We start from the raw sequence: 56902 nt of genomic DNA, 5'->3' as shown, positions 1-56902 counted from the left end.
CGGCCGGTCCGGTCAAGCTGCTGGGCAATCCGCTGAAATTCTCCCGCACACCGGTCACATACCGCCACGCGCCGCCTGCCTGCGGCGAAGGCACCGGGGAGATTCTGAGCGCAGAACACCCGTTTGAGCCGTCCTGATCCCGCAGGGATGCGGCGGCTTTCCGCCATGTGTTACAGTTTCCGGCAATTCACCGCTAAATCCGCGGTGCTTTGCGCGTGCCTTAATCCTCCTTATTGCCAAAATTTCCCGGGAAATCCTACACATCCGCCATAGTTTCAATCCAGGCGCACACAGGCCATCACCAAACCGCGAGCGGGGTTCGCCCGGAACATTCCGATGATCTACTCTTCAGCAGGACACGGAAACCGCTCTCGGATAAAAACAAAGATTGGACTCTCATGACGCAAGATATCTTCGGCCAAGACAACAGCCTGACCGATGCAACTGCACAGCAGAATTGGAATGCCGTGCAGCTGGGAGTTCTTTCCCATGCCGCCGTGACCGCAGATCATCTGGGCGCGGTGCTGAAGGCCGCGCCGGAGTTTGCCCTGGCCCATGCGATCAAGGGGCTGTCACTGCTGATGCTGGGGCGTTCCGAACTGGTGCCCACGGCGCGCGAGGCGCTGCGCGATGCCAGGGCCTGCTGCGAGGGCGCCCTGCCGCGCGAGCGCAAATATGTGGACGCGCTCGACTGCTGGCTGGCCGGCCGTCCCAGCCTGGCGATCCAGCGGATGGAGGAGGTGCTGGACGTCTTCCCTGAGGACACCCTGGCGATGAAGCTCAGCCACGGCATCCGCTTCATCATGGGCGACCCGGCGGGGATGCGCGCCTCGGTCGAACGGGTGCTGCCGGCCTATGCGCCGGACCATGCCGGGCGCGGCTACCTCCTGGGCTGCCATTCCTTTGCGCTGGAAGAGACCGGCGAATATGAGCGCGCCGCCAATGCCGGCCGCCAGGCGCTGTGGATGGCGCCGGATGATGCCTGGGGCTTGCACGCCGTGGCGCATGTGCATGATATGACCGGCAATGCCAGATCGGGCCTCGACTGGCTGCACGGCCGCGAGGAGGCCTGGGCGCATTGCAACAACTTCCGCTATCACGTCTGGTGGCACAAGGCGCTGATGCACCTCGATCTGGGCCAGATGGAAGAGGCGGTCACGCTCTATGACACCGAAGTGCGCAAGGACAAGACCGACGATTACCGCGACATTTCCAACGCCACCTCGCTGCTGATGCGGCTGGAGCTGGAAGGCGTTGACGTCGGCAGCCGCTGGGACGAGCTGGCGAATCTCTGCGCCGCCCGCACCGAGGACGGCAGCCTGATTTTTGCCGATCTGCACTATCTGCTGGCGCTGACCGGCCACCGCAAGGAGGACGCCCACCGGCTGGTGCAGCGGATTCACGCCGATGCGGAACGGGGCGGCAGCGAGGCGCGCGCGCGGATGGCGGACCCCGGCTGCGCCGCCGCGGACGGGCTGGAAGCCTTCGGAGACGGTCAATACATGGCTGCTTTCGCGCATTTGTCCGCAGCCCGCGCCACCCTGCAGCTGGCCGGCGGCAGCCACGCGCAACGCGATGTTTTTGAACGCATAACTATAGACGCGGGAATCCGCTCAGGCCAGCTTGACGAAGTCGAAGCAATCCTTGATGACCGCCGCGCCAGGCGGGGCGGCGCAGAGGACAACTACGCGCTGGCCCGCCGCACCCTGATTTCCGAGGCCCGGAACCCGTCCGGTGCCAAAAGCGTACCTGCCGAGTAAGACCCTCAAGGACCAGAAACCTCAGATGTCCAGCGTTGCGCCCTTTCCCGGGCCTCAGAAAGACCCTGCTGCCGCCAACCGTGCAGTGCCCCCGCCGCAACCGGTCCAGCCGCGGCTGCGCGACCCGCGGCTCGACTTCTACCGCGGCATCGCCATGTTCATCATCCTGGTGGCGCATATCCCGGGCAACCGCTGGGCCGGCTGGATCCCGGGGCGGTTCGGCTTTACCGACGCGACCGAAATCTTTGTGTTCTGCTCCGGCATGGCCTCGGCCATCGCCTTTGGCAGCTCCTTCGCCCGCCAGGGCTGGTGGCTGGGCACTGCCCGCGTGATCTTCCGCTGCTGGCAGGTCTACTGGGCCCACATCGGCCTGTTCTTCTTCCTAACCGCCTCCATGGCGGCGCTCGACCTCTATGGCGGCTTCGACAAAAGTTATATCGGCTCCCTGAACCTGCACTGGTTCTTCACCAACACCGTGCAGCAGCTGGTCGGCGTGATGACGCTGACCTATGTGCCGAACTACTTCGACGTGCTGCCGATGTACCTGGGCGTGCTGGTCCTGCTGCCGCTGATGATGGGGCTGGAAAAGGCCGGGGTCTGGGCAGTGATCGCCGCCAGCGTCCTGATCTGGCTCACCGCCAACCCCTACATGATCGGCCTCGGCCCCAATGGCATCTCCTTCCCGGCGGAACCCTGGTCGGACCGTGAGTGGTTTTTCAACCCGCTCGGCTGGCAGCTGCTGTTCTTCACCGGCTTCGCCTTCATGAAGGGCTGGCTGCCCGCGCCGCCGGTCTCCAAGGCGCTGGTGATCCTGGCCGCAGCCTTTGTGATCCTGTCCGCGCCGTTCGGCTCCTGGAAGGTCTTCCTCTGGGTGGAAGCGGCGAACAAGGATCTGGCCGCCCTGATCCGCCCGACCTGGGAAATCACCGCGGAATGGCGCGAAAAGACCGATTTCGGCCTGCTGCGCTATGCCCATTTCCTGTCGCTGGCTTACCTCGGCTGGGTGGCCGCGGGCGCAGGCGGCAAACGGCTCATTGCCTCCGGCCACTCCCTCGCCGCGCGCACTTGGGCGGTATTGCTGAAACTGATCACCAAGGTCGGCCAGCAATCCCTCGCAGTGTTTGTTTTTTCGATGGCGCTGGCCCGTTTCATCGGCTTTGCGCTTGACCAGACCGACCGCGCGGTTATGACCACGGCATTCGCCAACCTGGTTGGCTTTTTCCTAATTATAGTCTGCGCTTACACCGCAGCCTGGTTCAAGTCACAACCTTGGAGAGCCAAGAAATGAGCTCTTTCTCCCGCCGTTCCTTCCTCGCAGCCGCGCTTGGCAGCAGCGCCCTGTCCGCCCTGCCAGTTCTGGCAAGCGAAACCGAACCCTTCAGCCGCGGCGTGGTGGTGGCCAAGGCCCGCGCGCTGGCCGAGGAGGCCTACGCCGAACGCCCGTCGGTGCCGCAGGACTGGGTGGACCAGACTTACGACGACTACAAGGCGCGCTGGTTTCGCAGTTCGGACGCGCTGTGGTCCGGCACCGGCCGCAGCTACAATGTCGATTTCTTCCTGCCCGGCCTCTATTTTCCGCGCCCGGTGCAGATCAACACCGTGACCGCAGGCCAGGCGCAGCCTGTGCCATTCGACCTGACGCTGTTCGACAAAACCGACAAGGCGCCCGACCTCACCACCGACGGGCACCTCGGCTATTCCGGCCTGCGCCTGCGCACGGTTCTGGATAACCCCGCCCAGAAGAACGAATTCTGCGTGTTCCAGGGGGCCAGCTATTTCCGCGCCATCGGCATCGGCAACACTTACGGGCTGTCGGCCCGCGGCCTGGCGCTGAAAACCGCAGATCCCGAGGGCGAGGAGTTTCCGGAGTTCATCGAGTTCTGGCTGGAGGCCCCTGCCCCCGGCCAGCGCTCCATGGTGGTCCATGCGCTGATGGACTCGCCGTCCGTCACCGGCGCCTACCGGTTTGTCATCACCCCCGGCAGCAGCACGGTGATGGATGTCGAGGCCACGCTGTTTGCCCGCGAGGAGCTGAACCACGCGGGCCTTGCCCCGCTCACCTCTATGTTCCTGTTCGATGCCACCAACCGCAGCCGCTTTGACGATTTCCGCCCGGCGGTGCATGACAGCGACGGCCTTCTGGTGGTCAACGGCAACGGCGAAACCCTGTGGCGGCCGCTGGCCAACCCCACCCGGCTGCAGGTGTCGTCCTTCCTGGATGAAAATCCCCGCGGCTTCGGCCTGATGCAGCGCGCGCGCAAGCTGTCGGATTTCAACGACCTCGAAGCCTTCTATCACAAGCGCCCCTGCCTGTGGGTCGAACCCCATGGCGACTGGGGCCCGGGCGCCGTCACCCTGGTGGAAATCCCCGCCGACAAGGAGATCTACGACAACACCGTGGCCTACTGGCGCCCGCGCGAGCCCTATGCCGCCGGCGCGCAGATCAGCCTCAGCTACCGCCTCACCTGGGGCGAGGAGCCAGAGCTGCCGATGCCGCGGGTGACCGACACCGCCGAGGGCGCGCGGATCTTTGGCGGGCCGGGCCGGATCGTCACCATCGACTTTGAGGCGCACCCGCTGTTCGATGACGGGCCAGAGGCCCTTGACGTGCACATCCACTCTCCCCATGTGGCGACGAGCGAAGGCGTGCTGCAGCGCAACCCGGAAACCGGCGGACTGCGGCTGGCCTTCAACTTCGATCCTGGCGATCAGGATTATATCGAACTTCGCGCCCAGCTCAGGAAAGACGGCAGCCCCGCTTCCGAGGTCTGGCTTTACAGGTGGACCGCATGACTGCAAGTGATCTGATGCCTCCGGAACAGCCCCTGGCGATGCCGGAGCAGGACTTCAGCAAGGACTTCCGCGACGCCGCCGCCCCCGGCGATGCCGCGCCGCGCCAAGTGGCGCTGTGGCGGCTGCTGGCCTTTTCGCCCGCAATGGCAGCCACCGGCCTTCTGACCTGGGTGATGCAGGGCTGGTTCGCCGACGGCGGTTTTTCGGTGCTGGAGATGATCCTGCTGGCGCTGATCGCCTTCAACTTCTTCTGGATTGCCTTCACCGTCTCTACCGTGCTGCTGGGCCTCTATGGCCTGTCGCGCCGCGAGCGCACCGTCACCCGCGGCGCCGCCCGGCCGATGAAGGTGGCGCTCTTGATGCCGGTCTACAACGAGGTGCCCTGGTATGTGCTGGGCAACGCCCAGACCATGCTGCAGGAACTGCACGGCCGCGGCGGCCTGCATGAATATGCGATGTTCATCCTGTCGGACACCCGCGACGACGCGATTGCCGAACAGGAACGCGCCAGCGTCGAGGCGCTGCGCACCATGCTGCCGGAAGGCACCGAGCTCTACTACCGCCGCCGCGCCGACAATGAGGGCCGCAAGGTCGGCAACATCTCCGACTGGGTGCGCCGCTGGGGCGCGGGCTATGAGGCGATGCTGGTGCTGGACGCCGACAGCCTGATGACCGGCCGCGCCATTGCCCGGCTGGCCGACGCGCTGGCCCGCGACCCGAGCGCCGGCCTGATCCAGAGCTATCCGCAGCTCATCGGCGCGCAGTCGGTCTTTGGCCGCATGCAGCAGTTCGCCAACGGCGTCTATGGCCTCGCCCTGGCCGAGGGCCTGGCCCGCTGGGCCGGGCACGAGGGCAACTACTGGGGCCACAACGCCATCATCCGCACCCGCGCCTTTGCCGCCTGCGCGGGCCTGCCGCTGTTGCGCTCGCGCTTCGGCGGCGGCGAAAAGCTGATCATGAGCCATGATTTCGTCGAGGCAGGCCTGTTGCGCCGGGCCGGCTGGTCGGTGCGCTTCCTGCCCCGCATCCGCGGTTCCTACGAGGAAACCCCCGCCACCCTGATCGACCACATCCTGCGCGACCGCCGCTGGTGCCAGGGCAACCTGCAGCACCTCAACCTGCTGCACGCCAAGGGCTTCCGCGCGATCTCCCGCTTCCACCTGTTCGCGGGCGCCATCGGCTATCTTATGGCACCGGTGTGGTTCGCGCTCCTGGTGCTGTGGGCAGTGATCGGCCGCAGCGAAGAGGCGTCGGTGATCAGCTATTTCAGCGAGGCCAACCCCTTCCGCCCCAACTGGCCCGATATGTCCGAGCCCAAGCACGTGCTGGTGATCATCCTGATCTACGCCATGCTGCTGGCCCCCAAGCTGCTGGCGGCGGCCGCGCTGCCGCTCACTGGCAGCCGGTTTTCCGAATACGGCGGCCCGGTGCATTTCGCGCTGTCCTTCCTGTCCGAGGTGGTGCTGGCGATCCTCTATGCGCCGATCCTGATGGTGCAGCAAATGATCGCGGTGTTCCGCACCGCCCTTGGCCTGCAGCGCGGCTGGGCGCCGCAGGCGCGTGATGGCGGCAGCTATTCCCTGCGCACGCTGGCGGCCTGCCACGCGCTGGAAACCGTCAGCGGCGTCGCGCTCTGGGCGGGCATCCTGACCGGCACCGTGTCGCTGTGGCTGGCCCCGATCGCGCTGTCGCTGGTGCTGGCGGTGCCGCTGTCGGCGCTGTCCGGCGTCAAGACGGTGAACCGCATCCGCCACTGGATGGCCACGCGGGAGGAGTTCACCGAACCCCAGATCACCCGCGCCGCCCGTGCCGCCCGTGCCGAGCTGAAGGCGCTGCTGGACGGCAGCACCGTCCGCGGCACCCCGGCAGAATAACCCCGCGGCCAAGCGGCTCCCGCGCCCGCAGGATACCCCGGCAGCGCCGGGACACCCTTGGCAGCCTTGGGCCCTGCACCGCGCAGATGCGCGGTGCGGCCTGCGGCCCTCGCCAGGGCGCACCTGGACCCCTCCCTCACAACGACAGACCTGCCGCAGCGCGCCCGCGAGGGCGCGCTGCCCGGCCCAACGCTTTGGCCCGCAAATCCCTGATGTGCGCGCCAAAGGGGCGGGAGCGCCCTGCATCCCCTAGTGATGACCCGGCGACGTCAGCGCACCGGCGGCGGATCCCCGGCCCCATCCGCCAGCCTGCCCGCTTCGCCCCACCCGGGCACCGCACGGCCGCCGCCGAACAGCACCGCTGCCGCCGCCGTCAAGACGCCAGAGCGTCCGCTTTCAAGGCTGCTGTCATCCTTGCCACCGCGCCACCGGCAGGTTGCCCGCGATCCAGCCCGGCCCCGCGGCAGAGCCCAGCATGCCTTCGGGCACGTCGATCACATTGGTGAAACCCGCCTCTGCCAGCGCCAGCGTCAGCCGCGCCGAGCGCACGCCCCGGGCGCAGATCAGCGCCACCGGCACCGCGCGGTCCGGCCCCGCCACCGCCTGCAGGGCCGCCATGAAATCCCCGCGCCGCATGTCGATCTGATGGCTGCCCACCGGCACCCCGGACGCGCGCCATTCCTGCGGGGTGCGGATATCCACCAGGATGATGCCGCCGTCCCGGGCCGCCGCAAACGCCTCTGCCGCCGTCAGCCGCGGCTGATCATGCGCGGGCGGCTGGCGGCGGTGCCACCAGTAGCCAAAGCCGCCTGCCGCCGCGGCCCCGCCCAGCAGCATCAGCCGCCGCGTCAGGGTTGAATTGTCCGCCTGTGACCCGGCCATGGTGCCTCCGCTGTTCGGTTTGCCGCCGCTGGATTGTGATCCCGCCCCAGATTTAGCAGCTTGGCAGCCTCCAATCACCAGAAATGCCCAGCTTAGGCCAGTCAAGTTCTTGTTATTGCGCGCAAGCCGCCCAAATATAGGCGCAACAATCGTACCAAATCTGTCCCGGAACTGCGGCATTCTTACGGTATCCGGGGCGGCGGGGGTGGTTCTGTGCTGAAAAATTGCTTAGCACTGGACTAAAAAAATAACGACGCGCCAACCCGACAGGAGACCTGCACGTGTCCCTATTCCTGATTGCGGCCCTGCCCTTTCTCGGAGCCGTCTTTCCAGCGCTGCTGATCCGCGCCGGACGCAATGCCGCGGCTTCGGCCGCCGGGCTGACCACGTTCCTCGCCTTCACCGGGCTGATGCTGCATATCCCCGCCATCTTCCGCGGCGAGACGGTGTTTGCCGCCGTGGACTGGCTGCCCGCCCTTGGCCTCAACGCCCATTTCTTCCTCGACGGGCTGGGCTTCCTGTTTGCGGCGATGATCCTCGGCATCGGCCTCCTGATCATCCTCTACGCCCGTTTCTACCTGTCGCGCGAAGACCCGATGGGTCAGTTCTACAGCTACCTTCTGCTGTTCCAGGGCGCGATGGTTGGCATCGTTCTGTCCGACAATATCCTGCTTTTGCTGGTGTTCTGGGAGCTTACCTCGCTCAGTTCCTTCCTGCTGATCGGCTATTGGAAGCACCTGCCCGAAGGCCGCCAGGGCGCCCGCATGGCGCTGGCCGTGACCGGCTCCGGCGGGCTGGCGATGATCGCGGGGATGCTGCTGCTGGGCCATATCGCAGGCTCCTATGACCTCAGCGTGATCCTGCAGAACAAAGAGGCTATTCAGTCCTCGCACCTGTACCTGCCGGCGCTGATCCTGATCCTGATCGGTGCCTTCACCAAATCGGCGCAATTCCCCTTCCACTTCTGGCTGCCGCACGCGATGGCGGCGCCGACGCCGGTGTCGGCCTATCTGCACTCCGCCACCATGGTGAAGGCCGGCCTGTTCCTGATGGCCCGCCTCTGGCCGGTTCTGGCCGGCACGCCGGAATGGTTCTACATCGTTGCCACCACCGGCCTCGTCACCATGCTGCTGGGCGCTGTGATTGCCCTGTTCAAGGACGACCTCAAGGCGCTCTTGGCGTTTTCCACCGTCAGCCACCTGGGCCTGATCACCATGCTCCTGGGGTTCGGCACCAAGTTCGCCGCGGTCGCCGCGGTGTTCCACATCATCAACCACGCCACCTTCAAGGCGGCGCTGTTCATGACCGCGGGCATTGTCGACCACGAGGCCGGCACCCGCGACATCAAGCGTCTGGGCGGGTTGCGCCACCTGATGCCCGTAACCTTCACCATCGGCACGGTGGCGGCGCTGTCGATGGCGGGCATCCCGCCGCTGAACGGCTTCCTGTCCAAGGAGATGATGCTGGAGGAAGCCACCCACACCCTCTGGAACGGCTCGCATCTGATCGTGCCCGCGCTGGTCACCGCCGCCGCGGTGTTCTCGGCGGCCTATTCCTTCCGCTTCATCGCCCATGTCTTCCTTGGCCCCAAGCGCGAGGATTACCCCGGCCACCCGCATGACCCGGGCACCGGCATGTGGATCGGCCCCGCCTTCCTGGTGCTGCTGGTGGTGCTGATCGGCCTTGCCTCGGCCAAGATCGCAGGCCCGATGGTGGCCACCGCCGCCAGCGCGGTGATCGGCGGAGAGAAGCTGCCCTATTACTCGCTCAAACTGTGGCACGGGCTGACCCCGGCGCTCTACATGTCGATTGCTGCGGTGATCGGCGGCGCGGTGTTGCTGGCGTTGCACAAGCCGCTGTCCCGCGCCTGGGACGCGGCCCCGCGGCCCGAGGCCAAGGTGATCTTCGAGGGGCTGATCGGCGCCTTCACCCGCCTCAGCCAGGCAGTGACCGGCAGCCTGCACAACGGCGCCCTCACCCGGTATTCCGCAGTGATGGTCGCCTTTACCGTGGTGATTGCCTACCTGGCCTATCGCGGCGGCACCCTGGGCGCGCCGACGCGCGCCTTGCAACAGCCCGGCCTGCTGCCTGTGACCGGCTGGTTCGCCCTGGTGGTGGCCACGCTGTTCATCGTGGTGAAACACCGCAACCGGCTGCTGTCGCTGGTGCTGATCGGCGTGGTGGGCCTGGTGGTCTCTATGGCGTTCAATTACCTCTCGGCGCCCGACCTGGCGCTGACCCAGATCTCGGTCGAGGTGGTCACCATCATCCTGATGCTGCTGGCGCTGAACTTCATGCCCAAGGAAACCCCGGCCGAAACCCCGGTGCTGACCCGTATGCGCGACGGCGCGATTGCGGTGGTCGCGGGGCTTGGCGCGGGCGGGCTGATCTATGCGCTGCTGATGCGCGACTTCGCCTTCCCGACCATCTCCGACTTCCACCTCGCCAATTCCTACAAGGGCGGCGGCGGCACCAATGTGGTGAACGTGATCCTGGTCGATTTCCGCGGCTATGACACCTTTGGCGAGATCATCGTGCTGGGCATCGCCGCCATGGTGATCTTTGCCCTGACCGAGGCGGTGCTGGGCTCCCGCGTGCGGGCCTACCTTCTGAACCGCGAGCCGGACCTGCCGCGGGCAGGCGACAGCCACCCGCTGATGATGGTGGTGGCGACCCGGGTGATGATGCCGCTGGCACTGATGGTGGCGGCCTATATCTTCTTCCGCGGCCACAACCTGCCGGGCGGCGGCTTCATCGCCGGGCTGGTCGCGGCGATTGCGATCATCATGCAGTACATGGCCTCCGGCTTTGCCTGGGCGACGGAGCGGCAGCGCTACCCGTACCACGCCATCATCGGCTCCGGCGTGCTGATCGCCGCCGCCACCGGCATGGGCGCCTGGTTCAACGGGATGCCGTTCCTGACCAGCGCTTTCGGCTACATTCAATGGCCGCCGCTGGAGGAGTTCGAATGGGCCACTGCGGCGCTCTTCGACCTTGGCGTCTTCCTGGCCGTGGTCGGCGCGGTGCTGCTGGCGCTTGAAAGCCTGTCGCGCTTTGCCTGGCAGCCGGGGATCAGCTCTGAACACGCGATGGACATCAACCCGGCCCGCGAGGACGCGGCCAAGACCGGGACGGAGGGATAAGCATGGAACTTCTCGTCGCCTCGGCCGTGGGCATCCTAACTGCGGCCGGCATCTATCTGATCCTGCGCCGCCGCAGCTTCCCGGTGATCTTGGGCCTGTCGCTGATCACCTATGCGGTGAACGTCTTCCTGTTTGCTTCCGGACGGCTGATGACCGCCGCGCCGCCGATCCTCAACAAGTACGAGGAGGTCGCCTATACCGATCCGCTGCCGCAGGCGCTGGTGCTGACCGCCATCGTGATCTCCTTCGGCATGACCGCGGTGGTGGTGATGATCGCGCTGGGGGCCTTCCTGTCCTCCCGCGATGACCGCACCGCCCTGCCCGCTGAGGCGGAAGGCGCAGGAGAGGACGCATGATGCAGCACCTTCTGATCGCGCCGGTGGTGCTGCCTGCCCTGGTCGCGCCGTTCATCATCATGGTGCTGCGCCACCACCTGGACCTGCAGCGGATATTCTCGGTCGCCAGCGCGGTGCTGCTGGCCGGCGTGACCCTGGCCCTGGCCGCGCAGGCGGCGGACGGCACCGTCAAGGTCTATGAACTCGGCGACTGGCCCGCACCCTTTGGCATCGTGCTGGTGCTGGACCGGCTGTCGGGGATGATGATCGTGCTGACCTCGCTGCTGGCGCTGCCGGTGCTGCTTTATGCCATCGGGTCGGGCTGGGACACCCGCGGCAGCAACTTCCACGCGCTGTTCCAGTTCCAGCTGATGGGCATCATGGGCGCCTTCCTGACCGGCGACGCCTTCAACCTGTTCGTCTTCTTCGAGGTGCTGCTGATCGCCTCCTACGGCCTCATGATCCACTCCGGCGGCACCCGACGGTTCCAGGCCGGGGTGCAGTACGTGGTGTTCAACCTCCTGGGCTCGACCCTGTTCCTGTTTGCGCTCGGCACGCTCTATTCGGTGACCGGCACCCTGAACATGGCCGACCTCGCCGTGAAAGTCGCGCAGATCCCGGCGGAGGATACCGCCCTGCTGCGGGCCGGCGCGGTGATGCTGCTGCTGGTCTTTGCCATCAAGGCGGCGCTGCTGCCGCTGCATTTCTGGCTGCCCTCGGCCTATGCCAATGCGCCGATGCCGGTCGCGGCGCTGTTTGCCATCATGACCAAGGTCGGCGCCTATTCGATCCTGCGCATGTACACGCTGGTCTTCGGGCCTGAGGTCGCGGCGACCGCCGGGCTGACCGAAAACTGGCTGCTGCCCGCGGCGCTGCTGACGCTGATTGCCGGCGCGGTGGGCGTGCTGGGATCCAACAAGATCGGCCGCCTGGCCGCCTTCGGCGCCATCGCCTCGATGGGCACGCTGCTGATCGCGGTGTCGCTGTTCACCCAGACCGCCACCGCCGCCGCGCTCTATTACCTGGTGCATTCCACCCTGGCGGCAGCGCTGCTGTTCCTGGTCGCCGATCTGGTGATGGAGCGGCAGGGCGGCTGGATCCTGCCGCAGCTGCCGATGCCGCAGACCGGGCTGATCTCGGCGCTGTTCTTTGCCGCCGCCATCGCGCTGGCGGGGATGCCGCCGCTGTCGGGCTTCCTGGGCAAGCTGCTGGTGCTGGATGCCACCCGCGGCTCCGAGCTTGCCACCTGGATCTGGGCGGTGATCCTGACCGGCTCGCTGATCACCATCATCGGCATGGCACGCGCAGGCTCGCTGCTGTTCTGGAAAGGCCACGGCCTGCCGCAGGAGAACACCGATACCAGCGCCGAACCGCCGCAGCAGACCCCGGCCGCCCGGCCCGCGCAGCTGCCGTTTGTGGCCTGCTTCGGGCTGCTGGCGGGGCTGGTGGCGCTCACCGTGTTTGCGGGCCCTGCCACCCGCTATGCCGAGGCCACCGCAGCGCAGCTCTTTCAGCCGCAGGCCTATATTGCTACCGTGCTTGGGGAGGAGGCGGAATGAAACTGCTCAGACGGCTGCTGCCGCACCCCTATCTCACGCTGCTGCTGACTCTTACCTGGCTGCTGCTGGTCAACGGCTGGTCGCTGAACTCGCTGCTCTTCGGCTTTATGCTGGGGGTGCTGATCCCGTTCTTCACCCAGCCCTACTGGCCCAACCGGCCGCGGCTCGGCAAGCCGCTGAAGATTGCGGAATACATCCTTGTCGTGCTGATGGACATCGTGCAGGCCAATATCATCGTCGCCCGCATCGTGCTGTTCAAACCCAACGCCGACCGCCGCCCCAACTGGATCACCATCCCGCTGGACCTGAAAACGCCCGAGGCGATCACCGCCCTGGCCGGCACCATCACCATGACCCCCGGCACCCTGTCGGCGGATATCTCGGACGCAGGCCACGCGCTCTTGGTCCACTGCCTGGACGCGCCCAACCCGGATGCGGTGCGCGACGAGATCAAACAGCGCTATGAGCGCCGGCTGATGGAGATCTTCGAATGATCGAAAACGCTGCCTATTTCGCCTTTGCCTGCTTCGCCCTGGCGATGCTGATGAACCTCTGGAAGATCGTCACCGCTCCGGATATCGCCGACCGTATCCTGGCGCTCGATACCATGTTCATCAACGCCATCGCCCTGATGGTCCTCTACGGCCTCGCGCTGGGGACCGAGATCTTCTTTGAGGCTGCGATGATCATCGCCATGCTCGGCTTTGTTTCCACCGTGGCCTATGCGCGCTTCATCCTGCGCGGCAACATCATCGAGTGAGGGGACAAGATGGCAAGCCTGTTTGAATTCCTTGTTGCCGCGTTTCTGGTCATGGGCGGCGTCTTCGGCATCGTCGGCTCCTTCGGGCTGATCAAGCTCAACGATCCGATGTCGCGTCTGCACGCGCCCACCAAGGCCACCACACTGGGGGTCGGCGGGGTGCTGCTGGCCTCTCTGCTGCATGCGGCGGTGTTCGAGGAATATGTCTCGATCCATGAGCTGATGATCACCCTGTTCCTGTTCCTGACCGCGCCGATCACCGCGAATTTCATTGCCAAGGTGCATATTCACCGGCAAGAAACCCGCGAAACCATGCCCCCGGCGGGCGAGGATGACCATTGGGCCACCCATGACAAGCCGGAGGACGAGGAACGCAGAACCGCAGGCCGCCCGGACGCCGCGCAATAAGCGCAGGCCCCAGCCCGAAACAGGCCCGCTGCAAAGACAGGACAGCATATGGACTCCTCCCGATTGCCGCTCACCCGCGATCTGGTGCTGATCGGCGGCGGCCACACCCACGCGCTGGTGCTGCGCAAATGGGGGATGCGCCCCCTGCCTGGCGCCCGGCTGACGGTCATCAATCCCGGCCCCGCCGCGCCCTACTCCGGGATGCTGCCCGGCTTTGTGGCCGGCCATTACGCACGCGCGGAGCTGGACATCGACCTGGTGCGGCTCGCCCGCTTTGCCGGTGCCCGTGTGGTGCTGGGCGCGGCGGAGCATATCGACACCGCAGCCCAGTTGGTGCATGTGCCGGGCCGCCCGCCGATAGCCTATGACGTGGCCTCCATCGACATCGGCATCACCTCCGCCATGCCGGATCTGCCGGGCTTTGCCGAACACGGCATCCCCGCCAAGCCGCTCGGCCGCTTTGCCGCCCGGTGGGCCGCCTTCCGCGACGGCAGCGGCCCTGCCCATGCCGCCGTGATCGGCGGCGGGGTTGCCGGCGCGGAGCTGATCCTGGCCATGGCCTATGCCCTCAAATCCCGCGGCCGGCTGGCCCAGGCGACGCTGATCGACAGCGACCAAGCCTTGCGCGCGATCGGAGAGACCGCCCGCCAGAAGCTCCTGCGCGCCCTGGTCGAACACGGCGTCCGGCTGGAGGAGAACGCGCCGGTCGAACGGGTCGAGGACGGCTATCTCGTTCTGCAGGACGGCCGCGAGGTGCTGTCGGATTTCACCACCGGAGCCGCCGGCGCCCGCCCCTACGGCTGGCTCGCGGACAGCGGGCTTGACCTGCAAGACGGCTTCATCCGGATCGGCGAAACCCTGCAAAGCTCTGTGCCGAATGTCTTTGCCGCAGGCGACTGCGCCCATATGGACTTTGCCCCGCGCCCCAAGGCCGGCGTCTATGCGGTGCGCCAGGCGCCGGTGCTCTATCACAACCTGCGCAGCACCCTGACCGGCGATCCGCTGCGCAAGTACAGCCCGCAGAAGGACTACCTGAAACTGATCTCCATGGGCGCCAGGGAAGCCCTGGGGGAGCGGTTCGGCACCACGCTGGCCGGTCCCTTGATGTGGAGCTGGAAAGACCGCATCGACCAGGCCTTCATGGAGAAATTCCGCGACCTGCCCGCGATGGATGCGCCGCCTCTGCCCGCCGAGCACACGCTGGGCATGGAGGAGGCGCTGGGGGACAAGCCCCTGTGCGGCGGCTGCGGCGCCAAGGTCGGGCGCGGCGCGCTGCTCGGCACGCTCGCGGGCCTTGGCACGTCGGAGCGCGCGGACATCACGCCGCTGCCCGGCGACGACGCCGCCCTGCTGACCACCGGCGGCGTCAAACAGGTGATCAGCACCGACCACCTGCGCAGCTTCACCAATGATCCGGTGATCATGGCCCGCATCGCTGCCGTGCACGCGCTGGGGGACATCTGGGCAATGGGCGCTGAGCCGCAGGCGGCCACCGCCAACCTGATCCTGCCGCGGATGTCGCCCGCACTGCAAAGCCGCACCCTGCAGGAAATCATGGCCACCGCCACGGAAGTCATGCACGCGGCCGGCGCCGCCATCATCGGCGGCCACACCTCGCTGGGCGATGAGCTGACCGTGGGCTTTACCGTCACCGGCCTCTGCCCCCGCCCCGCCATCACCCTCGCCGGCGCCAAACCGGGCGATGCGCTCCTTCTGACCAAGCCCCTCGGCTCCGGCGTGCTGATGGCCGCCGAAATGGCAGGCGAAGCCGATGGCGGCTGGGTGGCCGCGGCACTGGAACAGATGAGCCAGCCGCAGGGCGAGGCTGCCCGTATCCTGCAGGACGCCCATGCGATGACCGACGTGACCGGATTTGGCCTGCTCGGCCATCTGCTCGGCATCTGCGAGGCGTCGCGCACAGGCGCGGAGGTGTTCACCGCCCAGGTGCCCCTGATGCAAGGCGCCGCGGACCTGGCAGACAGCGGCATCCGCTCCTCGCTGCTGGCCGCCAACCAGGCGGCGCTGCCGGAGCTGAAAACCACCGGCTGGCAGGATCTGCTGTTTGACCCGCAAACCGCGGGCGGGCTCTTGGCAGCGGTGGCCGCAGATCAGGCTGAACCGCTGCTGGAGCAGCTGCGCGCCGCCGGATACCCGGCGGCCCTCATCGGCAAGGTGACAGAAGGGGCCGGTGCCATCACTCTCAGCGCATGACCCGCTGCGCGCCAGCGCAGCGCCACGCCCAACGGGCGCGGGGCCTCGCAGAGGCCCCGGCGGCGGGCGGGAGAACTTCTGTCAAAGACCAGACATGACCTCAGCCACCTGCGCGGCAGCCGCATTCAGCCCCGCATCATCCAGCGCATTCGCTTCCACCGTCGCCGCAACCTCCGCCCCGATCGCGGTCCGGGATTTGCGGTAGGCGGGATCGTAATGCTCCACCATCAGCGCTTCGGTCAGGCCAGCCTTGTCCCCGGCCTCGATGCTGGCGAACCAGCCATCCACCACCGCGCCGGAGCGGTGGGCACGCAGCGGCCCCAGTTTCTCGCGCAGCCGGTCCGCGTCCGACAGGATGTCGTCGTAGGCCTCAACCAGATAGCGGCAGCGTGCCGCCACCGGCACCTGCAGTTCGATCCTGGGGGCCTGCTTCATCGCATCCCAGACCGCGGGCGGAATGATCCGCTGGCCGATCTTGCTCGACTCCGCCTCCACCAGCACCGGCCGGGCCGGGTCCAGTTTCATCAGCGCGCCTGCCAAGGCGGATTCAAAGCCTTTCTGCGAGGGCTGCGGCGTCGGCATGTCTCCCAAGAGCGAGCCGCGGTGATTGGCCAGCCCCTCAAGATCCAGCACCTGCACGCCCAGTTGTCCTGCGCGTTTCAGCACCTCGGTCTTGGCCGATCCGGTATAGCCGTCCAGCGCCACCAGCCGGTGCGGCAGCGCGGTCTGATAGAGCGCCGCATTCACCAGCCGGCGGTAGCTCTGATAGCCGCCCTGCACCACCTCGGCGCGCCAGCCGATCTGCTGCAGCATCCAGGTGAACGACCCCGACCGCTGGCCGCCGCGCCAGCAATAGACCAGGGGTTTCCAGCTGCCCTCGTGGTGGCTCAGGCTCTGCTCGATGTGGTTTGCGGCATTGCGGAACACCAGCGCCGCCCCCAGCTTGCGCGCCTTGAAAGGGCTGTCCTGCACATAGATGGTGCCGACCTCTGCCCGTTCCTCGTTGTCCAGCACCGGCAGATTGATCGCGCCCGGCACGTGGTCCTCGGCATATTCCGCCGGGCTGCGCACGTCGATCACCGTGTCGAACCCGTGGGCATAAAACTCTCGCAGGGATGTGAATGTCAGCGCCATGGCCCATGCCTACCGCGCCCCATGCGCAAGGAAAAGCCGCAAACGGCCGGCCTGCGGCAATAATACTTGCGCGCACTGCGCACAGGGCAGTAAGGCAAAACGGAGCGAACAGACCGGCCCGGGCAGAAGCCCCGCGGCGCCACAGCGGCAAGGACCAGGACCGATGGACACCGACCCTTTGGACATTCACGCGCTGCCCGGCCACCTGATCCGGCGGCTGCACCAGATCTCCGTCGCCCAGTTCATGGAGCGGATGGCGGCCGAAGGCATCGACCTGACCCCGGTGCAGTTTTCCGCCATGGCCGCCATCCGCCGCCATCCGGGCATCGACCAGGCCTCTGTCGCGGGCCTCATCGCCTATGACCGCGCGACGCTGGGCAAGGTGGTGGACCGGCTGGTGGACAAGGGGCTGGTGGCACGCCGGGTGTCCGCTGCCGACCGCCGCGCCCGCGAGGTCAGCCTGACCCGCGACGGCGAGGCGCTGCTGGAGCGGATCCTGCCGGTGGTCCGGGCCGCCCAGCCCGCGATTTTCACCGGCCTCACCGCGGCGGAGCAGGAGACCTTCGTGGCCCTGCTGCGCAAGGCAACGCTTGCCGCCAATGAGCTGAGCCGGGCGCCGCAGCGCGACCTGCCCAGCAGCCAGGCCGCCGAATAAGCGCTCAGATCAGGCGGCCGCGCGGGGTATCGCCCGCCTCAAACGGCTCGATCAGCTCCGGCCCCTCAGCCCGGTTGGAGTTCACCGCCGGATCAACCCGGTGATAGTCCAGCACGCCCTCCGCCCCTGGCTGCATCAGCGCCGCGGCGCCATGGCCCTCCTCGCCCAGCCATTTGCCCCAGTCCTCCGGCTCCAGGATCAGCGGCATCCGGTGGTGGATCGCCGACAGCCCCTGGTTGGCGGCGGTGGTGACAATGGCGCAGGTCTTGACCGGATCGTCCGCGCCCCAGCTCTGCCAGACGGCGGCAAAGGCGATCGGTGCGCCATCGCTGCGATGGATGTACCAGGGCAGCCGGGCGCCGCCCTCCGCCTTGGTCCATTCGTAAAAGCCGCTGGCCGGGATCAGGCAGCGCCGTTCGCGGGCTGCGGCGGCAAAGGCAGGCTTTTGCGCAATCGTCTCTGCCCGCGCGTTGATCAGCAGCGGCCCGGCGGTATGCGTCTTGTACCAATGCGGCAGGAACCCCCAGCGCATGGCAACCAGCTGCCGCCCGCCCTCGCCCGCCTGCACCGCATGCACCGGATTGGTCGGGCAGACGTTGAAGTTCGGCACCTTCGGCAGATCGTTGGCAGGCTGCGCCGCAAACAGCTGCGCCATTGCATCACTGGGCAGGGTTATGGCAAATCGTCCGCACATGCTGATTTCTAACCCAGGCTGCGGCGCATTTGCAAAGCCTCCCGCGGCGCAGGATTTTCAGCCGCCCTGACAGGATGATAGATAGGCCTCATGACTCTCCAGAACGATCTCCAGTCCGCCTTGGGTTTTCTCAACCAGGGCAAGTTCAAACAGGCGCTGAAGCAGTCCAAGGGCGGCATGAAACGGCACAAGAGCCACCCGGATTTCCCCAATATCGCCGGCATCTCCCTGTCCGGCCTGGGCAAGCACCGCGATGCCGTGCCCTATTTCAAAAAGGCGCTGGCGCTGGCCCCCGGCTTTCACGACGCCCGCAAGAACCTGGCGCAGACGCTTTTGTTCCTGCAGCAGGGCGAACCGGCAATGAAGCTGCTGGAGCGGGTGCTGAAGGACCAGCCCGGCGATCAGGCGGCACTCTATCTGCAGGCGCAGGCGCATCTGGTGATGAACGACGCCGAGGCCGCGATCGAAACCGCCACCGCCGCGCTGGCCCGCGACCCGCGCCAGCCGCGGATGCTGCGGCTGCGCGCCACCGCTTGGAACACGCTGGGCGATGAAAAGGCGACGCTGGCGGACTATCAGGCCGCGCTCAAGGTGAACCCCAACGACGCCGACGCGTTGCAGAACGCCAGCCTGCTGCTCGCCCGGCTGATGCGCCAGGACGAGGCCACCGAGGCCGCCCAAAAAGCGGTTGCCGTGGCCCCCCAGAACGTGGAGGCGCGCCGGCGCCTAGCCAGCCAGCTGATTTCCAACGGCGCAACCGCCGCCGCGCGCGAACACTGCCTGGCATTGCTGGAACTGGACCCCAAGGACACCCAGGTGCTGGAGATGCTGGCCCGCATCAGCAGCCGCGAGCAGAACGTGGAGCTGCTCCCCATCGCGCAGAAGGCACTGAAATCCGCCGCGCCCCGCTCCCTCGACCGCGCCAACGCCAGTTTCGCCCTCGCCCGTATTGCCGATCAGGCCGGCGACAAGGAGGCCTTCGCCGCCCATAACGACGAGGCGAACGCCTGCATGGCCGCCCAGACGCCCTATGACTACGAGGAAAGCGAGCGCCAGTTCACCCGCATCATGGCCGCCTTCCCGGAGGCGGTCACCCCGGTGGACACCGCGCCGGACGGCCCGCGCCCGATCTATGTGGTGGGGATGCCGCGCTCCGGCACCACCCTCACGGAAACCGTGATCGGCCTGCACCCCGATGTGTTCCCGCTGGGCGAACGCGGCGTGCCGGCCTTCCTGCTGTATCCCTATCTGGACAGGGATCAGGACTTCACGCCCGAGGCCGCCCGCAATTTCGTGGCCGAGGACATCAGCCGCCTGCCCGATATGCCCGAAGGCACGGCGGCCTATGTCGATAAGATGCCCGACAATTACCGTCTGCTGGGCCACCTTGGCACCGCCTACCCGGATGCACGGTTTGTTCATCTTTGCCGCGACCCGCGCGACGTGGCGCTGTCGATCTGGCGCGGCTATTTCTCCGGCAGCTCGCTCACCTATGCCTATGATTTGAAGGCCATGGCGCACCGCTTCAACCTCTATGGCCGGCTGATGCAGCACTGGCGGCAGGTGATGCCGGGCCGGATCTATGACCTGCGCTACGAAGACTTCGTGTCTGATATCGAGGGCGAAAGCCGCAAGCTCGCGGACTTCTGCGGACTGGAGTGGGTCGAGGACATGGCCCACCCGGAACGGCACGAGGGCCAGGTTCTGACGCTGTCGAACACCCAGGTAAGGCAGACTGCGCACACCCGCTCGATCGGCAAATGGGAGAAATACGCCGATGTCCTGGCGCCCTTCATTGGCGGGCTGGATCCGGAAATCTGGCCGGAAATCAAAGGGTAACGGCGGCTACTTGGTGTAGGCCTTGCGCGCGATCTCAATCCGCGCATCCATCATCGACATCTCTTTCAGGATCTCCTGCCGGCGGCTGCGGTCGCCGGTCTCCTGCAGCTCCGCCCGCAAGCGCTGCAACTCGCGCGACAGGCTGACGAACTCCGGCACCCCGCCGCTCTCACGCACCAGCCGGTTGACCAGCGCATTCTCCGGGTCGTCGCATTGCGGCAGCGGCTTGCCCGCGCCCTGCAGATTATAAAAGGCGCCGTCCTTCTCGGCGGCTTCGATCCGGGCATTGATGAGGTCGATCAGCGGGTGGTCCATGGCCGTATTCTGCCACGCGTTCTGACCGTGCGAAAGCCCCCGCCAGCCCGTTAACGAAGGGCCGGCGAAGGTTACCAGTCGCTAAAATTAATGCGGCAGCCCTCCTGCCCGAATGTTTCGCGCGCGAAACATTGGGTCCGGTCCGGACCTATGCGCCGCGGCCTATTTCACCAGCGCAATCCGCCCGTCGGTATAGGGAGTATAGGGGCCTTGCGCCGCCAGATACTCCGCCAGCACATCCGCCAGGTCGGGGCCGAAGTCATAGGCGTTCTTGTCGTCGCCTTCGAACATCGCATAGCCGTCGCCGCCGTTGCGGACGTAGTCGTTGGTCACCACCACATAGGTCTTGGCCGGATCAATCGGCACAAAACCCGCGCCCTCCGCCACCAGCACCTCCTTGACCCGGCCCGCGTTCGGAGCCACAGAAGCATCCCAGCTGAATGTCAGCCCCGCCACCTGCGGGAAGCGGCCCTTGACGTCCTCCACCTGGCTGACACCGTTCTCCAGCGCCTCGACCAGCGTCTTGCCGTCAATCTCAAAGGTCGACAGCGTGTTCTGGAACGGCAGGATGGTCAGCACCTCGCCCATCGTGACTTCGCCCGCATCCAGGCTGGCCCGGATGCCGCCGGAGTTCGCGATGGCAATGGTCACGCCCTGATCTTTGACCCGGTCCAGCATCGCATCGGCCACCAGATTGCCCATCTGGCACTCCTGCACGCGGCAGACATCGCGGCTGCCGTCGATGGGTTCCGCCGCTTCAGCAACCACCTTGTTGCGGATCTCGTCCAGCGGCTGCGCCAGTTCCGCGATCCGGTCCAGCGTGGCCGCATCTTCACTGACGGCGGCATCCATAATCAGGGGCTCGCCGTCCGCGCGGATCACATTGCCCGCGTCGTCGAAGGTCACGTTCAGCTCGCCCAGGAACTTGCCATAGGCATAGGCCTGCACGATCTGCACCCCGTTCACCACGGTCGGATACGGTCCAACAGCCTTGTCCGAGGTGTTGGACAGATAGGTGTTCGAATGCCCGCCCACGATCACATCCACCCCTGTGGTCTCCGCCGCCACCCGCTGGTCGACGCCATAGCCGGAGTGGCTGAGGACCACGATCTTGTTCACCCCGTCGGCGGTCAGCCGGTCCACCTCCGCCTGCACCGCCGCCACGGGGTCGGAGAACTGCACGTTCTTGCCGGGGCTTGCCAGTTCATGCGTGTCCTCCGGTGTCAGGCCGATCAGGCCGATCTTCTCGCCGCCGCGCTCGATCACGGTGGATTTCTTCAGCACATCCGCCAGCGCCGGTTCCGCGGACACATCCGCATTGGACATCAGCACCGGAAACCCCACCGCATCCATGAAGCCGCGCAGAACCTCCGGCCCGTCGTCGAATTCATGGTTGCCGACGGTCATCCCGTCATAGCCCAGCTTGGTCATGAACTCCGCCGCGGCCTTGCCCTTGTAATAGGTATAGAACAACGAGCCCTGGAACTGGTCGCCGCCATCGACAAGGATCGCATTCTCCGCCCGCGCCCGCGCGTCCGCAATCGCTGTCACCAGCCGCGCGGTGCCGCCGAAACACTTCCCCTCGGCCTGATCCTCGGCATCGCAGGTGCTGTCGTATTTGTTGATCGGCTCAAACCGCGAATGAAAGTCGTTGGTGTGCAGGATGGTCAGCCTGTACTCGGCCGCCGCTGCACCGGCGGTCAGGGCCAGGGCTGCAACCGACGTGAGAATGCGTGCAATCATGAGGAGCGCTCCCGTTGTTCTGTTTTAGAGAGAGCCTGCGCCCAAAGCCCGCGCCGGTCAAAGGGGAAAAGCCGGCCTGCCGCCTCCCCTTGCGTCAGCGTGACCAGCCGCCCCGCCTCCAATCCCCCTTGATTCCGCTGCAATCGCAGGGCATCAGGCGCTCATGCTGATTTACAAGATTTTCCGGGCGGACGAATGGGCCGCGCTGCAGGCCGAGGGCGAAACGCCCGGCGCGCCGATTGATGTTGCGGACGGCTACGTCCATTTCTCCACCGCCACCCAGGCGGCGGAAACCGCGGCCAAGCACTTTGCCGGCGCCGAGGGGCTGACCCTGTTGGCCTGCGATGCGGAAGCGATGGGCGGCGATTTGAAATGGGAAGTGTCACGCGGCGGCGCCGAGTTCCCGCATCTTTACCGCAATATCCGCATGAGCGATGTGGTCTGGGCCAAGCCGCTGCCGCTGGCGGAAGGCGTGCATCAGTTCCCCGAGGAGATGGCATGAAGCTGACGGAGAAGCTGGCCCTGGCGGCAATGCACCGGATTGATCCGGAGGCCGCGCACGGGCTGTCGATCAAGGCGCTGACCATGGGTCTGGCCCCGGCCCCCGGCCCGGTCACCTCTGCCCGGCTCAGGACCACGCTGGCGGGGATCGAGCTGCCGAACCCGGTGGGCCTCGCCGCAGGATATGACAAGAACGCCGAGGCGCTGGCGCCGCTGGCGAGGTCCGGCTTTGGCTTCATCGAGGTTGGCGCCGCCACCCCGCGCCCGCAGCCCGGCAACCCCAAGCCGCGCCTGTTCCGCCTGACCGAAGACAAGGCGGCAATCAACCGTTTCGGCTTCAACAACGAGGGCATGGAGGCGATCGGCATGCGCCTGTCGCAGCGGCCCAGCGATGCGGTCATCGGGCTGAACCTCGGCGCCAACAAGGACAGCGCCGACCGCGCTGCGGATTTTGCCAAGGTGCTGGCCCATTGCGGCGCGCATCTGGATTTCGCCACGGTCAACGTGTCCTCCCCGAACACCGAGAAGCTGCGCGACCTGCAGGGCAAGGCGGCACTGTCGGCGCTGCTGGCGGGCGTCATTGAAACCCGCAACAGCCTCAGCCGACGGGTGCCGGTGTTCCTGAAGATCGCCCCGGATCTGGACCGTGCAGGGATCGAGGACATCGCCGCCGTCGCCGTGGAAACCGGCATCGACGCGGTGATTGCCACCAACACCACCCTGTCGCGCGACGGTTTGCACAGCGCCCACAGGGATGAGGCCGGCGGGTTGTCCGGCGCGCCGCTGTTTGAGAAATCCACCCGGGTTCTGGCGCAGCTGTCGGAGCTTCTGGACGGCACCGTGCCGCTGGTCGGTGTCGGCGGCATCAGCACCGCGGAGCAGGCCTATGCCAAGATCTGCGCCGGGGCCAGCGCCGTGCAGTTCTACACTGCCATGGTCTATGGCGGGCTGTCGCTGGCCGGTGACATTGCCCGCGGTCTGGATGAATTGCTGGCCCGCGACGGGTTTGACAATGTGGCGCAAGCGGTTGGAACAAAACGGAAGGACTGGCTGTGATCACCTACTGGCATAACCCCCGCTGTTCGAAATCCCGCGCAGGTCTGGCGCTGCTGGAAGAACGCGGCGCTGACGTGCAGGTGCGGCTCTACCTGCAGGATGCGCCTTCGGTCGCGGAGATCAAGGCGGTGCAGGCGGCGCTTGGCGTTTCTGCGGTTCAGATGATGCGGACGGGCGAGAAGGTCTTCAAGGACCTGGGCCTGAGCAAGGACAGCGCCGAGGAAGATCTGCTGGCGGCGATGGCCGCGCATCCGGTCCTGATCGAGCGGCCGATTGCGATCAAGGACGGCCAGGCTGTGATCGGGCGGCCCACCGAGGCGGTTGAGGCGCTGCTGTAACCGTTTCCCGGCGCGGGAAACGGCCAAAAATCCTGCGAGGATTTTTTGGCGCGGAGCGCCTGTTTTCCGCGCCGGAAAACGGGCCGGAATTCCCGCGGAATTCCGGGCGGCTCAGGCCTCCACCTGGGCCTCCAGCCGCGGATAGCGCAGGCCCAGGGTCACTCCGCGGGCGATGTTCAGCACCATCAGCGACGCCCAAAGCCCGTGATTGCCGAACACCGGCACCAGCACCAGCAGCGCCAGCACGTAGACGCCGACCGCCTGCACCATCGCCCGGCGCATCTCGCGGGTCCAGGTGGCGCCGATATAGATGCCGTCAAACATGTAGCTCGCAACACTCAGCACCGGCGCCAGCACCACCCATAGCAAATAGGCACGGCCCGCGTCGCGCACCTCGGGCGCGGTGGCCATCAGGTCGATCACCGCAGGCCCGGCCAAGGCAAACCCCGCCCCCAGCAGCAGCGCGCCGCCAGTGCTCCATTGCGCGGCAATCACCGCTGCCCGGCGCAGCCGGGCGCGGGCGCGGGCGCCGACCGCCCCGCCCACCAGGGCTTCGGCGGCAAAGGCAAAGCCGTCGAGCGCAAAGGCAGTGACCGACAGGAACTGCAGCAGGATCTGGTTGGCGGCCAGGTTCACGTCGCCGACGCCGGAGCTGATGAACAGGAAAGTAGTGAAAGACCCCGTCAGCAGCACCGAGCGCACCATGATGTCGCCATTCACCTGCACCATCCGCTTGAGCCGCGCCGCGTCAAACACCCGCGCCCAGTCGCGCCACTGCTCGCCCGCAAAGGCATCGCGGCACAGGTACAGCCCCAGCGCCAGCCCGGTCCATTCGGCAATCAGCGTGGCCAGGGCCACTCCTTCGACGCCCCAGCCGAAGCCCAGCACGAACCACAGGTCCAGCACGATGTTCAGCCCGTTCATCCAGACCTGCAGCAGAAACACGCCGCGGGTGCGCTCCACCGCGATCAGCCAGCCGGTCACGGCATAAAGCGCAATGGTGGCGGGCGCGCCCCAGATGCGGATTTCCAGATAGGCGCGGGCCAGGCTTTCGACCTCGGGACTGGCAGGCGCCAGCGCAAAGGCGCCCCAGAACACGCCCGCTTGGGTAATGACAAAGACAGCCCCTGCGGCAAAACCCAGAAGCAGCCCGCGCATCAGCAGGGCTCCGGTTTCGGCCCAGTCCCCGGCCCCGCGCGCCTGAGCGGCCATGCCGGTGGTGCCCATGCGCAGGAAGCCGAAGATCCAGTACACCGCCGCCAGGATCGCCGCGCCGATGCCGACGGCGCCGATCGGTGCGGCCTGCCCCATCTGGCCGACCACGCCGGTGTCAACCGCGCCCAGGATGGGCACGGTGGCATTGGACAGGACAATCGGCAAGGCGATCCTGAGCACCCGGGCGTGGGTGATCCCGGTGTCGGCGCTAGTCATGAAATCAGCCTTCGCCGCTTGCGTCCTGCGGCATCAGGAAATGGCCGGTGGCCTGGGCAAACAGCTTGTCCTTGTGGTCCTGCCAGGCCTCCACATGCACCGAGGCATAGCGGCGCCCCGAACGGTTCACCCGGGCGCGGGCATAGGCATCGCGCGGCAGGCCGGAGCGCAGGTAGTCGACGGTGAAGTCGATGGTCTTGGGCTGGCGCGGCAGGTTGCCCTTGGCCATCTCGGCCGGGTCCAGATCGCCGGATTCGATGCGCGGCCACAGAAACGACCAGTTGAGCGTGATCATCGCCGTGATCTCCAGGAACGCCGCGGTCACGCCGCCGTGGATGGCCGGCAGAAACGGGTTGCCGATCAGCTTGTCCTCGAAGTTCAGCTGCGCCGTCAGCTCATCGCCGCGGCGGTCGAAGGTCACGTTCAGAAAGCGGATGTAGGGCACCGAATCCACCAGTGCCGACAGCGCGGCATCGCGGCGCTGCTTGACCACCTGGATCGGTTCGGGACGGGGGCGGCTCAAAACTTCTTCTCCACGGTAAAGGCGCCTGCGGCGGTGGCCACGGGACGGTCCGCGTCCTCATCCATCGCCACGGCGCGGACAAAGGCGACGGAGCGGGTGATGTGGTGGCAGGTGGCGCGGGTGGTGATTGCCTGGCCCGGCGTGGCGGGCCGCATGTAGTCGATGCGCAGGTCGATGGTGGCGGTGCCGCCGGGGGCCGAGGGGTGGCTCATCACCGCCGCGCCGCAGCATGTGTCCATCAGGGCTGAGACCGCGCCGCCGTGAATCACCCCGGTCGCCGGGTCGCCGATCAGCTTTTCGTCATAGGCCATCCGGATCTCTGCGGTGCCGTCGCCGATCTCCGTCAGCTTCATGCCCAGTTGCTTGGCATGGGGAATGGCTTCGATGAACTGGCGTGCGAGCTGGGTCTTGTCGGCCATGGGGCTGTCCCTTTGAAATCTCTGCCCTATCTTTGGCTGCGGCCCGGCGAAAGCGCAAGTGTGCCGCCACGGAGGTTGCACTGTTCGCTGCAAGTGCATAGGTTCCCGCCAAGGGAGAAGACGGATGACCGACAACAAATTGTCATTCAAGGAAATGTGCGCTGAGTTCGACGTGACACCGCGGACGCTGCGCTATTATGAATACATCGAATTGCTGCAGCCGGACCGCGAGGGCCGCTCGCGCTATTACGGTGCGCGGGAGCGTGCCCGGATGAAGCTGATCCTGCGCGGGCGCAAGTTCGGTTTTCAGCTGGAAGAGATCCGCCAGTGGCTGCTGATCTATGAGGAAGAGGGCAACGACGCCCAGAACCACGCCTTTATGGAAATGGCCGACCGCCAGCTGGCGGAGCTGGAAAAGCAGCGCGAACAGATCAACGAAGCCATTGAAGAGCTGAGCGCCCTGCGCGCCAGCACCAAGGCACTGCTGAAGTAGCCCCCGCGGCGCCGGCGCACTGGCGCTGCACTGTCTGGCAGGGCGCAGCAAACCTGCCAGCCGCCTGCAAATTCTTGAAAATTTTTCAGCCGCCACGCGCCTGCGCGCGGGTGCAGCCCTGCCACTCTCCTGGCGGGGCGGCCCGGTGTGCCGCGCGGTGCCGCCCGCGGCTTGCGGGAATCCGGATCAGCAGATTCGCCCCTTCCGCCCTGCCGGCCGCCGGGGGACGCGGCCTGATGCCCCTTCCCCCGAGCGCTACGTTACGTCACATTATGTTCGTTTTGCGAACTACTGCCGCGCTCAAAGTGACGCAACGTACAACTTACGTAAACGTAAAGTCAGTCTTGATCGAAACGCGAACTGCGACCAGCTTGGTGCTGCACCAAGCCGTAAGAGTGACGACGATGACCGAAGAAACCATGACCATCCGCGAGATGTGCGAGGCCTTTGACGTGACGCCCCGCACCCTGCGGTTCTACGAAGCCAAGGAACTGCTGTTCCCGATCCGCGACGGCCAGAAGCGGCTGTTCACCAAGCGCGACCGGGCCCGCCTGAAGCTGATTCTGCGCGGCAAGCGGTTCGGGTTCAGCCTGGAGGAAATCCGCCAGCTGCTGGACCTGTACCATGTCGGCGACCAGCAGGTGACTCAGCTGACCAAGACATTCGAGATTGCCAAGGACCGGCTCGACGACATGGAGCGCCAGCGCGAGGAGCTGACCGAGGCCATCGAGGATCTGAAAGACCAGCTCGCCTGGGGTGAAAAGATGATCGCCTCAATGCGGGCCCAGAAAAAGGCTGCCGAATAAGCAGCCGCCCTGCCCCGTCTGCCGGCCTGCCCGGCACCTGATCAAGTCCAACAAGACCCCCGAAGAGGACCCTAATGCCTTCTTATACAGCCCCCGCAAAAGACGCCCAGTTTATTCTGCATGATGTCCTGAAGGTCTCAGCCCAGGATATCCCCGGCTACCCCGAACTGGAGCCGGATTTCACCGGCGCCGTGCTGGAGGAAGCAGGCAAGATCGCCAGCGAAGTGCTGCACCCGCTGAACGTGGTGGGCGATCAGGAAGGCTGCCGCCTGGAAAACGGGGTGGTCTACACCCCCAAAGGGTTCAAGGACGCCTTTGAGCAGGTCAAGGAAGGCGGCTGGCCGGGCATCGACATGCCGGAAGAGTTCGGCGGCCAGAACATGCCTTATGTGATCGGCACCGCGGTGGGCGAGTTCTTCTCGGCCGCCAACCAGGCCTTCACCATGTACCAGGGCCTGACCCATGGCGCGGCCTCGGCGATCCTGGCGCATGGCACCGACGAGCAGAAGGCAACTTATCTGCCGAATATGGTCAGCTGCCAGTGGACCGGCACCATGAACCTGACTGAACCGCATTGCGGCACCGACCTGGGCCTGATGCGCACCAAGGCGGAACCGCAGGATGACGGCAGCTTCCGCATCTCCGGCCAGAAGATCTTCATCTCCTCCGGCGATCACGACATGGCGGAAAACATCGTGCACCTGGTGCTGGCCAAGATCCCCGGCGGCCCCGAGGGCATCAAGGGTGTGTCCCTGTTCATCGTGCCGAAGTTCCTGGTGAACGAGGACGGCTCCCTGGGTGAGCGCAACGGCGTTTCGGTCGGCAAGATCGAAGAGAAGATGGGCATCCACGGCAACTCCACCTGCGTGATGAACTATGACGGTGCGGTGGGCTGGCTCTTGGGCGAAGAGCACAAGGGCATGCGCGCCATGTTCACCATGATGAACGAGGCGCGTGTGGGCGTCGGCATGCAGGGCCTGGCGCAGGCCGAGGCCGCCTATCAGAACGCGCTGGAATACGCCAAGGACCGTCTGCAGGGCCGCGACGTGACCGGTGCCAAGAACCCGGACGGCCCGGCCGATCCGCTGATCGTGCACCCCGACATCCGCCGCTCGCTGATGGATCAGAAAAGCTTTGCCGAAGGCGCGCGCGCGTTCCTGCTGTGGGGCGCCACCCTGATCGACCAGGCACACCGCGCCGGCGACAAGGATGCCGACGGCCTGATCTCGCTGATGACGCCGGTGATCAAGGGCTTCCTGACCGACCAGGGCTATGACATGACCGTGCAGGCGCAGCAGGTCTATGGCGGCCATGGCTACATCGAGGAATGGGGCATGTCGCAATACACCCGCGACGCCCGCATCGCGATGATCTACGAGGGCGCAAACGGCGTGCAGGCGCTGGACCTGGTGGGCCGCAAGCTGGGCCAGCACGGCGGCAAATACGTTCTGGCGTTCTTCGACATGGTGAAGAGCTTCTGCCAGGAGAACAAAGACGTCTCGGAAGATTTCACCAAGGACTTCATCAAGCCCCTGCAGGCGGCCTCCAAGGATCTGCAGGCGGCCGGCATGTTCTTCATGCAAAGCGGCATGAAGGACCCCAATCAGGCGCTGGCGGGTTCTTATGACTTCATGCACCTGTTCGGCCACGTGTGCCTGGGCCTGATGTGGGCCCGGATGGGCAAGGCGGCGCAGGAAGCGCTTGACGCGGGGGCCGGTGACGCGGCGTTCTATGAGACGAAACTCGCAACCGGCCGGTACTATATGGCACGGCGGCTGCCCGCGACCAAACTGCACCTGGCCCGCATCGAAAGCGGCGCGGAGACAGTGATGGCGCTGGACGCAGACGCCTTCTGACGCCTGAGGGCGCCCCATCGCGGGGCGCCCGATACAGCCCCGGCCGGTGCCTTGACATGCAAAGGACCCGCATATGCCGAAACGCTTCCGCCTGACCCGCCGCTTCCCCGTCGCGATGACCGAGGACGGCTACCGCAAGCTCAGGAAATTTGCCCGGGAGGCGGGGCTGGACGAGGGAGAAGCGCTGTCATTCCTGTTCGAGCATTTCGACAGTGTGACAGACCAAGAAAACCTGACCCACCGGCTGCGGCTGTTCAACGCCGAGCTGGAGGCGCGCAAGAAGTAGGCCCGAACACGGCCAAGGGGAGAGAAATGACCACCACGCAGTCCGCATGGATGACGGAAGAGCACCAGATGCTTGCCGAAATGACGGCCCAGTTCATCACCAATGAATGGGCGCCCAAATTCGAGACCTGGCGCAAGCAGGGCATGATGGACCGCGGGACCTGGCAAGAGGCCGGCGAGCTGGGCCTGCTGTGCCCATCGGTGCCCGAGGCCTACGGCGGCGCGGGCGGCGATTTCGGCCATGAGGCGGTGATCCTGATGGAAGGCAGCCGCGCCAATCTGGCCAGCTGGGGCCACGGCATCCATTCGGGCATCGTGGCGCATTACATCCTGGCCTACGGCACCGAAGAGCAGAAACAGCGCTGGCTGCCGAAGATGGTGACCGGCGAGCTGGTCGGCGCGCTGGCGATGACCGAGCCTTCGACCGGCTCCGACGTGCAGGCGATCAAGACCAAGGCGGTGAAGGACGGCAACGCCTACCGGCTGTCCGGGCAAAAGACCTTCATCACCAACGGCCAGCACGCCAACCTGATCCTGGTGGCGGCCAAGACCGACCCGGCCGCGGGCGCCAAGGGCGTCTCGCTGGTGGCGGTGGAAACCGACGGCGCCGCGGGCTTCAGCCGCGGCCGCAACCTCGACAAGATCGGCTGCCATGCGGCGGACACCTCGGAGCTGTTCTTCAGCGATGTGGAGATCCCGCCGGAAAACATCCTCGGCGGCGCCGAGGGCCAGGGCTTCTACCAGATGATGCAGCAGCTGCCGCAGGAGCGGCTGATCATCGCCTGCGGCGCGGTCGGCGCGATGGAAGGCGCGGTGGAGCGCACCGTGGCCTACTGCAAGGAACGCGAGGCCTTTGGCGGCCCGATCCTGCAATTCCAGAACACCCGCTTCAAGCTGGCCGAATGCCTGACCAAGACCAAGGTCGCACGCGCTTTCCTGGATGAGTGCATTGCCGAGCACCTGGAGGGCCGCTTGAGCGTCGAGAAGGCGGCCATGGCGAAATACTGGATCACCGACACCCAGGGCGAAGTGCTGGACGAATGCCTGCAGCTGCACGGCGGCTACGGCTATATGCAGGAATACGCCGTGGGCGAGATGTGGGCTGACGCCCGGGTGCAGCGGATCTACGGCGGCACCAATGAGATCATGAAGGAGCTGATTGCGCGGTCGCTGTAACCGCAGGGGCCGCGGCGGCACCGCGGGAGGCCGATGATGGAATGTGAGTATTTGGGGAAAGATGAAGCAAGGGCAGTGTCCCTGCCCCCAAGCCTTCGCCAAATGGGCAGGGACGTCTTCACCTTTCACGGCCATCGGCTCTCCAGCCTGTGCCGCAGGACCAAGGTAGCACGCCGCGCAAGGACGCAGGTTAACGCCCCATCATCTTTCCAAAAATACTCCACCGGGGTGCGGGGGTGTGAAACCCCCGCTCCGCCAGCAGACACAGGGAGCAACATATGACACTCAAACTGCATTGCTTCGGCGAAAGCGGCCATTCCTATAAGGCGGCGCTGGCGCTGGAGCTGTCGGGCCTGGCCTGGGAGCCGGTGTTTGTCGATTTCTTCGGCGGCGCGCACCGCAGCGACGACTACCGCGGCCTCAACGTGATGGCGGAGGCGCCGGTGCTGGTGGACGGTGATGTGCGGCTGTCGCAGTCCGGGGTGATCCAGCAGTATATCAGCGACAAGACCGGCAAGTTCGCAGGCCGCCCGGAGGACAAGTACGAAGTCCTGCGCTGGATCCTGTGGGACAACCACAAACTGTCCAGCCAGGCTGGCATGACCCGTTTCCTGATGAATTTCATCCCCGAGGACAAGCGCCCGCAGGAGGTGATCACCTTCATGCAAGGAAGGCTGAAGGCTGCCTTCAGCACCCTGAACACCCATTTGCAGGGCCGCGAGTGGATCGTGGCCGATGGTCTCACCAACGCCGATCTGACCTGCTGCGGCTACCTGCTTTACCCGGAGCCATTTGGCTTCGACCGGGCCGATTGGCCCCATATCGACGCCTGGCTGGACCGCATCAGCGCCCTGCCCGGCTGGAAACACCCCTATGACTTGATGCCCGGCAACCCGTCGGACCGGGCCTGAGGAGAGCACGATGACAGACGCATATATCTATGACGCGCTGCGCACCCCGCGCGGCAAGGGACGCAAGGACGGCTCCTTGCATGAGGTGACCTCGGTCCGCCTGTCCGCCCTGACGCTGAACGCGATCAAGGAGCGCAACAACCTGGAAGGCCACGCGGTCGAGGACGTGATCTGGGGCAACGTGACCCAGGTGATGGAACAGGGCGGCTGCCTGGCGCGCTCGGCGGTTCTGGCCTCGGACCTGGATGAGCGCATCCCGGGCCTCGCCATCAACCGTTTCTGCGCCTCCGGCATGGAAGCGGTGAACCTGGCGGCGAACCAGGTGAAGGGCGGCGCGGGCGATGCCTATATCGCTGGCGGCGTGGAGATGATGGGCCGGGTGGCCATGGGCAGCGACGGCGCGGCAATTGCGGTTGATCCGAGCCTCGCGATGGAAACCTATTTCGTGCCGCAGGGCATCTCCGCCGACATCATCGCAACCGAATACGGCTTTACCCGCGATCAGGCGGACGCATTGGCGATGGAATCGCAGCGCCGTGCCGCCAAAGCGTGGGAAGAGAAGCGGTTCGAGAAGTCGGTGATCACCGTCAAGGACCAGAACGGCCTGCCGATCCTGAGCCATGACGAATACATGCGCCCCGGCACCGACATGCAGACGCTCGGCTCGCTGAACCCCGCGTTCCAGATGATGGGCGAGCAGATGCCGGGCTTTGATAAGGTCGCCATGCTGAAATACCCGCATCTGGAGCGGATCAACCATATCCACCATGCGGGCAACTCCTCCGGCATCGTGGATGGCGCTGCGGCGCTGCTGATCGGCAACAAGGCGTTCGGCGAGAAGCACGGCCTGAAGCCGCGCGCGCGGATCAAGGCGACCGCCAAGATCGGCACCGATCCGACCATCATGCTGACCGGCCCGGTGCCGGTGACCGAAAAGATCCTGGCCGACAACGGCATGCAGATCGGCGACATCGACCTGTTTGAGGTGAACGAGGCCTTCGCCTCGGTCGTGCTGCGCTTCCAGCAGGCGTTTGACGTCGATCCGGAGCTGGTCAACGTCAACGGCGGCTCCATCGCCATGGGCCACCCGCTGGGCGCCACCGGCGCGATCATCATCGGCACCCTGCTGGATGAACTGGAGCGTCAGGACAAGCAAACCGGCCTCGCCACCCTGTGCATCGCTTCGGGCATGGGCGCCGCAACGATCATCGAGCGGGTCTGATGCCGAAGCTGGACCTATCCCAACTGCCCTGGCGGACCGGATCGGGTTACCCCGGCAAGCTGGCGGAGGCCTGCAAGGGCCGCAGCGTCCAGCCGCTGGGGGATCCGGGCGGGCTCAGCCAGTTCGGCGTCAACATCGTGCGGCTGGAGCCGGGCGCGATGTCGTCGCTGCGCCATTACCACATGGAGCAGGACGAGTTCGTGATGGTGACCGAGGGCATCTGCACCCTGATCGACGATCAGGGTGCGCATGAAATGCAGCCCGGCGATTGCGCCGCCTTTCCGGCGGGCGAGGCGAACGGCCACCACCTGGTGAACCGTTCGGACAAGCCCGCGGCGTTTCTGGTGGTAGGGACCCGCACTTCGACCGAGACCGGCTATTACAGCGATATGGACATGATGGTGAAATTTGCCGGAGGGCAGTTCACCTTCACCCGTAAGGACGGCAGCCCGCTGACGGCTGACCAGACTGGAGAAGATACATGAGCGATTTCAAATACAACGTGGACGCAGACGGCGTCGCAATCATCACCTGGGACGCCGAAGGCAAGTCCATGAACGTCCTCACCCGCGAGGCCTTTGGCCTGGTTGAGGAATACGTGGACCGGGCGCTGGCAGACGAGGCCGTGAAGGGCATCGTGATCACCAGCGGCAAGAAGGACTTTGCCGGCGGCATGGACCTGAACGTGCTGGCCACCATCCGCGAGGAGTCGGGCGAGAACCCGGCCCAGGGCCTGTTCGACTTCACCATGAGCGGCCACCGCATCCTGCGCAAGCTGGAGCTGGCGGGCATGGACCCCAAGACCAAGAAGGGCGGCAAGCCGGTGGCCTGTGCGATCAACGGCACCTGCGCCGGTATCGGCACCGAGATTGCGCTGGCCTGCCACCACCGGGTGATGACCGACAACCCGAAGGCCAAGATTGGCCTGCCGGAAATCATGATCGGCATCTTCCCCGGCGGCGGCGGCACCACGCGGTACTCCCGCATGGTGGGCGCGATGGCAGCGGCGCCGGTGCTGCTGGAAGGCAAGATGATGGACCCGAAGAAGGCCAAGGGCGCGCAGCTGATCGACGCGGTGTCTGAGGATCCGCTGGCCGCGGCCAAGGAATGGGTGCTGAACGCCAAGGATGCCGACCTGGTCAAGCCTTGGGACGCCAAGGGCTACAAGATGCCGGGCGGTGCGCCCTATCACCCCGCTGGCTTCATGACCTTTGTTGGCGCCTCCGCGATGGTGCATGGCAAGACCCAGGGCGCCTTCCCGGCGGCCAAGGCGCTGCTGTCGTCGATCTATGAGGGCGCGCTGGTCGATTTCGATACCGCGCTGAAGATCGAAGCGCGCTGGTTCACCAATGTGCTGATGAACCCGTCGTCCTCGGCGATGATCCGCAGCCTGTTCCTGAACAAGCAGGCGCTGGAAAAAGGCGCGGTGCGGCCCGCCGGCGTGCCGGACCAGTCGGTGAAGAAGATCGGCGTGCTGGGTGCCGGCATGATGGGCGCAGGCATCGCGCTGGTCTCGGCCCAGGCCGGCATGGAAGTGGTGCTGATCGACCGCGACCAGGACGCCGCCGACAAGGGCAAGGCCTATTCCGCGGCCTACATGGACGCCGGCATCAAGCGCGGCAAGGCGACCCAGGAGAAGAAAGAGGCGCTGCTGGCGCAGATCACCGCGACTCCGGACCTGGACGCTCTGAAGGGCTGCGACCTGATCATCGAGGCGGTGTTCGAGGATCCGGGCGTCAAGGCCGAGATGACCCAAAAGGTCGAGGCGGTTATCCCCGAAGACTGCATCTTTGCCTCCAACACCTCTACCCTGCCGATCACCGAGCTGGCCAAGGCCTCCAGCCGTCCGGAGCAGTTCATCGGCATCCACTTCTTCTCGCCGGTCGAGAAGATGTTCCTGGTGGAGATCATCAAGGGCAAGGAAACCGGCGACCGTGCGGTGGCCAAGGCGCTGGATTACGTGCGCCAGATCCGCAAGACGCCGATCGTGGTCAACGATGCGCGCTTCTTCTACGCCAACCGCTGCATCATCCCCTACATCAACGAAGGCATGCGGATGATCACCGAGGGCGTCAGCCCGGTGCTGATCGACAACGCCGCGCGGCAGCTGGGCTTCCCGGTCGGGCCGGTGCAGCTGACCGATGAGACCTCGATTGATCTGGGCGCCAAGATTGCCCGCGCCACCAAGGCGGCGATGGGCGATGCCTATCCGAAAAGCCCGGCGGATGACCTGATCTTCTGGATGGAGGACCAGGGCCGTCTGGGGCGCAAGGCCAATGCCGGCTTCTTCGAGTATGACGACAAGGGCAAGCGCGCCGGTTACTGGAAGGGCCTGCAGGAGAAATACCCGCTGGCGGCAGAGCAGCCCGATCTGATCGAGGTGCAGGAACGGCTGATGTTCGCGCAGGTTCTGGAAGCGGTGCGGGCGCTGGAGGAAGGCGTGCTGATGGACATCCGCGAGGGTGACGTGGGCGCGATCCTGGCCTGGGGCTTCGCGCCCTGGTCGGGCGGGCCGCTCAGCTGGCTCGACATCCTGGGCACGCCCTATGCCGCCGATCGCTGCGACAGCCTGACGGAGAAGTTCGGCGAGCGCTTCTCCTGCCCGGCGCTGCTGCGCGAGATGGCGGAGAAGGGCCAGAGCTTCTACACCCGTTTCGCCCCGGAAAAATCCGCGGCGGCCTGACGGCAGATCTGAGAATCAAAACGGCCGGGGTTTTGCCCCGGCCGTTTTTCTGTTCCATCCATCTGGCGCGGCTCAGCTCAGCGTCGGCTGGTACTCCGCCCCGGCCAGTGCGGCACCAGGCGCGGTCCAGTGCTCATCCTCGGCCATCAGCGACAGCACCAGCCCGCGCGCCTCTTCCGGCGGCAGCACCCTGTAGGCGCTTTCCTCCTGATAGACCCGGCCGCACATCAGGTCGCGCGGGGCCGCGGAAAATCCCAGCATCCCGGCCTCCAGATAGATCACCTGATCCTGGGCAAACCGCGGCGTGACCAGATCCAGCTGCGCGCCCGGATGCATCCGGCGGATGCCGCGGTAGCCCTCCAGCGCGCAGGCCGGCACCACCGCAAAAGGATCACCCAGGGCGTCCTCCACCAGCTCGCTCTCCAGCAGCACGCCCTGATCCGGCATCAGCCACAAGGGCACCCGGTTCATCAGCGCATCACGCGGCACCAGCAGCGGGCAGCGGGCCGGTTCCAGCTCCCCCTCGCCCGGCAGGATGGTTTCGCGCTGCAGTTCCACGATGGTCTGCATCCCGTGATCGAAGGTCAGCACCTTGTCGCCCGCCATCAGCGCCTCCACCGGGCGCCAGCCCAGGCTGGAGGCCACATGGGTGCCTGCCAGGAAGCCGCCCTGCCCCACGGGGATCAGGGGAAACCCGCTGTTCATGGCCCGTCCCATCGAGACCTGCGAGCGTTTCAGAAGCCAGTCCAGCATCCGCGTTCCTTTCCTGCGGCCCGGGCAGCGCGCCCGTTCGGCCCGTTCCGGATCTGCCTTCACCCGCGGCGGCAACAGCGCGCAAATGCGGTAAAATCCGGTCAATGTTCACGTCCCTGCGCCAATCTGCCTGCGGCCCCCGGATTGGTCCCCGGACCGGCAGAACCGGCGCTGTTTCCTGTCATTGGGATAGGAGAGAATCGTTAAAAGAGTATTCAAATTGCGCGATATCCTGCGCGCAGGCTTTGGCCACCGCCTCCGCCGCGGCCGCGTCGTAATAGGGCCGCCAGTCCCGCTGCCGCCCGCTTTCATTGACCCGGGGCAGTTCCAGCGAAAACCCGAGATGGTCAAACAGCGGCCGGGCATCGGTTTGAAACCGCTCCAGCCGGATATAAAGCTGGCACTGCTCCGTCCCGTCGGCATGGCGCATGTAGGAGGCCGCCGGGCTGGCCCGGAAGGCGCTGATGGTCTGCGGATGCTGCACGAAGGCGCGGAACGCCAGGCTTTGCGCCAGGGCGACGGCGGGATGATCGAAGCTCTGCGTCTGCAGCCAGTGGTAATAGCTCACCGCCCGGTCCCAAGGATTGCGCACCAGGGTGAAAGCAAACAGGCCGCGCAACTGTTCCTGCGGCAGCAGCCCGTCGATATCGGCCAGGGTGGAGTGCTTCCACAGCCGTCCGCGCGCCTGCGCGCCCTGCAGGCGGCGGCGGCGCTTCAGCGCCTTGGGGGTGTCGCCCAGCATCATGTCATCCGCCATGGCACGCGCCTCCAGCGCCAGCGCCAGCGCGGTGCCGCCGGTCTTGGGGATATGAATAAAGACGTATTGGCGGCCTTGCGACAGGATCATGCGCCGACCCTAGGATATTGATCCGCACATGGAAATGCAGATCTGCACCTTGCGGTGCAGGCCTCCGGCGGGAGTATTTGGGGAAAGATGAAAGCGCAGCGCGGCCCGCCCTTTCACCTTTTCGAAAATACTCCGGGGTGAATTGGCCCCGAGGGGCCAAGAGGGGCAGCGCCCCTCTTCTAACATTAACCTGCGGGGCAGCGCCCCTCTTCCAGCATTAACCTGCGGGGCAGCGCCCCTCTCCTTTATCTTGAGCGCAGCGCGATGGTGGTCCCGGCGGTGATGATCAGTGCGATCCCCAGCATCTGCCAGATGTTCAGCGCCTGTCCCCAATAGGCCCAGGCAACGCCGGGGCCGACGATCATCACTGAATATTCAAAGACCGCGACATAAGACGCCTCGCCCAGCTGGTAGGCCTTGGTGATCAGGAACACGCCGGCGACCGCGGCGCAGCCCTGCAGCAGGATCAAGTGCGAAACCTCCCACAGCGGCCAGACCCAGCCGCGGGTGACAAAGCCATCCGCACCCGCGGGCACGGCCTGCGGCCAGATCTCCAGCCCCGCCAGCAGCATCGCGCCCAGCAGCCCCTGCACCAGCAGGTAGACAAACAGCATCGCCACCGTGCTTTCGCCCTGGCAGTAAAGACCTGTCGCCAGGGAGCCGAGCGCATAGAACAGCCCGCCCGCCACCGGCACCAGGATCAGCCAGTTAAAGGCGGCCGGGTCCGGCTGCAGCACCATCAGGACGCCGGCAAAGCCGCACAGCACCGCGGCAATCCGGATCCAGCCGATCCGCATCCTCAGGAACAGCACGGAGATCACCACGATCAGGATCGGCGAGGTGAACAGCCCCGCCAGCGCCTGGGCAATCGGCATCAGCGCCACCGCGGAGAAGTAGAACACCATCGACACCGCCACCAGCACCGCCCTGAGCAGCACCGCGCCAAAGTTCCGGGGGCTGAGCCCGCCCAGCCCGGCGCGCGCCATCATCCACAGGAACGGCAGCGCGACAAATGTGCGCAGCAGGTAGAACTGGCCCAGCCCGATGGTCTCCGCCAGCAGCGGCACCGCATTGTCTGTGATGCCGATAATCAGCATGGCGGCCAGCATGCACTGGGCAGCAGCGGCCTGGCTGCCGCCTTCATGGCTGAGGGTTGCTGTTTGTTTCATACCCTTCCCATTGCCCGCAACTTTCCGCAATATCTGTCCCCTAAGCGACACCAAAGTGATTCAGGGGAGGAAACTGATGGGGTGGATGGCGGATGAAACCGGTCTGGAGAAGACCGCCGCAAATTATGTGCCGCTGACGCCGCTGTCGCATCTGCAGCGGGCGGCGCAGGTGTTTCCGGACCATCTGGCGGTCAGCTATGGCAAGCACCGCAAGACCTATGCCGAGTATCATGAGCGCTGCACCCGCCTGGCCTCCGGCCTGGCAACGCTGGGGGTGAAGCCCGGCGATGTGGTCGCGACCTTGCTGCCGAACATCCCCGCTCAGGCGGAGGCGCATTTCGGCGTGCCGGCCTGCGGTGCGGTGCTGAACACCATCAACACCCGGCTGGACGTAGGCACGGTTGCCTATATCTTTGAGCACGGCGGGGCCAAGGCGGTGCTGGTCGATCCGCAGTTTCTGGAACTGGCAGAGGCCGCGGTGGAGGAGATGGAAGGCCCTGCCCCGGTCCTGATCGAGGTGGCTGATGATCAGGCAAGCTGGCACGCCACCGGCCGCCACATGGAATACGAGGCGCTGCTGGCCAGCGGCGATCCGGACTTCCGGTGGGTCATGCCCGAAGACGAATGGGAGAGCCTGGCGCTGAACTACACCTCCGGCACCACCGGGCGGCCCAAGGGCGTGGTCTATCACCACCGCGGCGCCTATCTGATGACCATGGGCACGGTGGTGTCCTGGCGGATGGTGCTGCATCCGGTCTATCTGACCATCGTGCCGCTGTTCCACTGCAATGGCTGGAACCACACCTGGATGATGCCGCTGATCGGCGGCACCCTGGTCTGCTGCCGCGATATCAGCGCGCAGAACATCTACAACGCCATCCATTACGAGGGCGTCACCCATTTCGGCGGCGCGCCGATCGTGCTGAACATGCTGGTCAACGCGCTGGACGAGGAACGCCGCACCTTCGGCCACACGGTGGAGGTCTTCACCGCGGGCGCCCCGCCTGCCCCGGCGACACTGTCGAAGATCGAAAACCTCGGCTTTAACATCACCCATGTCTACGGGCTGACCGAAACCTTCGGCCATGTCACCGAATGCTACTGGAAGGCGGGGGACTGGGACGGGCTGGACAAGGCGGGCATTGCCGCCAAGAAATCCCGCCAGGGCGTCGCGATGCCGATGCTGGAGCCGGTGGTTGTGCGCGACAGCGATCACAACGTGCTGCCGATGGACGGCCAGAGCCAGGGCGAGATTGCGCTGCGCGGCAATGTGGTGATGAAAGGGTACCTCAAGAACCCGGAGGCCACGGCCGAGGCCTTCAAGGGCGGCTATTTCAACTCCGGCGACCTCGCGGTGCAGCACCCCGACGGCTATATCCAGATTGCGGACCGCGCCAAGGACATCATCATCTCCGGCGGCGAGAACATCTCCTCTGTCGAGGTGGAGGGCGTGCTGATGGCGCATCCTGATGTGCTGCTGGCCGCGGTCGCGGCGATGCCGGATGAGAAATGGGGCGAGGTGCCTTGCGCCTTTGTCGAGCTGAAGCCGGGCGCCAGCACCGACGAGGCGGCGCTGATCGCCTTCTCGCGTGAGACGCTGGCCGGCTTCAAGGCGCCGAAGAAAGTGGTGTTTCAGGAGCTGCCCAAAACCTCCACCGGCAAGATCCAGAAGTTCGAGCTGAGAAAAATCGCAAAGAACCTGTAATTTCCGGCTGTGAAGGCGATCCGGGGCGGCAAAGCAAATTGCCGCCCCTGTTTTATGTGATTAATCTGGCGGCAATGATAATCACGGGGGCCGGGCGGGCTGCATGACGGCATTAAAGGAATTCGAGCGGCTGGAGGCTGCGGGCTTGTGGCGCGCAGATCCTGAGGCGCAGCGGCGGGATGTGATCATCTCGCTGGGCGATGCGACGCTGACGATTGCTAGCATGAACGACCGGCCGCTGGCGCATTGGTCGCTGGCGGCGGTGGAGCGTGCCAATCCAGGAGAATTCCCTGCCCTGTTCCACCCCGATGGCGACCCCGGCGAGACGCTGGAAATCGCCGAGGACGAAACCGCCATGCTGGAGGCGATTTCCCGGGTGCAGAACGCCATCGGCCGCTCCCGCGCGCGGCCTGGGCGGCTGCGGGCGGTCAGCATCCTGGGCATGCTGGCGCTGGTGATGGCGCTGCTGGTGCTGTGGCTGCCCGGCGCCGTCACCCGCCACGCGGTCAGCGTGGTGCCTGAGATCAAGCGCAAGGCCATCGGCCAGGCGCTTTTGGGGCGGATCGAGCGGGTCTCCGGCCCGGCCTGCGCCACGCCGGAGGCGGCGCCGATCCTGAAGACCCTGGCACAGCGCACCGGGGTGCGGCAGCTGGCGGTCCTGCGCTCCGGCATTCCCGGCAGCCTGCATCTGCCCGGCGGCATCGTGCTGCTGAACCGCGCCTTTGTGGAGGATTTCGAGGATCCGGCGGTGGCGGCCGGCGCAATTCTGGCGGAACGCGCCCGCGCGGAGGCCAGCGACCCGATGTTTGAGCTGCTGGAGGCGGGCGGGGTTCTTGCCACCTTTAGACTGCTGACCACCGGCGATGTGGACCGCTCCACGCTGGACGCCTATGCCGAGGCCACCCTGGCCAGCCCGCGGCCTGCGCTTACGGACCAGGTGCTGCTGGCGGAATTTGCCCGCGCCGCCCTGCCCTCCTCGCCTTATGCGTATGCGCTGGATATCACGGGTGAATCGGTTCTGGGGCTGATCGAAGCCGACCCGATGGCCGGCCGCGAGCTGGAGCCAGTGCTGAACGACCGCGACTGGGTGCAGCTGCAAAACATCTGCGGCTGATCCCGTCCTCGGCCCTGCGGCCCGCTGCCGAAACCCTGCCAATCGCCCAAATGCGCCGGATCTGCTAGGATCGTCAAATCTGCGCAAACGCGAGTTCAGGGGGGATGGAGCCATGCCGGAGACTGCAGCCAGCTTTACGGGGGATATTCCAGGCTTTTACGACAGGGGCCTGGGGCCGGTTATTTTCTGTGACTATGCGGATGACCTGGCCGCACGGTGCCGCGGCCACAGCCCGCAAAACGTGCTGGAACTGGCGGCGGGAACCGGCATTGTCTCGCAACGGCTGAGGCAGAGTTTGCCGCCGGACTGCAAGCTGACTGTCACCGACCTGAATGAACCGATGCTGGCCCTGGCAGAGGCGAAACTGTCCGGCGCCGCCAATGTTACCCTGCAAGCCGCCGATGCGATGGCGCTGCCCTTCGACGATGGCAGCTTTGACCTGGTTGCCTGCCAGTTCGGGGTGATGTTCTTTCCCGACAAACCCGCTGCCTTCCGGGAAGCCGCGCGGGTGCTGAAGCCCGGCGGGCGGTATGTCTTCAGCGTCTGGGCGCCGATGGCGCAGAACCCGTTTGCCGAAATCGCCGACAGCGAGGCCGCCCGATTTTTCCCGGATGATCCGCCGGGGTTCTACAAGGTTCCGTTCCATTACGGCGACCCCGAAGCGGTGAAGGCGGATCTGAATGGCGAGGACTGGGCCGGCACCGGCCATGAAGAGGTTACGCTGGACAAAGCCCTGCAGGATCCGGAAAAATTCGCGGAAGCGCTGGTCTATGGCAATCCGTTGATCGACGAAATCCGCAGCCGGGGCGGCGTGGATCCCGACGAGGTTGCAAGCGCCATTCTGGACGCCCTGCGCACCCGCCTGGGGCCGCCGCCGCTGCGGATGCCCCTGGCTGCCCATGTCTTTACCTGCCGGCGGCAGTAGCGCCCGGGTCCGAGCCGTCATCGGGCGGCACCCGGGCAGGCAATGGAAAAAGGCCGGGCAGCAGCCCGGCCTGTTCATCCGCTTGCCCGCAGGACGTTATTTGCTGAGCCGGGCGCCGTTGAAACCGGCTTGCTGCGCCTTGGCCAGCGCGGCGGCAGCCTGGCCCTCGTCCCGGTACGGTCCCGCCATCACAACCTTGTAGGGCTGACCCTTGCGGCTGACGGTTCCCAGACGCACCGGCAGCCCCGTTGCGGCCAGCTTGCGGGCCGCGGCGCGGGCCTGATCCGCGTCTGCGTAGGTCGCGGCCCGGACATAGCGCGGTGCCGCGGCGGCGTGGTCCGGTGCCTTTGCGCCCGGTGCCGAGCGGGTGGACAGGCGCAGCCCGGTTTCCTTTGCCTCAGCCGGGCTGCGGCGGGCCTCGCGCGGCAGTCTTACCGTGGGACGGTCCAGCGGCAGCTGCACTAGGCGGCGCGGCACCTCGTCGTTCCAGACCCGCGCCATCTGCGCGTCCCCCTGCGGCGAGCGCAGGCCGCGCATCGGGTTCAGGCGGCCGTCTTCGCGCTCAACCCTCAGATAGCCGGGCGGGACCTGGGCCGCGCCGGTCACCACCGCAGGCCGCACCGTGCGCACCGCGCGCTGCGGGTTGAGGCGGCCATCGGTCCAGACAGGCCGGTAGCCCTGGGGCACCTGGAAACTGTTGCTGAGGCGGCGCTCCTGGTAGATGTGGGTCTGCACCACCCGGGTGTTCGGCGTCAGCGCCACGGAGGACTGCGGCACAGCGGCGGCGGGCGCCGGGGCTGCTTGCACCACTTTCCTGACAGCGGGCGCAGGCGCAGCAGCGGCGGCCACGGCAGGTGCCGGGCGGGCGCTGGCGGTTTGCGGTGTGCGGCGCGGTTTTGCGGTGGCCGCCACCTGGGGCGGCGGGCTGGCCGCAGGCCGCGCGGAAGCGGCCGGCGCGGGGTCCGCCGTCTGCGCGGGCTGCTGGCTGGGCTCCAGCGTGATCAATTCCGGCGCCGCGGCGCGCGGCTGCTGCTGGGTGGTTCCGGCCAGCTGGGTCGGCTGCAAACCGCAGATCTGCTTGCGCGAGCGCGTCACCTGCGGCACCCAGGTCACGTTGCCGTCGATGCCTGCCCGGATGTAGACGCAGCCGCGGCTGTCGACAAATTGCCGCCCGTCGTAGGAGGCCGGCGGATATTCGGCGGGCGGGCTGGTTGGGCGCAGGGTTTGTGCCTGTACGCCTGCTGCGCCTGAAGCCCCCGTGATGATGGCCAGTGCAATAATTCTAGTTATTTTCATTCCTGAGCCCCACAAAATATGGCTGCAGGATGCCTGACTCTGGCCTGTGAGTAAAGATTCTGCGGCAACAATACGGCTGCACCCGGGCAATTTTCGCGCCAATTGGAGCAAAGGGTTGCAGGGGCCGGGTCTGCCGGAAAGCGGCCAAGGCGCGCTGGGGCGCCTTGGCGCGGAGGCGGTTACTTGGTGCCGAACATCCGGTCGCCGGCATCGCCCAGGCCCGGCAGGATATAGCCCTTGGCGTTGATTTCGCGGTCCAGCGACGCGGTGACGATCGGCACATCCGGGTGCGCCTGCTTCATCCGGGCAACGCCTTCGGGCGACGCCAGCAGGCACAGGAAACGGATGTTGTTGGCGCCGGCTTCCTTCAGCAGGTCGACGGCAGCGGCAGAGCTGTTGCCAGTCGCCAGCATCGGGTCCACCGCGATCACCAGACGGTCCTTCAGCCCTTCGGGCGCCTTGAAGTAATACTGCACCGGCTCCAGGGTTTCCTCGTCGCGGTAAAGGCCGACAAAGCCGACGCGGGCCGAGGGGATCAGCTCCAGCACGCCGTCCAGCATGCCGTTGCCCGCCCGCAGGATCGACACCAGCGCCAGTTTCTTGCCGGCCAGGATCGGCGCTTCCATTTCCTCCATCGGGGTTTCGATGGTGGTGGTGGTCAGCGGCATCTCGCGGGTGATTTCATAGGCCAGAAGCTGGGTGATCTCGCGCAGCAGGCGGCGGAAGCCCGCAGTGGACGTGCCCTTGTCCCGCATCAGGGTCAGCTTGTGCTGCACAAGCGGGTGATCAACAACGGTCAGGTGGTCGGTCATGGGGCACTCCTCAGATTTGGTTGCAGCGCTTTTACGGGCTTGGCCGCGGCAGGCAAGCGGGTTTTGACCATGAGGTCAAAGAAAACTCTTGCCCGGGCCTTGGGCCGGGACGTTCAGATGGGCCGCGACAGAGACGCCCACATCGGCGAATTTGACCTGCCCGATGGGGCCTGCGTCAAGCCCTGCGATCAGAACCGGCACCTGTTCGCGCGTATGGTCGGAGCCGGGCCAGCTGGGATCGTTGCCGTGATCGGCGGTCAGCACCAGAATATCGCCCTGGCGCAGCTTGGGCAGCAGGCGGCCCAGTTCGGCGTCGAACCACTCCAGCGCGCGGGCGTAGCCGGAGATGTTGCGGGTGTGGCCGTAGAGGCTGTCGAATTCGACGAAGTTGGCGAATGTCAGGCTGCCGTCCTCCGCTGTCTCCACCGCGTCAAACAAATGCTCCATCAGCTTGGCATCAGAGCCTTTTTTCAGGGTGTCGATACCGGACATGGTGAAGATGTCGCCGATCTTGCCGATGGCGTGGACCTTGCGGCCCGCGTCCTGCACCCAGTTGGTCAGCACAGGGGCTGGCGGGGTGATGGCATAATCGCGGCGGTTGGTGGTGCGGGTGAAGCCTTCTTCTGCCGAGCCGATGAAGGGGCGCGCAATGACCCGGCCCACCTTCATCGCGTGCAGCCGCGGGGCAATCGCTTTGCAGAGCTTCAGCAGGCGGTCGAGGCCGAAAGTTTCTTCATGCGCGGCAATCTGAAACACGCTGTCGGCGGAGGTGTAGCAGATCGGCTTGCCCGTCCGCGTGTGTTCGGCGCCGAGGTCGCTGATGATCACCGTGCCGGAGGCGTGGCAGTTGCCGAGAGTGCCATCGGTGCCTGCCTGCTCCGCCACAAAGGCGCTCAGATCCTCAGGGAAGGAGGGCGCCTGATCGGGGAAGTAATGCCAGTCCCAGGGCACCGGCAGGCCCGCCAGCTCCCAATGGCCTGAAGGCGTGTCCTTGCCGCGGCTGAGTTCGCGGGCACAGCCCCAGCGGCCCTGCGGTTCAGCGTCCAGCCCTGGAAACGGCACCGAGGACGCCAGCCGCATCGCAGCCCCAAGGCCAAGCCGTTCCAGGTTCGGCACATTCAGCGGGCCGCTGCGGCCCTCCTCCGCCTTGCCGGCGGCGCAGGCCTGGGCGATGTGGGCCAGCGTGTTGGCACCTAGGTCCGGCAGGTCGCCGTTGAAGAAGGTGCCGGCATCCGGCGCGCCGCCGATGCCGGCGGAATCCATCACCACAAGGAAGGCACGGGGCATCAGCAGATCCTTTCGTGAACCAGCGGCGGCAGGGACCGGGGCGCCTCGCCGATGGAGATTGCCGCGAGAAAGGCCGCCTCCGCCGTCTCTGCCGCATCATCGCTGGCCGCGTGGATGCGGGCAAGGGTGTCCCCTGCCCCGACCTGCTGGCCCAGGCGGACAATGTCCGAAATCCCGACGCCCGGGTGGATGCGGTCGCTTTCCACCATGCGGCCGCCGCCTAGGGCGACAACCGCCAGGCCAAGCGCCTCGCCGTTCATGGCCGTGATATGCCCGGCTGCGGGGGCCGTGATCTCGCGGACAACTTCGGCGCCGGTCAGATGGTCCTGCCAGCGGCCGGCAAAATCCGCCGGCCCGCCCAGGGCGGTGATCATCCGGGCAAAGCGGTCAGCCGCGCGGCCGTCTGCAAGGGTCGCGGCAATCTTGGCCGCGCCCTCCGCCGCATCTGCGGCGAGGCCCGCGTGGGACAGCAGCTCGCCGCCCAGGATTGCGGTGATCTCTGCCAGCGGGCCAGACTCACCGCCGGTTAGCACCCGCATCACCTCCGCCACCTCCAGCGCGTTGCCAAGCGCGGGCGCCAGCGGCTGGTTCATGTCGGTGATCAGCGCCGAGGTCTTGCAGCCGGCCGCATTGGCCGTGTCACAGAGGGATTGCGCCAGCGCGCGGGCGTCGTCCGCGGTTTTCATGAAGGCGCCGGAGCCGATCTTGACGTCCAGCACCAGCGCATCCGGGGACGCGGCCAGTTTCTTGGACAGGATCGAGGCGGTGATCAGGTCGAGGCTTTCCACCGTGGCGGTCACATCGCGGATGGCATAGAGCCGTTTGTCCGCAGGCGCGATCTGGGCGGTAGCGCCAACAATGGCGCAGCCGACGTCCTGCATCATGCCCCGCAGATGGTCTTCGCTGACGTTGATGGAGACGCCGGGAATGGCTTCCAGCTTGTCCAGCGTGCCGCCGGTATGGCCCAGCCCGCGGCCCGAAATCATCGGCACATAGGCACCGCAAGCCGCCAGCGCAGGCGCCAGCAGCAGCGAGACGCAATCGCCCACGCCGCCGGTGGAATGCTTGTCCAGCACCGGGCCGTCCAGATCCCACCTCAGCACATCGCCGGTGTCGCGCATCGCCAGGGTCAGCGCGCGGCGGCCCTCGACGCTGAGGCCCTGCAGGCAGACGGCCATGGCAAAGGCCCCGGCCTGCGCGTCCGAAACCGCGCCGCTGGCCAGGCCATCGGCAAACCAGCGCAGATCCGCTTCGCCGGGGGTTTCGCCGCGCCGGAGCTTTGCATTGATGGCGCGGGCGTCCATCACTTGCGCTCCAAATGGTCCGTGTCAAAGGCGCCCGGCAGCAGGTCGCCGACGGTGGATTCCCGTTCGGCGCCATCGGTGGTGGCCATGGTCACCTTTACGTCATTGCCGGCGAATTCCTTGATCTTCTGGCGGCAGCCGCCGCAGGGCGGAATTGGCGACGGGCAATCGGCGATCACATAGACCTCGGCCAGTTCTGTCTCGCCCGCGGCCACCATCGCGGCGATGGCGCCCGCCTCAGCACAGGTGCCTTCCGGATAGGCCACGTTTTCGACGTTGCAGCCCACATAGATCTGGCCGGAGGCAGAGCGCACGGCAGCGCCGACCTTGAATTTGGAATAAGGCGCGTGGGCGTTTTCCCGGACCGCGGCGGCGGCGTTTCTGAGGCTCATGGCGATTCCCCGTTTTTTGATCATCTGGTCAAGATGCCGCAGGATAGCGGAAACGGCCCCGGGAGCGAAAGCCCCCGGGTGAGGTTCCGTCACTGCCCCAGCCTGGTATTGAACACGCCGGGCAGGGTCACCTCCAGCAGTTCAACGTCCTGCGACGGTTCACTGAGGCGGGTCTTCATGCCGGGCGGGATGACAAAGGCGTCGCCCTGTTCCAGCCGGTAGGGTTCACGGCCTTCACCCTCCAGCGTGACCGTGCCGTTCATCACAAAGGTGAAATGGATGTCGGTGTCATGCGCGGCCCATTGCGGCTCACCCTCGCCCCGGCGCACCACCTGCACGCCGGCAACGCCCTTTGTGTTCTCGGCAATCGTGGTGTCGCGGCAGATGTAGCCCGGCAGCCGGAACGGCATCCATTCGGCACCTTCGGCCTTGTTGAAGACAAAGCGCTGCCCCTGCCATTCCCGTTCGGGACGAAAGTGCGGCGTCGGCAAGGTCATCTCGTGGTCGATCTCGGTCACATGCTCAGCCGGGACGCCGATCTCGATCACCTGCACATTGTCGCTGGCCTCCAGCACCCGGTGGCGGATTTCCGGCGGCTGGATGAAGCAGTCGCCCGCCGTCAGCCGCATCTTCTCGCCCTGATCCTCATAGACCACATCGACCCAGCCGTGGATGCAGAAGATCAGCTGGAAACCGACGCGGTGGAAATGCACCATGTCCGGCACCGGGCCGCCGTCGGGAATGCGGATGTGGCTGGCGATGATCGAACCGCCCAACCGGTCCGGCACCAGATCCCGGTAGTGCATGCCCGCCCGCCCGATGATCCAGGGCGCCTGGTCCTTGAGGCGGCGGACCACGAAACTGTGCACCGTTTCCGGCATCACCATCGGCGGGTGGCGCTCCTCGATCTCCACCTTGGTGCCGTTGGGCGCGGTCAGGCGGCGCTGGCCTTCGGCAAATCCATCAGGATCTTCAGTCAGAATGCGGATTGTGCCGGGGCTTTCCTGCGCCCCCTTTTCGATGCGCAGCCGCAGCCCGTGGCCGGAAAACACCGCGGTGCGCGGATCATCCGCCGGATAGATCATATCCATTTTCATGCCCAAAACCTTGGTGTAAAACGGAATATCGTCGCGCAGCTCCTGCGTGGGCAGGCGGATTTCGGCGATTGTGCCGCTCATTTTTCACTCCCTTTTCATTTGCCCGGAACTGTGGCCGCAGGGCAGGCTTTATGCAAGAAGCCGCCGCCGGGCCGCCGCCGCGCCCAATTGCGTCAGTTTGCGCTAGGTTTCCGGCAGGAAAAATGGTTTAACACTAAACAATACGATTTTCGAGGAGCGCCAGATGTCCGATTCACAGAACCTGCGCCAAGCCGCACTCAACTATCACGAGTTCCCCCGTCCCGGTAAGCTGGAGATCCGCGCGACCAAGCCGATGGCCAACGGGCGCGATCTGGCGCGCGCCTATTCCCCCGGCGTTGCCGAAGCCTGCACCGAGATCCAGGCGGATGCGGCCAACGCGGCCCGCTACACCTCGCGCGGGAACCTGGTGGCGGTGGTGTCGAACGGCTCGGCGGTTCTGGGCCTGGGCAACATCGGCGCGCTGGCCTCCAAGCCGGTGATGGAGGGCAAGGCGGTCCTGTTCAAGAATTTCGCAGGGATCGACTGTTTCGATATCGAGGTGAACGAAAGCGATCCGGAGAAGCTGGCCGATATCGTCTGCGCGCTGGAGCCGACGTTCGGCGCGATCAACCTCGAAGACATCAAGGCGCCGGACTGCTTTGTGGTCGAGAAACTGTGCCGCGAGCGGATGAACATTCCCGTCTTCCACGACGACCAGCACGGCACCGCGATTGTGGTGGGGGCTGCGGCCAAGAACGCGCTGCATGTGGCGGGCAAGAAGTTCGAGGAGATCAAGATCGTTTCCACCGGCGGCGGCGCGGCGGGGATTGCTTGCCTCAACATGCTGGTGAAGCTGGGCGTGAAGCGGGAAAACATCTGGCTGTGCGATATTCACGGGCTGGTCTACGAGGGCCGCGAAGAGGACATGAACCCGCAGAAGGCGGCCTTTGCCCAGGCCTCGGACAAGCGCACGCTGGACGAGGTGATGGACGGTGCGGACCTGTTCCTGGGCCTCTCTGGCCCGAACGTGCTGCAGCCGGAAATGGTCGCCAAGATGGCCAAGCGCCCGATCATCTTTGCGCTCGCCAACCCGACGCCGGAGATCATGCCTGAGGCCGCGCGCAAGGTGGCGCCGGATGCGATCATCGCCACCGGCCGCAGCGATTTTCCCAACCAGGTCAACAACGTGCTGTGCTTCCCCTTCATCTTCCGCGGGGCGCTGGATGTGGGGGCCACCGAAATCAATGACGAGATGCAGATTGCTTGCGTCGACGGCATCGCCGAACTGGCCCGCGCCACCACCAGCGCCGAGGCCGCGGCGGCCTACAAGGGCGAACAGCTGAATTTCGGCGCCGATTACCTGATCCCGAAACCGTTTGACCCGCGGCTGGTGGCGGTTGTGTCCTCCGCCGTGGCCAAGGCTGCAATGGAAAGCGGCGTGGCGACGCGCCCGATCGAAGATATCACTGCCTATAAGCAGAAGCTGAACCAGACGGTGTTCAAATCCGCCCTGCTGATGCGGCCGGTGTTCGAGGCCGCCCGCGCCGCCGCCCGCCGCATTGTCTTTGCCGAGGGCGAGGACGAGCGGGTGCTGCGCGCGGCGCAGGCGATCCTGGAGGAAACCACCGAAACCCCGATCCTGATCGGCCGCCCCGAGGTAATCGAGCGCCGCTGCGAAAAGCTGGGGCTGGACGTCCGCCCGGGCCGGGATTTCCAGTTGGTGAACCCGGAAAACGATCCGCGCTATTACGATTACTGGAACAGCTATCACAAGGTGATGCAGCGCCGCGGGGTGACGCCGGATCTGGCCAAGGCGATCATGCGCACCAACACCACCGCCATCGGCGCCATCATGGTGCACCGCGGCGAGGCCGACAGCCTGCTGTGCGGCACCTTCGGCGAGTACCGCTGGCACCTGAATTACGTGCAGCAGGTTCTGGGCGGCGGCACCTATTCGCCGCACGGGGCGCTGTCGATGATGATCCTGGAAGACGGCCCGCTGTTCATTGCCGACACCCATGTGCATGTGGAGCCGACCCCGGAACAGATCGCGGAAACCGTGATCGGCGCCGCCCGCCATGTGCGCCGCTTCGGCCTCGCGCCGAAGATCGCGCTGTGCTCGCAGTCGCAGTTCGGCAATATCTCCTGCGACACCGGCAGCCGGCTGCGCGCCGCCATCGAAATCCTCGACGATAAGCGCCGCGATTTCGTTTACGAGGGCGAGATGAACATCGACACCGCTTTGGACCCGGAGCTGCGCGAGCGGATCTTCCCCAATTCGCGGCTGGAGGGGGCCGCTAACGTGCTGATCTTTGCCCATGCCGATGCGGCTTCGGGTGTGCGCAACATCCTCAAGATGCGGGCCGGCGGGCTGGAGGTCGGGCCGATCCTGATGGGCATGGGCAACCGCGCCCATATCGTGTCGCCCTCGATCACGGCACGGGGCCTTTTGAACATGGCCGCCATTGCCGGCACCCCGGTCGCGCACTACGGTTAACTGCGCGGCCCCGTTCGCCGGCCGCCCAATCAGGGAGGCCGGAGATGAGAGGGCATTGCCACTGCGGCGCGGTGCATTGGGAGAGCCAGGCCGAGGCGGCCTGGAGCTGCTACTGTCACTGCGCCGACTGCCGCCGCGTATGCGCAGCACCTGTCACCGCGTTCTTCGGGCTGCCGCATGAGGCGGTCGACTGGTCCGGTGCAGCGCCGAGCGTCTACAACTCTTCTGAAGGCGTCGAACGGCTGTTCTGCGGCACCTGCGGCACCCAGATGGCCTACCGCACCAGCCGCGATCCGGTGAACATTCACCTTTACACGGCAACGCTGGAAAGCCCGGGCGCCGTGCCGCCCAGGTTCCATGTGTTCCATTCCGATCATGTGAGCTGGCTGGAGCTGAAAGACAGCCTGCCGCGCTATGCCAAATCCTCCAGCGGGTGATTCCCTGCAGCAGCTTCGCGCGCGCAGCAGCTGGGTTTGCAAGTTTGCAAACTTTCTGCGCCTTTCCGGATTATTCTGCAGCAAACACGGGTTTGCAAAGCACGCCGGGTGCAAACCGGCCAGGGGTTGTAAATCCGGTAAAACATCTGCGTGAATCCGGGCAGATCCTGTAAATTCATTGACGAACCTTGCGTGCGGAAACGGCAAAACTTGCCCGCTCCCCGGTTCCTCGCCTACGCAGATGGAAGGAGGAGATAGACACCATGGGATATCAGGACATTTACGCCACTTGGAAACAGGATCCGGAAGGTTTCTGGATGGAGGCCGCCAAGGGCATCAGCTGGGACGAGGCCCCGAAGCAGGCGCTGTTTGACAAAGGTGAGGGGCTTTACGAGTGGTTTGCCGATGCCAAGGTGAACACCTGCTACAACGCCGTCGACCGCCATGTCGAAGAAGGCCGCGGCGAGCAGACCGCGATCATCTATGACAGCCCGGTCACCCATACCAAGCGTGAAATCTCCTATGTCGAGCTCAGGAACCGGGTTGCCACCCTGGCCGGCGCGCTGCGCGCCAAGGGCGTGGAGAAAGGCGACCGCGTCATCCTCTATATGCCGATGATCCCGGAAGCGCTGGAGGCGATGCTGGCCTGCTCCCGCATTGGCGCGGTGCATTCGGTGGTGTTCGGCGGCTTTGCGTCCAACGAGCTGGCAGTGCGGATCGACGATGCCAAGCCCAAGGCGATCATCGCCGCCTCCTGCGGCATCGAGCCGGGCCGGATCGTGCATTACAAGCCGCTCTTGGACGGCGCCATCGACCTGGCCGCGCACAAGCCTGATTTCTGCGTGATCTTCCAGCGCGAGCAGGAAGTGGCGGAGCTGGTTCCGGGCCGTGACGTGAACTGGCACGGCTTCCAGTACGGCGTGGAGCCGGCCGAATGCGTCCCGGTCGAGGGCAACCACCCCTCCTACATCCTCTATACCTCCGGCACCACCGGCCAGCCCAAGGGGGTGATCCGCCACACCGCAGGCCAGCTGGTGGCGCTCAATTGGACCATGAAGAACATCTACAACGTCGACCCTGGCGACGTGTTCTGGGCGGCGTCCGATGTGGGCTGGGTCGTGGGCCACAGCTATATCTGCTACGGGCCGCTTATTCACGGCAACACCACCATCGTGTTCGAAGGCAAGCCCGTGGGCACGCCCGATGCGGGCACCTTCTGGCGGGTAATTTCCGAGCATAAGGTCAAGAGCTTCTTCACCGCCCCCACCGCCTTCCGCGCGGTGAAGCGCGAGGACCCGAAGGGTGAATACGTCGGAAAATACGACCTCAGCTGCCTCAAGCAGGTCTATCTGGCCGGCGAGCGTGCGGACCCCGACACCATCACCTGGGCGCAGGAGCAGCTGAAAGTGCCGGTGATTGACCACTGGTGGCAGACGGAGACCGGCTGGTCGATTGCCGCGAACCCGCTGGGGATCGAGGAACTGCCGGTCAAGCTCGGCTCCCCTGCCGTGCCGATGCCGGGCTATGAAGTCGATATTCTGGATGAAGGCGGCAACCCGGTGGCGCCGGGCGAGCTGGGCGCGATTGCGGTGAAACTGCCGCTGCCGCCGGGCACCCTGCCGACCCTGTGGAATGCCGAGGACCGCTTCAAGAAAAGCTACCTGACCACCTTCCCCGGCTACTATGAGACCGGCGATGCCGGCATGAAGGACGAGGACGGCTACCTCTACATCATGGCGCGCACCGATGACGTGATCAACGTGGCGGGCCACCGCCTGTCGACCGGCGCCATGGAAGAAGTGCTGGCAGGCCACCCGGATGTCGCTGAATGCGCCGTGATCGGCGTGACCGACAGCCTCAAGGGCCAAATGCCGGTGGGCTTCCTCTGCCTCAACGCCGGGGCGGACCGCGACAGCGCGGAAGTGGTGTCCGAAGTTGTCAAACTGGTGCGCGAGAAGATCGGCCCGGTGGCGGCCTTCAAGCTGGCGGTGGTGGTGGACCGGCTGCCCAAGACCCGCTCCGGCAAGATCCTGCGCGGCACCATGGTCAACATCGCCGATGGCACCCCGTGGAAAATGCCCGCGACCATCGACGATCCGGCGATCCTGGACGAGATCACCGCGGCGCTGCAGACCATCGGCTACGCCAAGAGCTGAGGAATTCCTCAACAGGAAATTTGGAGAAACCGGGCGGTCCTGCCGCCCGGTTTCCCTTGCAACTCTGCCCTGCCCGCCTAGGCTGCGGACCCAGGGAGAAGAGCAGATGGCAAAGAATGACCTATGGCGCCTGAGCGCAACTGAACTGACCGCCCTGACCCGCGCAGGCGATGTCCGCGCAGAAGACGCGGTGCAGGCCTCAATTGACCGGATGAAGGCGGTGAACCCGGCCCTGAATGCGGTGGTCGAGGACCTGAGCAGCGAGGCGCTGGAACGTGCCTGCGCCTTGGACAAGGCACGCGCAAACGGCGCGCAGCCCGGTCCGCTGCACGGAGTGCCGGTCACCATCAAGATCAATGTGGATCAGAAGGGCCACGCCACCTCCAACGGGGTGACGGCACTGAAGGACCTGATCGCCCCGGCGGACGCGCCCGTGGTCGAGAATCTGCACAAGGCCGGCGCGGTGGTGATCGGACGCACCAACACGCCGGAGTTCTCCTTTCGCGCCGACACCGACAACCCGCTGTTTGGACGCACTCATAACCCCTGGGGGCGGCACATTTCCCCTGGCGGCTCCTCCGGCGGTGCCGGGGCCGCGGTGATGGCCGGGATCGGCGCGCTGGCACATGGCAACGACATCGGCGGCAGTTTGCGCTTTCCCGCCGCCGCCAATGGCGCCGTCACGGTCAAGCCGGGCCTGGGCCGGGTCCCTGCCTGGAACCCCAGCCAGACGGCGGAGCGCGGCCTGCTGGCGCAGCTGATGTCGGTGCAGGGGCTGATCACCCGTGCCGCCGAAGACCTGCACCTGTCGATGCCCTCCCTGATTGCCGCGGATCCGCGCGACCCCTTCCACGTGCCGATACCCTGGCGCGGCGCGGCGCTGGATGGTCCCATCAAGGTCGCCTTCACGAAAAACACCCATGGCTATGAGCTGCACCCGGAGGTCGAGGCGGCGCTGGACTTTGCCCGCGATGCGCTCAGCGATGCGGGCTATCAGGTTGAAGAAGTGGAGCCTCCATGCGTGTTTGACGCCGGGCGCACCGGCTACCGCGCGCTGATGGGCGAGATCTATGCGCTGATGAAGCAGGATGTGGACGCGGCCGGTTCGCAGACTGTGCGGGATATCTTTGCCGTCTACTTTCAGGAGTTTCCGCCCTTTGCCGGGCAGGAATTGCTGCAGATGATGGCCAAGCGGACCCATTACGCGCGGCAATGGTCGCTGTTTCTGCAGGACTACCCGCTGGTGCTGTCGCCCTTCCTGCCGCAGCCCTTCTTCCGCCCCGACCGCGACACAGAAGGCGCGGAAGGCGTGCATGAGGTGCTGGGCTGCGCGGTCTATTCCTATGCGATGAACTTCCTTGGCCTGCCCGCGGCCTCCGTGCCGGCCCGGCTGGCAGAGCTGCCCGGCGGCCCGCAGCCGATCAACGTGCAGATCGCAGCCCGCCGCTGGCGCGAGGATCTGGCGGTGGACGCCTGCGCCGCGATCGAGGCCCGCGCCGGCCGCATGTGCCTGCCGCTGTGGGAAAAAATGCAGGCGGCCTCCGCCTGAAACCAGCGGCCTGGCGAGGCACCGCGCGCCGCGTGAAAGATCTGGGGGCTTTGCCGGGTTTGGCAGCGGCCGGCGGCTCTCGCCAGGAGTGATGCAAACGGCCGCCGCCTGCCGCCTCTCAGAGCGCCGGACAGCAATCAGACAGCGGTGAGCGGACACTCCCCTGGCTGGGCATCCGCGTAAAGCGAGAGCCCGCCGCCAAGGGGGCCTGCGGCCGCACGCCCCCTGCCGGTTTCGGGCGGACCGGCTCGTTGCGAGAGCAACGCCACGCGCGGCTTCTCCAGCATTTTCAGACGCCGCACGGCACGCATGCGCCGGCCGCCTCGGCTGACGGGCGCTTGCTCCGCACTGCACGACAAGATGAAGGCAATGGCGAAAGGCACAGAAGACAGGCCAGCACGCCGGGCCTGTCACACAGGCAAGCCCTACGGCCCGTCTCACAGTCCAGGATCCGGATGCACGGGAGGCAGATCTAAGGTCCCGGGGAACGGTGTGAACCGCCCCCGGGGAACTTCCATACCCAGACAACTCGCTAAATACAGCGCCCCTCCCGCCATAACAGGCGGACCCGGCTTCGGGCGCAGGCTCCGTGGGCGTTACCGGCTGCAAACAAGGTCACTAATTAATCGAAACACGCCGGTACGGCACTGTGGTGCGCCAGCCCTGCGGCAGACGCCATCCACATCTGCCTGTGGAAAAGCATCGCATGGAATCGTTACCGGGAAGTTCACAAACTCGTGAATCTTCCGTTAAACGGTCAAGTGAACTGCTCGGAAATCAGCCTTTCTTCCAGCCCATGGCCGGGGTCGAACAGGATTTTGTGGCGGATCTGCGGATTGATGCGGATTTCGACCCAGTCGATATCGGCCACCGAAATCGAATCCGCATCGGCCATCACCGGGCGCTTGGCCGCCTCCAGCACGTCAAAGCGCACCATCGCGTTGCTGGGCAAAAGCGCCCCGCGCCAGCGCCGCGGACGAAAGGCGGCAATCGCAGTCAGCGCCAGCACGTCGGCGCCGATCGGCAGGATCGGCCCGTGCGCCGAATAGTTATAGGCGGTGGAACCCGCCGGGGTGGAGACCAGCGCACCATCGCAGACCAGCTCCTCCATCCGCACCCGGCCGTCCACCGACACCCTGAGCCGCGCGGCCTGCGGACCTGCCCGCAGCAGCGACACCTCGTTGATGGCGAGCGCCTTGTGGACCTCGCCGCGGCGGTCCATCGCGGTCATCGACAGCGGGTTGATGATCTCCTGCACGGCGTCGCCAAGCCTCTCGATCAGCCCGTCCTCGCGGTATTCATTCATCAGAAAGCCAACGGTGCCGCGGTTCATGCCGTAAACCGGCGCCGGATTGTCCACCATGGTGTGCAGGGTGCTCAGCATGAAACCGTCACCGCCAAGCGCAACGATGATGTCAGCCTCTTCGGGGGGAACATGGCCATAGCGGCGGGCCAGTTTGTCGAGGGCTTCCTGGGCAACCTCCGCTTCGCTGGCCAGAAAGGCGATACTCAAACCCATCAAATCTGTTTCCGGTATTAGGCAACTGGTTCCGAAACAATCACAGCTTTCCGCCAAAGGCCATAGTTGCCGTTCTGTCGCAGGGAAATGTCGCTTTACAGGCTTCCTGCGCAAAGATGTTTCCGATAGGAAATCGCTCAGTTCTGACCCCTACTCCAACGGAGCCACCATGACTGAAGCGACCCGTGACCCCGGCTTTTTCACCCAGCCCCTCGCC

51 protein-coding genes (1 of these 51 cut by a window edge) are annotated in these 56902 nt (G+C 65.9%); 33 read left to right on the top strand and 18 right to left on the bottom strand.

Annotated features, from left to right (window positions below; all coding sequences use genetic code 11):
• From B2P87_RS04415 to mdoH, 5 genes are all read left to right on the top strand, one after another.
• Positions 1-137 carry the final stretch of a CaiB/BaiF CoA transferase family protein gene (locus B2P87_RS04415; RefSeq protein ID WP_141890568.1) on the top strand. 1063 nt of this gene lie to the left of the window's left edge, so the window shows 137 of its 1200 coding nt (coding positions 1064-1200); the start codon falls outside the window, past its left edge; it ends in the stop codon at positions 135-137.
• Positions 138-398: 261 nt separating this feature from the next.
• A complete protein-coding gene (locus B2P87_RS04410; RefSeq protein WP_141890569.1) occupies positions 399-1760 on the top strand; it encodes a tetratricopeptide repeat protein in 1362 nt (453 codons plus the stop codon).
• 25 nt (positions 1761-1785) lie between these two features.
• The gene (locus tag B2P87_RS04405; protein ID WP_141890570.1) at positions 1786-3048 is read left to right on the top strand and encodes an OpgC family protein; all 1263 of its coding nucleotides are present in this window, start codon (positions 1786-1788) and stop codon (positions 3046-3048) included.
• Positions 3045-4553: a glucan biosynthesis protein gene (locus B2P87_RS04400; RefSeq protein WP_141890571.1), complete on the top strand. Its 1509-nt coding sequence runs from the start codon at positions 3045-3047 to the stop codon at positions 4551-4553. Before B2P87_RS04405 ends, B2P87_RS04400 begins: the two co-directional genes overlap by 4 nt.
• Positions 4550-6427 carry a glucans biosynthesis glucosyltransferase MdoH gene (gene mdoH / locus B2P87_RS04395; protein WP_141890572.1) on the top strand — a complete coding sequence of 626 codons (1878 nt, stop codon included), beginning with the start codon at positions 4550-4552 and terminating at the stop codon, positions 6425-6427. The genes B2P87_RS04400 and mdoH overlap by 4 nt, the downstream gene beginning before the upstream one ends.
• A 408-nt stretch (positions 6428-6835) precedes the next feature.
• Here the strand turns inward: mdoH and B2P87_RS04390 are convergent, their stop codons facing one another.
• Positions 6836-7309 carry a rhodanese-like domain-containing protein gene (locus tag B2P87_RS04390; RefSeq protein ID WP_208764534.1) on the bottom strand — a complete coding sequence of 158 codons (474 nt, stop codon included), beginning with the start codon at positions 7307-7309 and terminating at the stop codon, positions 6836-6838.
• Between the two features lie 281 nt (positions 7310-7590).
• On the opposite strand from B2P87_RS04390, the gene B2P87_RS04385 reads away from it, so the two are divergent.
• From B2P87_RS04385 to selD, 7 genes are read left to right on the top strand one after another with little or no spacing between them, the layout of a single operon-like run.
• Positions 7591-10452, top strand: coding sequence for a monovalent cation/H+ antiporter subunit A (locus tag B2P87_RS04385; RefSeq protein ID WP_141890573.1), 2862 nt, complete (start codon positions 7591-7593; stop codon positions 10450-10452).
• Positions 10453-10454: 2 nt separating this feature from the next.
• Entirely contained in the window at positions 10455-10808 is a 354-nt protein-coding gene (locus B2P87_RS04380) for a Na+/H+ antiporter subunit C (protein WP_027244169.1), read from the top strand.
• Complete coding sequence (locus B2P87_RS04375; protein WP_141892084.1) at positions 10808-12346, top strand: monovalent cation/H+ antiporter subunit D; 1539 nt, start codon at positions 10808-10810, stop codon at positions 12344-12346. Before B2P87_RS04380 ends, B2P87_RS04375 begins: the two co-directional genes overlap by 1 nt.
• On the top strand, positions 12343-12840 hold the full coding sequence (locus tag B2P87_RS04370) for a Na+/H+ antiporter subunit E (RefSeq protein WP_058287226.1): 498 nt from the start codon (positions 12343-12345) through the stop codon (positions 12838-12840). The genes B2P87_RS04375 and B2P87_RS04370 overlap by 4 nt, the downstream gene beginning before the upstream one ends.
• The gene (locus B2P87_RS04365; RefSeq protein WP_058287227.1) at positions 12837-13106 is read left to right on the top strand and encodes a K+/H+ antiporter subunit F; all 270 of its coding nucleotides are present in this window, start codon (positions 12837-12839) and stop codon (positions 13104-13106) included. The genes B2P87_RS04370 and B2P87_RS04365 overlap by 4 nt, the downstream gene beginning before the upstream one ends.
• Positions 13107-13115: 9 nt before the next feature.
• Positions 13116-13514: a Na+/H+ antiporter subunit G gene (locus tag B2P87_RS04360; RefSeq protein WP_141890574.1), complete on the top strand. Its 399-nt coding sequence runs from the start codon at positions 13116-13118 to the stop codon at positions 13512-13514.
• A 48-nt stretch (positions 13515-13562) separates the two neighbouring features.
• A complete protein-coding gene (gene selD / locus B2P87_RS04355; protein ID WP_141890575.1) occupies positions 13563-15725 on the top strand; it encodes a selenide, water dikinase SelD in 2163 nt (720 codons plus the stop codon).
• Between the two features lie 81 nt (positions 15726-15806).
• Here the strand turns inward: selD and mnmH are convergent, their stop codons facing one another.
• Positions 15807-16859 carry a tRNA 2-selenouridine(34) synthase MnmH gene (gene mnmH / locus B2P87_RS04350; RefSeq protein WP_141890576.1) on the bottom strand — a complete coding sequence of 351 codons (1053 nt, stop codon included), beginning with the start codon at positions 16857-16859 and terminating at the stop codon, positions 15807-15809.
• Between the two features lie 163 nt (positions 16860-17022).
• On the opposite strand from mnmH, the gene B2P87_RS04345 reads away from it, so the two are divergent.
• Positions 17023-17514 carry a MarR family winged helix-turn-helix transcriptional regulator gene (locus B2P87_RS04345; RefSeq protein WP_027244174.1) on the top strand — a complete coding sequence of 164 codons (492 nt, stop codon included), beginning with the start codon at positions 17023-17025 and terminating at the stop codon, positions 17512-17514.
• Positions 17515-17518: 4 nt separating this feature from the next.
• On the opposite strand, the gene B2P87_RS04340 is transcribed toward B2P87_RS04345, so the two are convergent.
• The gene (locus B2P87_RS04340) at positions 17519-18208 is read right to left on the bottom strand and encodes an SOS response-associated peptidase (protein WP_141890577.1); all 690 of its coding nucleotides are present in this window, start codon (positions 18206-18208) and stop codon (positions 17519-17521) included.
• A gap of 90 nt (positions 18209-18298) precedes the next feature.
• Here B2P87_RS04340 and B2P87_RS04335 point away from each other — a divergent pair, with 90 nt between their 5' ends.
• Positions 18299-20047 (top strand): tetratricopeptide repeat-containing sulfotransferase family protein, encoded by a 1749-nt coding sequence (locus B2P87_RS04335; RefSeq protein WP_141890578.1) that lies wholly within the window; start codon positions 18299-18301, stop codon positions 20045-20047.
• Between the two features lie 6 nt (positions 20048-20053).
• Here B2P87_RS04335 and B2P87_RS04330 read toward each other — a convergent pair whose 3' ends face one another.
• On the bottom strand, positions 20054-20362 hold the full coding sequence (locus B2P87_RS04330) for a DUF1992 domain-containing protein (protein ID WP_141890579.1): 309 nt from the start codon (positions 20360-20362) through the stop codon (positions 20054-20056).
• A 162-nt stretch (positions 20363-20524) separates the two neighbouring features.
• Positions 20525-22105, bottom strand: coding sequence for a bifunctional metallophosphatase/5'-nucleotidase (locus B2P87_RS04325; RefSeq protein ID WP_141890580.1), 1581 nt, complete (start codon positions 22103-22105; stop codon positions 20525-20527).
• Between the two features lie 163 nt (positions 22106-22268).
• On the opposite strand from B2P87_RS04325, the gene B2P87_RS04320 reads away from it, so the two are divergent.
• The 3 genes from B2P87_RS04320 to arsC are packed head-to-tail and all read left to right on the top strand — an operon-like array spanning position 22269 to position 24000.
• A complete protein-coding gene (locus B2P87_RS04320) occupies positions 22269-22607 on the top strand; it encodes a DUF952 domain-containing protein (protein WP_141890581.1) in 339 nt (112 codons plus the stop codon).
• Positions 22604-23662, top strand: a complete 1059-nt coding sequence (locus B2P87_RS04315) for a quinone-dependent dihydroorotate dehydrogenase (RefSeq protein WP_141890582.1) — start codon at positions 22604-22606, stop codon at positions 23660-23662. Before B2P87_RS04320 ends, B2P87_RS04315 begins: the two co-directional genes overlap by 4 nt.
• Positions 23659-24000, top strand: coding sequence for an arsenate reductase (glutaredoxin) (gene arsC, locus B2P87_RS04310; protein ID WP_141890583.1), 342 nt, complete (start codon positions 23659-23661; stop codon positions 23998-24000). The genes B2P87_RS04315 and arsC overlap by 4 nt, the downstream gene beginning before the upstream one ends.
• 111 nt (positions 24001-24111) lie before the next feature.
• Here arsC and B2P87_RS04305 read toward each other — a convergent pair whose 3' ends face one another.
• Genes B2P87_RS04305 through B2P87_RS04295 form a run of 3 tightly spaced genes read right to left on the bottom strand, consistent with a single transcriptional unit; the run spans position 24112 to position 26373 of the window.
• Positions 24112-25431, bottom strand: a complete 1320-nt coding sequence (locus B2P87_RS04305; RefSeq protein WP_141890584.1) for an MATE family efflux transporter — start codon at positions 25429-25431, stop codon at positions 24112-24114.
• A gap of 4 nt (positions 25432-25435) precedes the next feature.
• Complete coding sequence (locus tag B2P87_RS04300; RefSeq protein ID WP_008555702.1) at positions 25436-25954, bottom strand: PaaI family thioesterase; 519 nt, start codon at positions 25952-25954, stop codon at positions 25436-25438.
• Positions 25951-26373, bottom strand: a complete 423-nt coding sequence (locus tag B2P87_RS04295) for a PaaI family thioesterase (protein ID WP_008553902.1) — start codon at positions 26371-26373, stop codon at positions 25951-25953. Before B2P87_RS04295 ends, B2P87_RS04300 begins: the two co-directional genes overlap by 4 nt.
• A 124-nt stretch (positions 26374-26497) precedes the next feature.
• Between B2P87_RS04295 and B2P87_RS04290 the strand changes: the two genes are divergently transcribed.
• The 9 genes from B2P87_RS04290 to B2P87_RS04250 all read left to right on the top strand — a co-directional run bounded on the left by B2P87_RS04290 (position 26498) and on the right by B2P87_RS04250 (position 35805).
• The gene (locus tag B2P87_RS04290; protein ID WP_141890585.1) at positions 26498-26866 is read left to right on the top strand and encodes a MerR family transcriptional regulator; all 369 of its coding nucleotides are present in this window, start codon (positions 26498-26500) and stop codon (positions 26864-26866) included.
• A gap of 404 nt (positions 26867-27270) precedes the next feature.
• The gene (locus tag B2P87_RS04285; protein WP_008553284.1) at positions 27271-27672 is read left to right on the top strand and encodes a MerR family transcriptional regulator; all 402 of its coding nucleotides are present in this window, start codon (positions 27271-27273) and stop codon (positions 27670-27672) included.
• A gap of 74 nt (positions 27673-27746) precedes the next feature.
• Positions 27747-29528 (top strand): acyl-CoA dehydrogenase C-terminal domain-containing protein, encoded by a 1782-nt coding sequence (locus tag B2P87_RS04280; RefSeq protein ID WP_141890586.1) that lies wholly within the window; start codon positions 27747-27749, stop codon positions 29526-29528.
• Between the two features lie 73 nt (positions 29529-29601).
• Positions 29602-29814 (top strand): hypothetical protein, encoded by a 213-nt coding sequence (locus B2P87_RS04275; protein ID WP_058287244.1) that lies wholly within the window; start codon positions 29602-29604, stop codon positions 29812-29814.
• A gap of 26 nt (positions 29815-29840) precedes the next feature.
• The gene (locus B2P87_RS04270) at positions 29841-30989 is read left to right on the top strand and encodes an acyl-CoA dehydrogenase family protein (protein WP_141890587.1); all 1149 of its coding nucleotides are present in this window, start codon (positions 29841-29843) and stop codon (positions 30987-30989) included.
• Between the two features lie 278 nt (positions 30990-31267).
• Positions 31268-31900 carry a glutathione S-transferase family protein gene (locus B2P87_RS04265; protein WP_141890588.1) on the top strand — a complete coding sequence of 211 codons (633 nt, stop codon included), beginning with the start codon at positions 31268-31270 and terminating at the stop codon, positions 31898-31900.
• Positions 31901-31910: 10 nt separating this feature from the next.
• Positions 31911-33122: an acetyl-CoA C-acetyltransferase gene (locus B2P87_RS04260; protein ID WP_141890589.1), complete on the top strand. Its 1212-nt coding sequence runs from the start codon at positions 31911-31913 to the stop codon at positions 33120-33122.
• Positions 33122-33607, top strand: coding sequence for a cupin domain-containing protein (locus B2P87_RS04255; RefSeq protein ID WP_141890590.1), 486 nt, complete (start codon positions 33122-33124; stop codon positions 33605-33607). Before B2P87_RS04260 ends, B2P87_RS04255 begins: the two co-directional genes overlap by 1 nt.
• Complete coding sequence (locus tag B2P87_RS04250) at positions 33604-35805, top strand: 3-hydroxyacyl-CoA dehydrogenase NAD-binding domain-containing protein (protein ID WP_141890591.1); 2202 nt, start codon at positions 33604-33606, stop codon at positions 35803-35805. Before B2P87_RS04255 ends, B2P87_RS04250 begins: the two co-directional genes overlap by 4 nt.
• 72 nt (positions 35806-35877) lie before the next feature.
• Here B2P87_RS04250 and B2P87_RS04245 read toward each other — a convergent pair whose 3' ends face one another.
• From B2P87_RS04245 to B2P87_RS04235, 3 genes are all read right to left on the bottom strand, one after another.
• Positions 35878-36558 carry a Hint domain-containing protein gene (locus tag B2P87_RS04245; protein WP_141890592.1) on the bottom strand — a complete coding sequence of 227 codons (681 nt, stop codon included), beginning with the start codon at positions 36556-36558 and terminating at the stop codon, positions 35878-35880.
• Positions 36559-36739: 181 nt separating this feature from the next.
• Positions 36740-37405, bottom strand: a complete 666-nt coding sequence (locus tag B2P87_RS04240; RefSeq protein WP_141890593.1) for a sulfotransferase family 2 domain-containing protein — start codon at positions 37403-37405, stop codon at positions 36740-36742.
• Between the two features lie 245 nt (positions 37406-37650).
• A complete protein-coding gene (locus B2P87_RS04235; RefSeq protein ID WP_141890594.1) occupies positions 37651-38574 on the bottom strand; it encodes a DMT family transporter in 924 nt (307 codons plus the stop codon).
• Positions 38575-38650: 76 nt separating this feature from the next.
• Here B2P87_RS04235 and B2P87_RS04230 point away from each other — a divergent pair, with 76 nt between their 5' ends.
• The 3 genes from B2P87_RS04230 to B2P87_RS04220 all read left to right on the top strand — a co-directional run bounded on the left by B2P87_RS04230 (position 38651) and on the right by B2P87_RS04220 (position 42318).
• Positions 38651-40279: an AMP-binding protein gene (locus tag B2P87_RS04230; RefSeq protein ID WP_141890595.1), complete on the top strand. Its 1629-nt coding sequence runs from the start codon at positions 38651-38653 to the stop codon at positions 40277-40279.
• Between the two features lie 103 nt (positions 40280-40382).
• Positions 40383-41393 (top strand): hypothetical protein, encoded by a 1011-nt coding sequence (locus B2P87_RS04225; protein ID WP_141890596.1) that lies wholly within the window; start codon positions 40383-40385, stop codon positions 41391-41393.
• A 112-nt stretch (positions 41394-41505) separates the two neighbouring features.
• Complete coding sequence (locus B2P87_RS04220) at positions 41506-42318, top strand: class I SAM-dependent methyltransferase (protein WP_141890597.1); 813 nt, start codon at positions 41506-41508, stop codon at positions 42316-42318.
• Between the two features lie 96 nt (positions 42319-42414).
• Here the strand turns inward: B2P87_RS04220 and B2P87_RS04215 are convergent, their stop codons facing one another.
• The 6 genes from B2P87_RS04215 to B2P87_RS04190 all read right to left on the bottom strand — a co-directional run bounded on the left by B2P87_RS04215 (position 42415) and on the right by B2P87_RS04190 (position 48587).
• Positions 42415-43614, bottom strand: a complete 1200-nt coding sequence (locus B2P87_RS04215) for an SPOR domain-containing protein (RefSeq protein ID WP_141890598.1) — start codon at positions 43612-43614, stop codon at positions 42415-42417.
• Positions 43615-43793: 179 nt separating this feature from the next.
• Positions 43794-44426: a uracil phosphoribosyltransferase gene (upp, locus tag B2P87_RS04210; protein ID WP_141890599.1), complete on the bottom strand. Its 633-nt coding sequence runs from the start codon at positions 44424-44426 to the stop codon at positions 43794-43796.
• A gap of 75 nt (positions 44427-44501) precedes the next feature.
• Positions 44502-45713: a phosphopentomutase gene (locus tag B2P87_RS04205; protein ID WP_141890600.1), complete on the bottom strand. Its 1212-nt coding sequence runs from the start codon at positions 45711-45713 to the stop codon at positions 44502-44504.
• Positions 45713-47017: a thymidine phosphorylase gene (locus B2P87_RS04200; protein WP_141890601.1), complete on the bottom strand. Its 1305-nt coding sequence runs from the start codon at positions 47015-47017 to the stop codon at positions 45713-45715. Before B2P87_RS04200 ends, B2P87_RS04205 begins: the two co-directional genes overlap by 1 nt.
• Positions 47017-47409 (bottom strand): cytidine deaminase, encoded by a 393-nt coding sequence (locus B2P87_RS04195; RefSeq protein ID WP_141890602.1) that lies wholly within the window; start codon positions 47407-47409, stop codon positions 47017-47019. The genes B2P87_RS04200 and B2P87_RS04195 overlap by 1 nt, the downstream gene beginning before the upstream one ends.
• An 89-nt stretch (positions 47410-47498) precedes the next feature.
• Positions 47499-48587, bottom strand: a complete 1089-nt coding sequence (locus B2P87_RS04190) for a cupin domain-containing protein (protein ID WP_141890603.1) — start codon at positions 48585-48587, stop codon at positions 47499-47501.
• Between the two features lie 163 nt (positions 48588-48750).
• Here B2P87_RS04190 and B2P87_RS04185 point away from each other — a divergent pair, with 163 nt between their 5' ends.
• The 4 genes from B2P87_RS04185 (at position 48751) to B2P87_RS04170 (ending at position 55166) form a co-directional block, all read left to right on the top strand.
• Positions 48751-51024: an NADP-dependent malic enzyme gene (locus tag B2P87_RS04185; RefSeq protein WP_141890604.1), complete on the top strand. Its 2274-nt coding sequence runs from the start codon at positions 48751-48753 to the stop codon at positions 51022-51024.
• Between the two features lie 44 nt (positions 51025-51068).
• Positions 51069-51461, top strand: a complete 393-nt coding sequence (locus B2P87_RS04180; RefSeq protein ID WP_058287262.1) for a GFA family protein — start codon at positions 51069-51071, stop codon at positions 51459-51461.
• 263 nt (positions 51462-51724) lie between these two features.
• The gene (gene prpE / locus B2P87_RS04175) at positions 51725-53617 is read left to right on the top strand and encodes a propionate-CoA ligase PrpE (protein ID WP_141890605.1); all 1893 of its coding nucleotides are present in this window, start codon (positions 51725-51727) and stop codon (positions 53615-53617) included.
• 106 nt (positions 53618-53723) lie between these two features.
• Positions 53724-55166 (top strand): amidase family protein, encoded by a 1443-nt coding sequence (locus B2P87_RS04170; protein ID WP_141890606.1) that lies wholly within the window; start codon positions 53724-53726, stop codon positions 55164-55166.
• A gap of 757 nt (positions 55167-55923) precedes the next feature.
• On the opposite strand, the gene B2P87_RS04165 is transcribed toward B2P87_RS04170, so the two are convergent.
• Positions 55924-56685: an NAD kinase gene (locus B2P87_RS04165; RefSeq protein WP_141890607.1), complete on the bottom strand. Its 762-nt coding sequence runs from the start codon at positions 56683-56685 to the stop codon at positions 55924-55926.
• Positions 56686-56902: the final 217 nt, after the last annotated feature.

The sequence above is a fragment of the Leisingera sp. UBA4491 genome, from assembly GCF_002388965.1.
Taxonomy (GTDB): domain Bacteria; phylum Pseudomonadota; class Alphaproteobacteria; order Rhodobacterales; family Rhodobacteraceae; genus Leisingera; species Leisingera aquaemixtae.
This window is presented reverse-complemented; position numbering and strand designations above follow the sequence as displayed.

Bases quoted from the DNA above. Each gene is read 5' to 3' on its own strand.
- B2P87_RS04410 (WP_141890569.1), top strand. From the start codon at position 399: ATGACGCAAGATATCTTCGGCCAAGACAACAGCCTGACCGATGCAACT.
- B2P87_RS04405 (WP_141890570.1), top strand. From the start codon at position 1,786: ATGTCCAGCGTTGCGCCCTTTCCCGGGCCTCAGAAAGACCCTGCTGCC.
- B2P87_RS04400 (WP_141890571.1), top strand. From the start codon at position 3,045: ATGAGCTCTTTCTCCCGCCGTTCCTTCCTCGCAGCCGCGCTTGGCAGC.
- mdoH (WP_141890572.1), top strand. From the start codon at position 4,550: ATGACTGCAAGTGATCTGATGCCTCCGGAACAGCCCCTGGCGATGCCG.
- B2P87_RS04390 (WP_208764534.1), bottom strand. From the start codon at position 7,309: ATGGCCGGGTCACAGGCGGACAATTCAACCCTGACGCGGCGGCTGATG.
- B2P87_RS04380 (WP_027244169.1), top strand. From the start codon at position 10,455: ATGGAACTTCTCGTCGCCTCGGCCGTGGGCATCCTAACTGCGGCCGGC.
- B2P87_RS04375 (WP_141892084.1), top strand. From the start codon at position 10,808: ATGCAGCACCTTCTGATCGCGCCGGTGGTGCTGCCTGCCCTGGTCGCG.
- B2P87_RS04370 (WP_058287226.1), top strand. From the start codon at position 12,343: ATGAAACTGCTCAGACGGCTGCTGCCGCACCCCTATCTCACGCTGCTG.
- B2P87_RS04365 (WP_058287227.1), top strand. From the start codon at position 12,837: ATGATCGAAAACGCTGCCTATTTCGCCTTTGCCTGCTTCGCCCTGGCG.
- B2P87_RS04360 (WP_141890574.1), top strand. From the start codon at position 13,116: ATGGCAAGCCTGTTTGAATTCCTTGTTGCCGCGTTTCTGGTCATGGGC.
- selD (WP_141890575.1), top strand. From the start codon at position 13,563: ATGGACTCCTCCCGATTGCCGCTCACCCGCGATCTGGTGCTGATCGGC.
- mnmH (WP_141890576.1), bottom strand. From the start codon at position 16,859: ATGGCGCTGACATTCACATCCCTGCGAGAGTTTTATGCCCACGGGTTC.
- B2P87_RS04345 (WP_027244174.1), top strand. From the start codon at position 17,023: ATGGACACCGACCCTTTGGACATTCACGCGCTGCCCGGCCACCTGATC.
- B2P87_RS04340 (WP_141890577.1), bottom strand. From the start codon at position 18,208: ATGTGCGGACGATTTGCCATAACCCTGCCCAGTGATGCAATGGCGCAG.
- B2P87_RS04335 (WP_141890578.1), top strand. From the start codon at position 18,299: ATGACTCTCCAGAACGATCTCCAGTCCGCCTTGGGTTTTCTCAACCAG.
- B2P87_RS04330 (WP_141890579.1), bottom strand. From the start codon at position 20,362: ATGGACCACCCGCTGATCGACCTCATCAATGCCCGGATCGAAGCCGCC.
- B2P87_RS04325 (WP_141890580.1), bottom strand. From the start codon at position 22,105: ATGATTGCACGCATTCTCACGTCGGTTGCAGCCCTGGCCCTGACCGCC.
- B2P87_RS04320 (WP_141890581.1), top strand. From the start codon at position 22,269: ATGCTGATTTACAAGATTTTCCGGGCGGACGAATGGGCCGCGCTGCAG.
- B2P87_RS04315 (WP_141890582.1), top strand. From the start codon at position 22,604: ATGAAGCTGACGGAGAAGCTGGCCCTGGCGGCAATGCACCGGATTGAT.
- B2P87_RS04305 (WP_141890584.1), bottom strand. From the start codon at position 25,431: ATGACTAGCGCCGACACCGGGATCACCCACGCCCGGGTGCTCAGGATC.
- B2P87_RS04295 (WP_008553902.1), bottom strand. From the start codon at position 26,373: ATGGCCGACAAGACCCAGCTCGCACGCCAGTTCATCGAAGCCATTCCC.
- B2P87_RS04290 (WP_141890585.1), top strand. From the start codon at position 26,498: ATGACCGACAACAAATTGTCATTCAAGGAAATGTGCGCTGAGTTCGAC.
- B2P87_RS04285 (WP_008553284.1), top strand. From the start codon at position 27,271: ATGACCGAAGAAACCATGACCATCCGCGAGATGTGCGAGGCCTTTGAC.
- B2P87_RS04280 (WP_141890586.1), top strand. From the start codon at position 27,747: ATGCCTTCTTATACAGCCCCCGCAAAAGACGCCCAGTTTATTCTGCAT.
- B2P87_RS04275 (WP_058287244.1), top strand. From the start codon at position 29,602: ATGCCGAAACGCTTCCGCCTGACCCGCCGCTTCCCCGTCGCGATGACC.
- B2P87_RS04270 (WP_141890587.1), top strand. From the start codon at position 29,841: ATGACCACCACGCAGTCCGCATGGATGACGGAAGAGCACCAGATGCTT.
- B2P87_RS04265 (WP_141890588.1), top strand. From the start codon at position 31,268: ATGACACTCAAACTGCATTGCTTCGGCGAAAGCGGCCATTCCTATAAG.
- B2P87_RS04260 (WP_141890589.1), top strand. From the start codon at position 31,911: ATGACAGACGCATATATCTATGACGCGCTGCGCACCCCGCGCGGCAAG.
- B2P87_RS04255 (WP_141890590.1), top strand. From the start codon at position 33,122: ATGCCGAAGCTGGACCTATCCCAACTGCCCTGGCGGACCGGATCGGGT.
- B2P87_RS04250 (WP_141890591.1), top strand. From the start codon at position 33,604: ATGAGCGATTTCAAATACAACGTGGACGCAGACGGCGTCGCAATCATC.
- B2P87_RS04245 (WP_141890592.1), bottom strand. From the start codon at position 36,558: ATGCTGGACTGGCTTCTGAAACGCTCGCAGGTCTCGATGGGACGGGCC.
- B2P87_RS04240 (WP_141890593.1), bottom strand. From the start codon at position 37,405: ATGATCCTGTCGCAAGGCCGCCAATACGTCTTTATTCATATCCCCAAG.
- B2P87_RS04235 (WP_141890594.1), bottom strand. From the start codon at position 38,574: ATGAAACAAACAGCAACCCTCAGCCATGAAGGCGGCAGCCAGGCCGCT.
- B2P87_RS04230 (WP_141890595.1), top strand. From the start codon at position 38,651: ATGGGGTGGATGGCGGATGAAACCGGTCTGGAGAAGACCGCCGCAAAT.
- B2P87_RS04225 (WP_141890596.1), top strand. From the start codon at position 40,383: ATGACGGCATTAAAGGAATTCGAGCGGCTGGAGGCTGCGGGCTTGTGG.
- B2P87_RS04220 (WP_141890597.1), top strand. From the start codon at position 41,506: ATGCCGGAGACTGCAGCCAGCTTTACGGGGGATATTCCAGGCTTTTAC.
- B2P87_RS04215 (WP_141890598.1), bottom strand. From the start codon at position 43,614: ATGAAAATAACTAGAATTATTGCACTGGCCATCATCACGGGGGCTTCA.
- upp (WP_141890599.1), bottom strand. From the start codon at position 44,426: ATGACCGACCACCTGACCGTTGTTGATCACCCGCTTGTGCAGCACAAG.
- B2P87_RS04205 (WP_141890600.1), bottom strand. From the start codon at position 45,713: ATGCCCCGTGCCTTCCTTGTGGTGATGGATTCCGCCGGCATCGGCGGC.
- B2P87_RS04200 (WP_141890601.1), bottom strand. From the start codon at position 47,017: ATGGACGCCCGCGCCATCAATGCAAAGCTCCGGCGCGGCGAAACCCCC.
- B2P87_RS04195 (WP_141890602.1), bottom strand. From the start codon at position 47,409: ATGAGCCTCAGAAACGCCGCCGCCGCGGTCCGGGAAAACGCCCACGCG.
- B2P87_RS04190 (WP_141890603.1), bottom strand. From the start codon at position 48,587: ATGAGCGGCACAATCGCCGAAATCCGCCTGCCCACGCAGGAGCTGCGC.
- B2P87_RS04185 (WP_141890604.1), top strand. From the start codon at position 48,751: ATGTCCGATTCACAGAACCTGCGCCAAGCCGCACTCAACTATCACGAG.
- B2P87_RS04180 (WP_058287262.1), top strand. From the start codon at position 51,069: ATGAGAGGGCATTGCCACTGCGGCGCGGTGCATTGGGAGAGCCAGGCC.
- prpE (WP_141890605.1), top strand. From the start codon at position 51,725: ATGGGATATCAGGACATTTACGCCACTTGGAAACAGGATCCGGAAGGT.
- B2P87_RS04170 (WP_141890606.1), top strand. From the start codon at position 53,724: ATGGCAAAGAATGACCTATGGCGCCTGAGCGCAACTGAACTGACCGCC.
- B2P87_RS04165 (WP_141890607.1), bottom strand. From the start codon at position 56,685: ATGGGTTTGAGTATCGCCTTTCTGGCCAGCGAAGCGGAGGTTGCCCAG.